Source organism: Pseudomonas sp. St290, assembly GCF_018325805.1.
Classification (GTDB): Bacteria; Pseudomonadota; Gammaproteobacteria; order Pseudomonadales; family Pseudomonadaceae; genus Aquipseudomonas; species Aquipseudomonas bijieensis.
Window position 1 is genome coordinate 517977 of record NZ_AP014703.1, and the last position, 57671, is coordinate 575647.

The window sequence follows — 57671 nt, forward strand, 5'->3', positions numbered from 1 at the left end:
ATCAAGGTGAGGAACAGCACCAGGCCGAAGCCTGCGCCGAGTTTGCGATTAACGCCTACGTTTCCCAGACCCTGGGCAAGCCACCGGAACATGCTGATACTCCCTTGTAGCGCTGATTGGTTTTATCAGGGTTGTATCGGCGGTTTTGGCGGGATCTGTAGAAAAATAGACGTAATGCATTCCTGTGGCGAGGGAGCAAGCCCTGGCCACAGGCTTTGGGTCAGACCTTGAAGCGTCCAACCAGCGTCTGCAAATGAACCCCCAGCCGTGCCAGTTCGGCACTGGAGGCGGCTGTTTCTTCGCTGGAAGAAGCCGTCTGTTCGGACACATCGCGAACGTTCACGACGCTGCGGTTGATCTCTTCGGCCACGGCACTCTGCTGCTCGGCGGCGGCGGCGATCTGTTGGTTCATCGATTGGATTGCCGAGACGGTACGGGTGATGTTTTCCAGCGAGCCACCGGCGCGGCGGGTCAATTCGACGCTGCTATCGGTCAGGTTGCGGCTGTTGTCCAGGGTGGTCGCGACCTGTTCGGTGCCCGATTGCAGGCCGAGGATAAGCTCTTCGATTTCTTCGGTGGATTTCTGGGTGCGCTGGGCCAGGCTGCGAACCTCGTCGGCCACCACCGCGAACCCACGTCCGGCTTCACCGGCACGGGCCGCCTCGATCGCCGCGTTGAGGGCCAGCAGGTTGGTTTGCTGGGCCACAGACTTGATCACATCCAGCACGCTGCCGATCTTGTCGCTCTCGCGCTTGAGATGGCCCATCGCTTCGGTGGAATTGCCTACTTCCTTGGACAGGCGTTCGATCTGGGCAATGGCTTCGCCCACGACTTTTTCGCCTTCGCGAGCCTGTTGGTCTGCGGCGACGGCCGCTTCGGAGGCTTCTTCGGCGTTGCGCGCCACTTCCTGCACCGTGGCGGTCATTTCGTGCATGGCGGTGGCGACCTGGTCGGTTTCCACTTTCTGGCTGTTGACCCCGGCGCTGGTCTGCTCGGTGACGGCGGAGAGCTGTTCAGCGGCGCTGGCGATTTGCGTAACGCCTTCGCCGATGCCTCCGATCAGTTGCCGCAGGCTGATCACCATTCGCTGTAGGCTGCCTTGTAATTGGCCCATATCGTCACGGCGGGTGACCACCAGGTTATGGCTCAAGTCGCCGGAGGCGACACGTTCAACGGCAACCAAGGTCTGCTGCAGTGGAACAACGATCTGCCGGGTAATGATCCAGGCCGCTAGCAGGCCAAACGCTAATGCCAGGATGGTGACGATGATCAGCACTTCTTTCGCATGCGTCGTCTCCAGGTCGCGTTTCTCAATCTGCGAGGTAGTCAAATGGTTGTTCAGGTCATTCAAACGGGCGCCCTGGTCGACCATTCTCTTGAGGGCTGATGCGCTGGCCACCTGCGAATCGCGGAACTGGCTGACGGCGGCACGATAGGCCTTCATCGATTCAGTGGCTTGTTGCAGGTTGGCGGTGTGTTGTTCCGGCAGTTTGCCCGGCAGGCTTTCAAGGTTTTTCAAGACACTATCGATGGCCTCCAGCGCCGGTTGCTCGGCATCGGCCTTGCCACTGTAGGTGTAGCCGCGAACCTGGTAGCGCGCTTGCTGGAGCAGTTTGCTCAGCTCGATCACACTGTCGAATTGCGCAACACTGTCGCCTTGGCGCAAGGCATTTTCGACCTCCTTCACTTTGGCCACGGCATTGTCGGCGTTGGCGCCAAGCTTGGATCGGGCCGATTCGCGGTTCTGCGTCGCCTGGGTCAGGTCGCCGAAGGCGCGTTTGTATTCATCGAGGATGGACAGTTGCTGATTGAGCAACTCCTGGTCTGCCGGACGTACAAACCGTTTGAGGGCCGCTTGTATGCTTTCCTGAAGCTTGCCCAGGAACTCGCTGACGACAGCGGGCCCTTGTTCGCCACGCCGCATCTCATAGTCGAGACTGGCGACTCGCAGATCCTTGGCCAACTCATTGAGACTGGCGATAGACGCCTGCTTGTCAGCGCGGCTGATCACGCTGCCCAGGCTATTCCAGCCCGCGAAGGTGCTCAGGAGGGTCATGAGCAGTACCAGGCCAAAACCGAAACCCAGTTTGCGATTGACGCTTACGTTTCCCAGCTTTTCGGTCAGCCAACTGAACATGCTGATACTCCTTCGAACCTTTTGTAGGTCTTATGAGGAGAGTATCGACTATGTCACAGGGATCTGTAGAAAATAGGTGAGAGGTTACTTCCAGAGGGTGGCGTTCTTAACCCGGGGGGATAAATCTACCCTGTCACAAAAGTGCACAGGCCATGGGATCAGAACAGTCGTGAGAGCAGCGCCGTAACCGCGGTCTCGACCCGCAGGATCCGCTCGCCCAACTGCACCGGTTGCAAGCCGGCCTTGCCCAGCAGGTCGATCTCGTAGGGAATCCAACCGCCTTCGGGGCCGATGGCCAAGGTCACCGGTTCTGTTAGCGCTCGCGGGCAGGGCGGGTGGTTGCCAGGGTGCCCGACCAGTCCGAGGGTGCCGTTGGCGATGGCCGGCAGGCGGTCCTCGACGAAGGGTTTGAAGCGTTTTTCGATAATGATCTCTGGCAGCACACTGTCCCGGGCTTGTTCCAGGCCCAGGATCAGTTGCTCGCGGATAGCCTCGGGTTCGAGGAACGGCGTCTGCCAAAAGCTCTTTTCCACGCGATAACTGTTGACCAGCACCACCCGTGGCACACCCATGGTGGCGACGGTCTGGAACACTCGCCTGAGCATTTTCGGACGCGGTAGCGCCAGCACCAGGGTCAGCGGCAACTTGGCCGGTGGCGGCTGGTCGAGGGTCACTTGCAGTTCGGCCTCGCGAGCCTCCAGGCGCAGCACCTGGGCCGTGCCCATCAAGCCGCCGATACGCCCGACCCGCAGGCTGTCGCCGACAGCGCTGCGATGGACTTCCTGCATGTGGGTCAACCGGCGATCGCTCAGCACGACCCGGTCAGGCCCGATGAAATCGGCCTCTTCGAGCAGCAGCAGGTTCACGCTTGGGTCGCTGGCGGCTGGTCGTTGTGGTCATCGACGGGGTGTTCCTCGGGCTCCTCTTCCCGGCGCTTGCGCACCAGGCCACCGAACAGGATACCGATCTCGAACAGCAGCCACATCGGCACGGCCAACAGGGTCTGGGAGAAAATGTCCGGCGGGGTCAGGATCATGCCGACCACGAAGCAGCCGATGATCACATAGGGGCGGATCCTCTTCAGGTAGGCCACGTCCACCACGCCGATCCACACCAGCAGGACCACCGCCACGGGGATTTCGAACGCCACGCCGAAGGCGAAGAACAGCGTCATGACGAAATCCAGGTAGCTGGTGATGTCGGTCATCATCTCCACGCCTGCCGGCGTAGCGGCGGCGAAGAACTTGAAGATCAGCGGGAACACCAGGAAATAGGCGAAGGCCATACCGGTATAGAACAGCAGGATGCTGGACACCAGCAGCGGCACGGCGATGCGTTTTTCATGCTTGTACAGGCCCGGTGCGATGAAGCCCCAGATCTGGTGCAGGATCACCGGGATCGCCAGGAACAGCGAGACCATCATCGTCAGCTTCAGTGGCGTCAGGAACGGCGACGACACGTCGGTAGCGATCATCGTTGCCCCTACCGGCAGGTACTGGCGCAGCGGCGTGGAAACGAAGGTGTAGATCTGCTGGGTGAAGGAAAACAGCCCGGCGAAGATGATGAAAACCGCCGCGACGCAACGCAGCAGGCGGGTGCGCAACTCGGTGAGGTGCGATACCAGCGGCATCGGCTGGTCGTTTTCAGGGATATCGCTCATGGGGCTCGCGGCGGCAAAGTAGGGTCGTTGGGAGCTGCTGGCGTTGTTACTGTCGCGGCGGGTTCCACCGGTTGGGCCGGCTCGGCCACCACGGGCGTCGTGTTGTCCACCGACGCCTGTGGCGCAATCGTCGGCTCGACCGCAGGCTGAACCGGCGTCGGCTCCTGTTGGGTCGGCGTGAAGATTTTCCGCGCTTCCTGCTCCAGGGACAGGATATGTTCGTTGTGAAGTTGCCGACGGATGTCGTCGGCACCGATCTCACGTTCAACTTCCTGTTTGATCGCATTGAAGCTGCGCTTCAGGCGCCCGATCCACAGACCGGCGGTACGCGCAGCACCCGGCAGGCGCTCTGGGCCCAGTACCAGCAGGGCGACGAGGCCGACGAGCAGCAGTTCAGTGAAGCTGATCCCAAACATTAGTCAGTGCTCACGAGTCTTTGCGGACGGGCTCTTCGACTTTTTGTGCCTGCACGTCGATGGTGTGCGGCGCATTCACAGGCTGGGTGGCCTGGGGATGTACCGGTTGGGCTGGCTGTACCGGTTGCGCCGGGGCAGCCGTCGGGTCGGCCGGTTTTTCGTCATCGTTCATGGCTTTGCGAAAGCCCTTGATCGACTCGCCGACATCGGTGCCGAGGTTTTTCAGTTTCTTGGTACCGAATACCAGCACCACGACAACCAGGATGACGATCCAGTGTTTCCAGTCAAAGATACCCATGTGGCTATTCCTCTCAAAAGTTGATCAGGCGGACGGGCGCGAGGCTTTTTCGACGTGCCCGGACAGACCGAAGCGACGGTCCAGTTCATCCAGTACGGCCTGCGGATGCTGCCCCAGTTGGGCCAGCATGACCAGGCTGTGGAACCACAGGTCGGCGGTCTCGTAGATCACGTCGCTGCAATCGCCGCTGATGGCGGCGTCCTTGGCGGCGATGATGGTCTCGACCGACTCTTCGCCGACTTTTTCCAGAATCTTGTTCAAACCCTTGTGGTACAGGCTGGCGACATAGGAACTGTCGGCCGCGGCGCCTTTGCGCTCTTCCAGCACCTGGGCCAGGCGGGTCAGGGTGTCACTCATGGGTATGTCCTGAATAAATGGCATGCGGGTCCTTGAGCACCGGGTCGACGGTTTTCCAGTCGCCGTTCTCGAAGACGCGATAGAAGCAGCTTTGACGGCCGGTGTGGCAGGCAATCTCACCGACTTGTTCGACCATCAGGATGATGACGTCGCCGTCGCAGTCCAGGCGCATCTCATGCAGGTGCTGCACATGCCCGGATTCTTCACCTTTGCGCCACAGCTTGCCACGGGAACGTGACCAATAGATGGCGCGGTTCTCGGCGGCGGTCAGGGCCAGTGCTTCGCGGTTCATCCAGGCCATCATCAGTACGCGCCCGGTCTTGTGGTCCTGGGCGATGGCCGGCACCAGGCCGTCAGCGTCCCATTTGATCTCGTCCTGCCAGTTTTTCATCTTTGACTCCGACCATGGGCCACGCACCTGAAGTCGGCGGGCCCAGCGTTGAAACAGTGTGCCAGCGCGAACCGGTGCTGGCTATCGGCGAACGACCAGATACAAGCCGACGATTACCATGATTGCGGCGGGCCAATGGCCCAATTCGCTCAACGGCCCACCAGCCGCCAGCATTGCGCCACCTCCCAGGTGAGCTGCGCCGAGCAGGCGCAGGAACCAGTCATCCTTGCGTCGGTGCCACGGTGGCGCCGGGTCGTGGGCATGGGGCTGGGACATGCGTTCGAGCAGGTCGCGGGTCATGTTGGCCAGGTGCGGGAGCTGCTCGAACTGGCTTTGCACGTTGCCCAGCAAGGTTTTGGGGCTGACGCGCTCGCGCATCCAGCGTTCGAGGAACGGTTGGGCGGTGTTCCACAGGTCGAGGTCCGGATACAACTGGCGGCCGAGGCCTTCGATGTTCAACAGGGTTTTCTGCAACAGTACCAGCTGTGGCTGAACCTCCATGTTGAAGCGGCGCGCGGTCTGGAACAGGCGCATCAGCACCTGGCCGAAGGAAATATCTTTTAACGGTTTTTCGAAGATCGGTTCGCACACGGTACGGATCGCCGCTTCGAATTCGTTGAGCTTGGTCTCGGCCGGGACCCAGCCCGAATCGATGTGCAGTTGGGCGACACGACGGTAATCACGCTTGAAGAAGGCGAACAGGTTGCGCGCCAGGTAATCCTGGTCCTCGGGAGTCAGGCTGCCGACGATGCCGCAGTCGATGGCAATGTATTGCGGGCTCCACGGTTGCACGGTGCTGACGAAGATGTTGCCCGGGTGCATGTCGGCGTGGAAGAAGCTGTCGCGAAATACCTGGGTGAAGAAAATCTCCACGCCACGCTCGGCCAGCAGCTTCATGTCGGTACGCTGGTCGGCCAGGGTTGCCAGGTCGGTGACCTGGATGCCGTAGATGCGCTCCATCACCAACACTTTCGGGCGACACCAGTCCCAATACACTTGCGGCACATAGAGCAGCGGCGAGCCCTCGAAGTTGCGGCGCAACTGGCTGGCGTTGGCGGCTTCGCGCAGCAGGTCGAGTTCGTCGTAGATGGTTTTTTCGTAGTCCTGGACCACGTCCACCGGATGCAGCAGGCGGGCGTCGGCCGACAGCCGCTCGGCGGCGCGGGCGAGGATGAACAGCCACGCCAGGTCCTGGGCGATGATCGGCTTGAGGCCCGGGCGGATGACCTTGACCACCACTTCTTCGCCGCTCTTGAGCTGCGCGGCATGCACCTGGGCCACCGAGGCCGAGGCCAGGGGCTCGACGTCGAAACGGCTGAAGACTTCGCTGACCTTCTTGCCCAGTTGCTCTTCGATCAGCGCCACCGACAGCTTGGAGTCGAACGGCGGCACGCGGTCCTGCAGCAGCATCAGCTCATCGGCGATGTCTTCGGGCAACAGGTCGCGACGGGTCGAGAGAATCTGCCCGAACTTGATGAAGATGGGTCCCAGGTCCTGCAAGGCCAGGCGCAGGCGTGCGCCGCGCGTCAGGTCCAGCGTTCGCCGGGGGAACCAGCGCCACGGCAGCACGAAACGCAGTGCCAGGAGAAACCAGGGCAACGGCAGGGCGAACAGCAGGTCATCGAGGCGGTAGCGGATCACGACGCGCTGGATGCGCAACAAACGGCGGACGGCAAGCAGCTTCATGCGTTATCGCTTGGTTTCAAGGGATCGGGAAAGGCGCTCGAAACGCGCCTCGAGACGTTCCAGGTCAAGCTTGACCTGGTCCAGTTCATTAAAACGGGCCTGGGCTTCGCGTTGGCCTACGAGGGTACGCGATTCTTCGGCCAGGTATTCACTCAGATTCTGCCCCAGGCTGGCGAAGCCCTGGCGATACCAGCGGCCGCGGCTACGCAAATGGCCGCTGAGCAATTGGGTCGCCACCGGGCCGATCCAGCGAGACACTTCGTATTCCCAATCCAGCTCCAGGTCCTGGAGAATCGCCGCCAGCTCCAGCAGCACGCCACTGTCGCCGTCGAGTTCCACGTCAGGGCTGTGCAGCACGGCAGTCTTGTCCTTGCCCAGGGCCAGGTTCAGCAGGCTCGACGCCGGGGCACGCAGCGTGCAGTCGGCCTCGGCTTCCCAGTGGGCGGCGAGCATCAGGCCTTCGTCGCTGGGCAGGATGAACAGCCGCAACGCCGGGCTGCGGCAGTCCACGGCGATCACTGTGCCGCTCAAGTGCGCCAGGCGCGCGAGCGCCGTGCTGTCCAGGCGCAGCACCCGGTTGAGGCCGAGTTCGACGCTGGCGAGCAGGCCGGTGAGCAGCATCAGGGTTTGATGCCGCGATGCAGGGCGACGATGCCTGCGGTCATGTTGTGGTATGTCACGCGGTCGAAACCGGCCTCGACCATCATCGACTTCAGGGTTTCCTGGTTCGGGTGCATGCGGATCGATTCGGCCAGGTAGCGATAGCTTTCCGAGTCATTGGTGATCAGCTTGCCCATCAGCGGCATGAAGGCGAACGAGTAGGCATCGTAGGCCTTGGACATCAGCGCGTTGGTTGGCTTGGAGAATTCCAGCACCAGCAGGCGGCCGCCGGGCTTGAGCACGCGCAGCATCGAGCGCAGGGCGTCTTCCTTGTGGGTGACGTTGCGCAGGCCGAAGGCGATGGTCACGCAGTCGAAATGATTGTCGGGGAACGGCAGCTTCTCGGCGTCGGCCTGGACGAACTCGACATTGCCGGCCACACCCAGGTCCAGCAGGCGGTCGCGGCCGACCTTGAGCATGGATTCGTTGATGTCGGCGAGCACCACCTGGCCGGTCGGCCCGACGATGTGGGAAAACTTCTTCGTCAGGTCGCCCGTGCCGCCGGCGATGTCCAGTACGCGGTTGCCGCTGCGCACGCCCGACAGCTCGATCGCAAAACGCTTCCACAGGCGGTGCATGCCGCCCGAGAGCAGGTCGTTCATCAAGTCATACTTGGCGGCCACGGAGTGGAAAACCTCGGCGACTTTTTCCGCTTTCTGGCTTTCCGGCACGTTCTTGAAGCCGAAGTGAGTGGTGGGTTCGGCATCGCTGCCTTTGCGCTGATCAGTCATATCGCGGTCACCAAAAAAGAATGCGGGACATTCTAATCCCGGTGGAGGGCTTTGTCTTGGCAAGGCTGAAGGTAAGATGGGCTACCGCCGGGACGTTTTGACGCAGCCAGGGTCTGAAACGTTCAGGCAAGTCCCGATAAAACAGGAGTCACCCGATGGCCCGTATAACTGTTGAGCGTGCCCATGGCCTGGGCAAGGAAGCGGCGCGAGAGAAGGCCGACAAGCTGGCCCAGAAGTTGTCCGACAGCTATGGCCTGGAGCCGCAGTGGGAGGGCGATACCCTGAAACTCAAGCGTTCCGGGGTCAAGGGCGAAGTGCATGTGGGCGAGGATTCGATCCGCGTCGATGTGGAGCTGGGCATGTTGATGTCGGCCATGAGCGGCACGATCAAGACGGAAATCGAAAAGGCGCTGGATAAGGCGTTGGTTTGATTGATCGAAGGGTGGATGGAATGCGTGACTCAAGTTCACCACCTATTCACCTGTGGGAGCGAGCTTGCTCGCGATTGCATTGCATCAGTCACATCAAAGTTGGCTGACGCTCCGCTATCGCGAGCAGGCTCGCTCCCACATGGGAAGTCAGCGCCAACAGGATGTCTGTCAGTTGTTAGGGTGCCCTTTCTAATTATTGTCACTACTTTGTGCCTGAGCCCGTCCATGCGCGGGCAGTTCCTCAAACCTTTTTTCGAGTGAGGTGCACCATGGCCAAAGTTATTCTGAAGAAAAAAACCGACGTTGAATCTTCCACGCTCAGCGACGTGAAAACGTACGCGCGCAAGATCTGGCTGGCTGGCCTGGGCGCCTACACGAAGGTCGGCCAGGAAGGCAGCGAGTACTTCCAGGAGTTGGTAAAGGCTGGCGAAGTTATTGAAACAAAAGGCAAAAAGAAAATTGCCGGGAAACTTGAAGCGGCCAACAGCGAATTGATTGAAGCCAAGACCGACGTCAATACTTTCAAGGCCCGGGTTGAAGTACAACTCGATAAAGTCGAGAAGGTATTTGATGCCCGTGTTGCAAGTGCCTTGAATCGTATCGGCATTCCGTCTAAACATGACGTTGAGACACTCTCTGCTAAGCTCGATGAGCTGACAGCATTGCTCGAACGTGTCGCGCGTAAACATTAAGGAGAACGGGATGGCTGGCAAAAAGATCACTGAAAAAGAAGGCAGCTCGTGGGCCGGGAAGATTGAAAAATACTCCCGCAAAATCTGGCTTGCTGGTTTAGGCGTGTACTCGAAGATCGACACTGACGGCAGCAAACTCTTCGAGTCCCTGGTTAAGGACGGCGAAAAGGCCGAAAAACTCACCAAGACGGCCGTCGGCAAACAAGTCGATGCGGCCAAGGGCACTGCCGAGTCCGCCAAGTCGCGAATCGGCGGCGTGAAGGATCGTGCACTGGGCAAATGGGACGAACTGGAAGGGGCTTTCGACAAGCGCCTGAACAGTGCGATCTCGCGTCTGGGCGTGCCGAGCCGCAATGAAGTGAAGGCGCTGCACAGCAAGGTCGATACGTTGACCAAGCAGATCGAAAAACTCACTGGCGCCAAAGTCGCACCGGTAGCGACCAAGACGGCAGCGGCCAAGCCGGCGACCAAAACGGCAGCCAAGCCATTGGTCAAGGCCGCGGCAAAAACCGCCGCCAAGCCTGCTGCCAAAGCAGCGGCCAAGCCCGCGGCTAAAACCGCAGCGGCCAAACCTGCTGCCAAAGCGGCGGCCAAACCGGTGGCGGCGAAAGCGGCAGCCAAGCCAGCGGCCAAACCTGCTGCTAAAACCGCAGCGGCCAAACCTGCTACGGCCAAAGCGGCAGCCAAACCTGCCGCCAAGCCTGCTGCCAAAGCAGCCGCTAAACCTGCGGTGGCAAAAAAACCGGCTGTGAAAAAACCGGCGGCGCCAAAAGCAACTGCACCGAAGGCGCCGACCGCGGCCGCCAAACCGGCTACCTCGGTGAGCACGGCGAACTCCGCCGCAGCGCCGACCCCGGTCGCCACTCCGACTACCGCGCCGGCTCCAACGACGCCTCCCACCCAGTCCTGATTCTTGAGGACATGCAAAAACGCCCGGCCTGTGAAGGTCGGGCGTTTTTGTTTGTACGCAGGTCAACCTGTGGGAGTGGTGGTGCAAATATTGAAATCACCCAGAAAATAATGTGGGAGTGAGCCTGCTCGCGATTGCGGTGTGTCAGCCACATTGATGTTGGATGTGCGACCGTCATCGCGAGCAGGCTCGCTCCCACAAGGTACTTACTCGTGTTCTTCCAGGTAGCGCAACGCCAATTGCTCGGTCGCCACCTTGGTCGCAGGCGGCAGGTGCGGGGCTACCAGCATCATGATCTGGTAGACCACCAGCCGGACCTCACCCTCACGGTCGAGGATCCGCTGATAGTCCAGCGAGAACAGCAAGGTCATGGTGATCTGTTCCACCAGTTGCCCCAGGGCCTGGGTATCGCTGACCAGCAACCCCTGGGCCTTGAGTTGCGCCAGCAACGAGGCGAGGGTTCGTTTCAGGGCATTGAGCAGTTGGCGAATGCCCTTGGCCAGCTTCGGCAAGCGCCCGGCCAGGTTCGACAGGTCCTGGAACAGAAACCGGTACTGGGCCAGACGCTCGACGATCAGATGCAGGAACAACCAATAGTCTTCCGGCGCCAACTGCACGTCCGCCGGAGGGTCCAGCAGCGGTGCCAGTTCGCTCTGGAATCGCTCGAACAACCCGAGGATCAGCGGCTCCTTGCCATGGAAGTGGTAGTAGAGGTTGCCCGGGCTGATGCCCATTTCGTTGGCAACTTCCATGGTGGATACGTTCGGTTCGCCCTTTTCGTTGAATAACTGCAGGGCACATTCGAGGATGCGGTCGCGGGTTTTCATCCGTTCTTCTTAGTGATCAAGTCGTGCCACGGCCAATAACCTGGCCGTGGAGTGGGGCCTTCAGCGCACGCGAACATAGGTCCCCGGGGCTGCGTCCAGAGGCGGGTAGTTCGCGTTGCCCAAGGTCATCTGGGTTTCGTGTTGGGCGCCGGAGCGCTCCTGGATCCAGCCCAGCCACTGGGTCCACCAACTGCCTTCGACGTGCTTGGCGTCGTAGTACCAGGCCCGTGGGTCGCTGCTCAGTTTCGCGCTTTCGATGTAATTGGCCTTGGGGTTGCCCGGTGGGTTGAGGATGCTCTGGACATGGCCGCTGTTGGAAAGCACGAAGCGTTTTTCGCCACCGAGCAACAGCGTCGAGCGGTACACCGCGTCCCAGGGCGTGATGTGGTCGTTGATGCCACCCACGCTGAAACTGTCCACCGTCACTTTCTGCAGGTCGATTGGCGTGCCGCACACTTCCAGGCCGCCGGGATGGGTCAGTGGGTTGTGCTTGAAGAAGTCCAGCAGGTCACCGTGGTAAGCCGCCGGCAGCCGGGTGCAATCGTTATTCCAGTAGAGGATGTCGAAGGCCGGCGGCTCCTTGCCCAGCAGGTAGTTGTTGATGAAGTAGGTCCAGATCAGATCGTTGGGGCGCATCCAGGCGAATACCCGGGCCATGTCGCGACCATCGAGGATGCCCTTCTGGTAGGAGCGGCGCTTGGCGGCTTCTAGGGTCTGTTCGTCGATGAACAACGTGGCCGGGCTGTCGATCTGGCTGTCCAGCAGGCTCACCAGATACGTGGCGCTGGCGACCCGGCGTAGCTGGCGCTTGGCTTGCAGGTGGCCTTGCAGGGCGGCGATGGTCATGCCCCCGGCGCAGGCACCCATCAGGTTGACCTCGCGGGCGCCGGTGATCGCCCGGCAGACATTCATGGCCTCCTCCGCAGCCTCGACATAACTGGACAGGCCCCATTCGCGGTGGCGTACATCCGGGTTGCGCCAACTGATGATGAAGACCTGCAAACCGTTTTTCAGGGCGTACTGAACGAAGCTGTTGGAAGGGCTCAGGTCGAAAATGTAGAACTTGTTGATCTGCGGCGGCACGATCAGCAAGGGCTTGGCGTACTGTTTTTCGCTCATGGGCCGGTACTGGATCAGCTCGAGCAATTCGTTGCGAAACACCACCGCTCCGGGTGTGGTCGCCAGGGTCTTGCCGACTTCAAAGGCGTGGGGCGTGGTTTGGCGCGGCAAGCCGTCGTTGTGCAGCAGGTCGTCTACCAGGTGGCTGATACCTCGAACCAGGCTGGCGCCGCCGGAGTTGAACAGTTCCTTGACCGCCAGTGGGTTGAGCAAGGTATTGGACGGCGACACGGCATCGTTGAGCAGGGCGAAGGCGAAGTGGGCGCGGGCGCGGTCATCCTGGCTCATGGTGCTTTCGTCGATCCAGCTCGTGACCTGTTTCTGCCAGCTCAGGTAGGCCTGCAGGCTGCGGCGGTAGAACGGATTGAGCTGCCAGGTGGGGTCGGCGAAACGCTGGTCGTTGGGGTTGGTGGGGTGCAGGGTCTCGCCCAGCAGCACACGGCCCAGTTGACCGCCCAGCTTCAACGCATGCCGGGCACTGTGCACCGGGTTGCGCAAGCCATGTGCGGCCACGCTGCGCAAGGTGGACAGCAGGTCTCTGCCACGCAAGCCGGTGACTGCACTTTGTGCGTTGATGAAGCTGGCAGGGGCGGGCATGGAACCCTTCGCCGGTTTGTCGCGCATGAGTCAACTCCTTCGTCATCAGGCTAAAAACAAACACACCGAACCAGACAACATAGTCGCTGTTTCGGGTCGTTGCGCGGTCCGGCGTCCTGCCAGGCGCTAATGGGCGGTTTCAGCCGCCCAGCGGCGAGGGATGCGGATGCATCACTGCACGCTGACGTTCTTCCTCCAGGAATTTCATGATGATCGGTGCCACCGCTTCGGCCCGGGTGATCAGGAACAGATGGCCGTCATCGATGATGTGCAATTGGGCGTTGGGAATGCGCCAGGCCAGCATGCGCATGTTGATCAGTGGAATCAGCGGGTCGTCGTCGCCGGCCAGCACCAGGGTCGGCTGGTGGATCTTGTGCAGCCAGTGGATGCTGGTCCAGCCCAGACCGGCGAACAGTTGCCAGTAATACCCAAGCTTGCCCGCCGAACGAACCTTGGCCGCATGGCTGGCCGCCAGGCTCGGGTCGCGGCGGAACGAGCCACCGTAGATCAGCGGTGCGATACGCATCACGTGGGACGGTTGAACATAGCGCCGAGGGCTGGCCATCATCCACAGCACCTTCGGTTTGCCCGGCACCATCACCGCCCCAGCCGCCGTGGCCGCCAGGACCAGCTTCTTGCAGCGCTCCGGGTAGTCATAGGCGAACTGCTGGGCCAGGGCGCCCCCCCAGGACACGCCGATCACGTTGACCTGCCCGTAGTCCAGGTAATCGAGCATCCTCGCAGTGAGTTTTGCCAGCCCGGGAAAGCGATACGGCCGGTTGGGCGTCGATGAGCCGCCGACACCGGGCACGTCAAAGGCGATGACTTCCAGGTCCGGGTCCAGGGCCTGGATGAACGGGAACACCAGCTCGAGGTTGGCGCCGATGCCGTTGAAAATCAGCAGGGGCGTCAAGTGAGGCTTGCCGGGACGTACCGCGGTGCGCAAGGTCTGGCCATCCAGATCGACGGTACGGAAGATGTACGGTTGCGGCATGCTTCAAGCCCTATGGGTCATGTCTCGGTTTACCTGTGTTCGATCTGTCAGACCGAGTCGCTGCCTTCGCGAGCAAGCCCGCTCCCACATGGAGCGGTGTGAACATGGGTTTCAAGTTCGCAGTGATCCAAATGTGGGAGCGGGCTTGCTCGCGAAGACGGCCCAGCATTCAACATCAATGTCGGCTGCCGGAGTGCTTTCGTGAGCAAGTCCACTCCCGCAGCAGACGAGTTGCATCCGTTACCGCTCATGCACATAGGTGCCAGGCGCCGCTTCACCGGCCGGGTAGGCCTTGTTGCCCAGCACGGTAGGGGCTTTTTTCAGTTTGCCCGAGCGCTCGGCCTGCCAGGCCTGCCAGTGCAGCCACCAGGAATCGGTGTGCTTGGTGGAGTTTTCCTGCCAGTCCTCGGCCTTGGCCGGCATGTCCTCGCCGGTCATGTAGCGTGACTTGGGGTTGCCTGGCGGGTTGAGGATGCTCTGGATATGGCCGCTGCTCGACAGCACGAACTCCACCTTGCCGCCAAACAACTGCGCCGACTTGTAGCAGGACTTCCACGGTGTGATGTGGTCGTTGGTGCCGGCCAGGGAGAAGATGTCGGCGGTGACCTGCTTGAGGTCGATGGGCGTGCCGCACACTTCCAGTGCATTGGGACGGATCAGTGGGTTGTTCTTGAACATTTCGATGAGGTCGCCGTGGAACGCCGCCGGCAGTCTCGTGGTGTCGTTGTTCCAGAACAGGATGTCGAACACCGGCGGTTCGTTGCCCAACAGGTAGTTGTTGACCCAGTAGTTCCAGATCAGGTCGTTGGGGCGCATCCAGGCGAACACCTTGGCCATGTCGCGGCCCTCGAGTACGCCGGCCTGGTAGGAGTGGCGCTTGGCCGCTTCCAGGGTCTGCTCGTCGACGAACAGCGCCACGTCGGTGTCCAGGGTGGTGTCGAGCACACTCACCAGCAAGGTCAGGGCGTTGACCTTTTTCTCGCCGAGGGCGGCGTAATGGCCCAGCAGCGCGGTGCAGGTGATGCCGCCCGAGCAGGCCCCGAGCATGTTCACGTCCTTGCTGCCGGTGATGGCCGTGACCACGTCCACCGCTTCCTTGAGTGCCTCGATGTAGGTCGACAGGCCCCACTCGCGCTGCTCCTTGGTGGGGTTGCGCCAACTGACGATGAAGGTCTGCACGTTGCTGCGCAGGCAGAAGCGCGCCAGGCTCTTGTCCGGGCTCAGGTCGAAAACGTAGAACTTGTTGATCTGTGGTGGCACCACCAGCAGCGGTCGCTCGTGGACCTGCTCGGTGATGGGCCGGTACTGGATCAGCTCCAGCACGTCGTTGCGAAACACTACGGCGCCTTCGGTCACGCCCAGGCTCTTGCCGACCTCGAACGCACCCATGTTGACCTGGCTCGGCATCCCGCCGTTGTGCACCAGATCCTTGGCCAGGTGGGACAGGCCGTCCAGCAGGCTCTTGCCGCCGGTTTCGAAGAAGCGCTTGACCGCCGCCGGGTTGGCCGCCGAGTTGGTCGGCGCCATGGCTTCGGTCATCAGGTTGATCACGAAATGCCCGCGGCTGATGTCCGCCGGCGAGAGGTTGCTGTCGTCGATCCAGGCGTGCAGCTCCTTGCGCCACGCCAGGTAGGTTTGCAGGTAACGTTTGTAGAGCGGGTTCTGGCTCCACGCCGGGTCGACGAAGCGACGGTCGTCACCGGCCGGTTGCAGTTCGGATCTGCCGAACAGGACATTCTTGAGTTCGACGCCGAAATGAGCGACGTGCTTGACGCTGTGCAGCGGTTGCTTGATGGCCTGGGTCAGCACCATGCGGGCAGAGGCCAGCAGGTCTTTCCTGCGCAAGCCGACGACGGGATTCAACCCCAGGGTATTTTCCGAGGCCTGGTACTTCAGGTCATCGTTGTTCTTGTTGCTCATCTACGACGCTCCATTGTCCTTCAGACGAGTACCCGTATCGTGCCATGAAGCCACACAGCCAATACCAGGTACGCTGCTCGGGTGACCATTAATTCCGCATCGAGGGCCAATGAGGAAACGTATGCCAGGAACTCGTCGGTTCCTTTGCAGGTAACTTGCCAGCTCCATTGGTTACCCGAGTTTAATTTTTTTCGCAAGCAGGCCAGTCATTGACGTTGCTGCGCGGGCATTCAAGCAGATGAGTCTAGAAAAATCCCCCTAAAGCGCCAGCCCTTGAGCTAGAGCATCAGCTTGACGACGGACTCGTTCGGATCGCGGGTTTTTCCAGCGGCCTTGAGTTCGCCAAGATAATCGTTCCACAGGTCTTGCTGGCGCACCGCCAACTGATAGAGATAATCCCAAGTGAACAGTCCGCTGTCGTGGCCGTCGTCAAAGGTCAGTTTCAGTGCGTACTGGCCGGCCGGTTCGACCTTGGTCAGGCCGACGTTGAGCTTGCCGTATTGCAGGATGGGTTTGCCATGGCCCTGGACCTCGGCGGAAGGCGAGTGCACTCGCAGGAATTCGGCGGGCAGGTGGTACTCCTCGTCTGGCGCGTACTTGAGCGTCAGGGTCCTGGAGGCTTTGTGCAGGTTGATGGCGGTGGGGAGTTTGGTCATGGCCTGTGATCCGTCTCTGAAGGAGCCTTGATCTATAAAACGACACAGTCAATGTGGGAGCGGGCTGTGTGGGAGCAAGGCTTGCCCGCGATGAAAACGCCGCGGTCTCTTGAGGACCGCAGCGCCTGGATCGCGAGCAAGCTTTGCTCCCACACAGCCCGCTCCCACAGGTCTGCGTTCGCCTGTAATTGCTACTTACAGGATATACCGCGACAGGTCTTCGTTCTGCGCCAGTTCACCCAGGTGGCTGTTGACGTACTCGGCGTCGATCAGGATCGGCGCTTCATTATGGGCACTGGCCAGGTCGCCGGCGCTGAACGAGACTTCCTCCAGCAGGCGTTCGAGCAGCGTGTGCAGGCGACGGGCACCGATGTTCTCGGTCTTTTCGTTCACCTGCCAGGCGATCTGGGCCAGGCGCTTGATGCCTTCTGGCGCGAACTCGATGTTCAGGCCTTCGGTCTTGAGCAGTGCGCAATACTGTTCGGTCAAGGACGCGTGAGGCTCGCTCAGGATGCGCTCGAAGTCTTCCGGCGTCAGCGCCTTGAGCTCGACACGGATCGGCAGGCGACCCTGTAGCTCCGGCACCAGGTCGCTCGGCTTGCTCAGGTGGAAGGCACCGGAAGCGATGAACAGGATGTGGTCAGTCTTGACCATGCCCAGCTTGGTGTTGACCGTGCAGCCTTCGATCAGCGGCAGCAGGTCGCGTTGTACACCCTCGCGGGACACATCGGCGCCGCCGACATTGCCGCGCTTGGCGACCTTGTCGATTTCGTCGATGAACACGATGCCGTGTTGCTCGACCGCCTCCAGCGCCTTGGCCTTCAGCTCTTCTTCGTTGACCAGGCGGCTGGCTTCTTCATCGCGCACCAGTTTCAGCGCTTCCTTGACCTTGAGCTTGCGGCTCTTTTTCTTGCCCTTGCCCATGTTGGCGAACAGGCTCTGCAACTGGTTGGTCATTTCTTCCATGCCCGGTGGCGCGGAAATGTCGACGCCGGCCATTTCGGCGACTTCGATCTCGATTTCCTTGTCATCCAGCTGGCCTTCGCGCAGGCGCTTGCGGAACAGCTGGCGGGTGTTGGAATCCTGGGTTGCGGCAGAGTCGGCGTTGAAGCCCATGCGCGCCGGTGGCAGCAGGGCGTCGAGGATGCGCTCTTCGGCGGCGTCTTCGGCGCGGTGGCGAACCTTGGTGATTTCCTGTTCGCGCAGCAGCTTGATGGCGGCATCGGCCAAGTCACGGATGATCGACTCGACGTCGCGGCCGACATAGCCGACTTCGGTGAACTTGGTGGCCTCGACCTTGATGAACGGCGCGTTGGCGAGTTTGGCCAGGCGCCGGGCGATTTCGGTTTTACCGACACCGGTCGGGCCGATCATCAGGATGTTTTTGGGGGTCACCTCGACGCGCAGCTCTTCGGGCAACTGCATCCGCCGCCAGCGATTGCGCAGGGCAATGGCGACGGCGCGCTTGGCATCGTCCTGGCCGATGATATGGCGATTGAGTTCGTGGACGATTTCGCGGGGAGTCATGGACATAGTAATTGGCGGTCCTCAAGCATGAATGAGCCGGTGCGCAAGTGGCAGGCTTATTCGGCGAGGTCCTGCTCCTCAATGGTCTGGGTGTGATTGGTGAAGACGCAGATGTCGCCGGCGATGCCCAAGGCAGTCTCGACGATCTCACGGGCCGACAGGTCGGTTTTTTTCAGCAGCGCGCTGGCCGCCGCCTGGGCGTAGGCGCCGCCGGAACCCATGGCGATCAGGCCGTCCTCGGGCTCAACGACATCGCCGTTGCCGGTGATGATCAGGGAGGCGTCCTTGTTGGCGACCGCGAGCATGGCTTCGAGGCGGCTCAGAGAGCGGTCGGTGCGCCATTCCTTGGCCAGCTCCACAGCGGCACGGACCAGATGGCCCTGGTGTTTTTCCAGCTGGCCTTCGAAACGTTCGAACAACGTGAAGGCGTCGGCAGTGGCACCGGCAAAACCGGCGATGACCTCGCCGTGATACAGGCGGCGGACTTTCTTCGCGTTGCCTTTCATCACGGTGTTGCCCAGTGAAACCTGGCCGTCGCCGCCCATGACGACTTTGCCATGACGGCGGACTGAAACGATGGTGGTCAAGGGAGAGTCTCCACGCAGCGGGGCGAAAATGCCCGGATGGAACTCATATGGGGGTGGCGTGGGGTTTTTCAACTGTGGGGAGGGAGAGGGGACGAGCGGCGCCCTGGGGGGCAATCAAGTTTGTGGCAAAGGCATTCACTGTGGCGAGGGAGCTTGCTCCCGTTGGAGCGCGCAGCGGTCCCAAGCTTTTGGGGCTGCTACGCAGCCCAGCGGGAGCAAGCTCCCTCGCCACAAAAGCCCCACAGCACCGGGTGTTTTCAGCAGAAATCAGCGGCTCTGGCGTTGTTGTAACAACAGGTTGCTGAAACCGCTGCCGGCCAGTTGTTTCTGGGCCTTGGTCAGTTCTTCGCGGTTGCTGAACGGGCCGACCAATACCCGGTACCAGGTTTCGTCCTTGACGGTGCCGGACTCCACTGACACGGACTGGCCCAGCAGAATGATCTGCGCCCGGACCTTGTCGGCGTCGGCCTCCTTGCGGAACGATCCGGCCTGGAGGAAGAACTTGGTCACCGGCGCGGCTTTCTGCACCGGCGGGGCCGGTGGCGGCGTGATGCCGGCCAGGGCTGCCTGGGCGCGAGCGGTGTCGATTTTCGCCGCTTCGGCCGGGGTCACCGGTGTCGTGGGCACTTGCGGTGTCGGCAGGGTTTTCTCCGGCACGGCATCGGGCGGCACGATGACTTCCGATTCCGGCAGCAAGGTGTAGAAGTCGTACTTCGGCTTCACCGGTTGCGTCGGGCTCGGCGGGGTCTTGTTGGCCTCGGCGATGCGCGTGGCTTTCTGCTGCTCCTGCCGGACGCGCTTGACGTCATCGCCCTGGCCCGGCTCCAGCTTCATCAGGAACACAATGAAAGCGCCGACGGTCAGGCCGATGGCCATCCACAACCAGCCCGGAATCGGTTTCTTGGCTGGAGGCTGGTAACGACTGGCGCCGCGCTTGGGTGCAGGTTTTTTCTTGGCGGCCAACTTACATGCGCTCCAGGGTTTCCAGGCCCAGCAGCTCCAGGCCTTGCTTGAGCGTACGACCGGTCAGCGCGGCGAGGCGCAGGCGACTCTGCATTTGCTCTGGGGTTTGCGCATTGAGGATCGGGCAGTTCTCGTAGAAGCTGGAGAACAGGCCGGCTACATCGTACAGGTAGGCGCACAGGATGTGCGGTGTGCCCTTGTCGGCGACGTTGTTCAGCACCTCGCCGAACTGCGCGAGTTTCGCCGCCAGTTCCTGTTCCTGGGCGGCTTCAAGCACGATCTGGCCGTCTACTTCACTGAAGCTTTTGCCGAGCTTGCGGAACACCCCGGCCACGCGGGTGTAGGCGTACAGCAGGTACGGCGCGGTGTTGCCTTCGAAGTTGAGCATCAGGTCGAAGTTGAAGCTGTAGTCGCTGGTGCGATGCTTGGACAGGTCGGCGTATTTCACCGCGTCGATGCCCACGACCTTGGCGATCTTGCGCAGTTCGTCTTCGGCCAGGTCCGGGTTCTTGCCCTTGACCAGGATGTAGGCGCGCTCCTGAGCTTCGGTCAGCAGGTCGATCAACTTCACCGTGCCGCCGTCACGGGTCTTGAACGGACGACCGTCGGCGCCGTTCATGGTGCCGAAGCCCATGTGCTCCATTTCCATTGGACGGGTCACGAAACCGGCCTGGCGCGCGACTTCGAACACCTGCTGGAAGTGCAGGGCCTGGCGCTGGTCGACGAAGTACAGCACTCGATCGGCCTTGAGCACGCCGTTGCGGTAGCGCACGGCCGCCAGGTCAGTGGTGGCGTAGAGGTAGCCACCGTCGGCCTTGACGATGATCACCGGCAGCGGCTCGCCATCGGCGGTCTTGAATTGGTCGAGGAACACACACTGGGCGCCGTTGCTTTCCACCAGCATGCCCTTGGCCTTGAGGTCGTTGACCACATTGATCAGGTCGTCGTTGTAGGCGCTTTCGCCCATCACGTCGGCCATGGTCAATTTGACGTTCAGCAGTTCGTAGATTTTCTGGCAGTGGGACAGGGAGATGTCCTTGAACTTGCTCCACAGCGCCAGGCACTCGGCATCGCCGGCCTGCAGCTTGACCACCAGGCCGCGGGCACGGTCGGCGAACTCGGGCGACTCGTCGAAGCGTTGCTTGGCGGCGCGGTAGAAGTTCTCCAGGTCCGACAGTTCGTCGCTGGTGATCGGGTTTTCCTGCAGGTAGGCCATCAGCATGCCGAACTGGGTGCCCCAGTCGCCGACGTGGTTCTGGCGGATCACGGTGTCGCCAAGAAACTCCAGGACCCGGGCCACGCCGTCGCCGATGATGGTCGAGCGCAGGTGGCCGACGTGCATTTCCTTGGCAAGGTTGGGCGCCGAGAGGTCGACCACGGTGCGCTGCAACGGGCCGGCCTTGCGCACGCCGAGGCGCACGTCGGCCAGGGCCGCGTCCAGGCGCGAAGCCAGGGCCTGGGTGTTCTGGAAGAAATTGATGAAGCCGGGTCCGGCAATGTCCGCCTTGCTGACATTTTCGTCGGCCGGTAGCGCGGCGATGATTTTTTCCGCCAGGTCCCGCGGTTTCATGCCGGCCGGCTTGGCGAGCATCATCGCGATGTTGCTGGCGAAGTCGCCGTGGGTCTTGTCGCGGGTGTTTTCGACCTGAATCGCCGGCGACAGGCCTTCTGGCAGCACACCTTCAGCGACGAGTTGGGCGATGGCTTGCTGGATGAGCTGGCGAATGGTGTCTTTCATGGTCTTCTCTTTCAACCGCAGGCGCGGCGGCGCTTCGATGCGCTGGTGGAAAAACTGGGCATTATCCGTGGCGAAGGCGGGCTTGCCAACTGTAGCGGGTCGGTTGGGGATGTGTGGTGATTATTCGGGCCTCATCGCGAGCAGGCTCGCTCCCACAGAAAATTGCATTCCCATGTGGGAGCGAGCCTGCTCGCGATGACGATGCCTGGGTCAATACAAATCCACCGGATCCACATCCAGCGACCAGCGCACCGCTCGCCCGCTGGGCATTTGCTCCAGCACCAGCAGCCAGGCACTCAGCAGACGATGCAGTGGCGCCCGGGCATTGGCTTGCAATAAAAGCTGCGCGCGATAGCGCCCGGCCCGCCGTTCCATCGGTGCCGGTACCGGGCCCAACAGTTCGATGCCGGTGAGGCTCTGCTCTGCCAGCAAGCGTTCTGCCTCGCTGCAGGCCTCGTCGAGGAATGCTTCGGCCTGCCCCGGCTTGTGGGCTTCGGCCCGCAGCAATGCCAGGTGGGCAAACGGCGGCAGACCAGCGCTGCGCCGTTCGCTCAAGGCCTGTTCGGCGAAGGCGAAATAACCTTGTTCGGTCAGTTGGATCAACAACGGGTGATCGGCCAGGTGCGTCTGGATAATCACTTTGCCCGGCTCCTCGGCCCGCCCGGCCCGCCCCGCGACCTGGACGATCAACTGCGCCATGCGCTCGCTGGCGCGGAAGTCACCGGAGAACAGGCCGCCATCGGCGTCGAGGATCGACACCAGCGTGACCCGGGGAAAGTGGTGCCCCTTGGCGAGCATCTGCGTGCCCACCAGGATGCACGGCTGGCCCTTCTGGATCGTGGCGAACAACTGGTTCATCGCGTCCTTGCGCGAGGTGCTGTCGCGATCCACCCGCAATACCGGGTAATCGGGGAACAGGATGCCCAGCCGTTCTTCGGCGCGTTCGGTGCCGGCGCCGACCGGGCGCAAATCCACTTTGCCGCACTGTGGGCAGTGCCTTGGCACGCGCTCGACGTGGCCGCAATGGTGGCAACGCAGTTCGCCGTGGCGCTGATGCACGGTCATCCGCGCGTCGCAGCGTTCGCAACCGGACATCCAGCCACAGTCATGGCACAACAGGGTCGGGGCAAACCCGCGGCGATTGAGAAACACCAGGACCTGTTGCCCGGCGGCCAGGGTCTGGCCGATGGCTTGCTGCATCGGCCCGGAAATACCGCTGTCCAGCGGACGGCTTTTCACATCCAGGCGCAGGAAGCGCGGTTGCTTGGCGCCGCCGGCCCGTTCGTTCAGGCGCAGCAGGCCGTAGCGGCCGGTATAGGCGTTGTGCAGGCTTTCCAGGGACGGCGTCGCCGAGCCCAGGACAATGGGGATGTTTTCCTGGCGCGCGCGCACCAGCGCCAGGTCGCGGGCGTGGTAGCGCAGGCCTTCCTGCTGTTTATAGGAGCCGTCGTGTTCTTCGTCGATGATGATCAGGCCGGGGTTTTTCATCGGCGTGAACAGGGCCGAACGGGTGCCGATGATGATGTCGGCCTCGCCATCGCGGGCGGCCAGCCAGGCTTCCAGGCGTTCGCGGTCGTTGACCGCCGAGTGCACCAGGGCGATCCGGGCGTTGAAGCGTTGTTCGAAGCGCGCCAGGGTTTGCGGGCCGAGGTTGATTTCCGGAATCAGCACCAGGGCCTGTTTGCCGGCTTCCAGGGTCTGGCGGATCAGCTGTAGATAAACTTCGGTCTTGCCGCTGCCGGTGACGCCCGCCAGCAGAAAGGCGTGATAACTGTCGAAGCCGGCCCGGATCGCTTCGCAAGCGGCCCGTTGTTCGGCGTTGAGCGGCAGTTCCGGCTGGGCCAGCCAATGTTCATGGCGGGCGCCGGGAGCGTGCCTGCGGATCTCCACCTGGACCAGGTCCTTGGCCAGCAGCAGGTCGAGGCTGTCCTTGCTGAGCATCAGTTTGCTCAGCAATTGATGGGCCACACCGTGGGGATGTTGGGCCAGGGTCGCCAGGGCTTCGCGCTGGCGCGGGGCACGGGCGATGCGCGGATCGTCCAGCGAGGCTCCCGGGGCCACCGACCAGAACCGCTCCTGGCGCGCCTCGGCCAGTTCGCCCTGGCGCAGCAGTACCGGCAGCGCCCAGCTCAAGGTATCGCCGAGGCTGTGCTGGTAATACTGGGAGGTCCACAGGCACAGCTTGAACAGCGACGCCGGCAAGGGTGGCGTGGCATCGAGCAGGGCCAGGGCCGGTTTGAGCTTGTCGGCCGGCACTTCGCTGTGATCGGTGACCTCAACCAGGATCCCGATCATCTCCCGGCGGCCGAACGGTACCCGCAGGCGCATGCCTGGTTGCAACTGGGCGCGCAGGACCCCGGCCGGGGCGCGGTAGTCGAACAGGCGGCGCAGGGGCGAAGGCAGGGCGAGGCGCAGGATGGCGTCGGGCACGCGGGAGGGTCTCGATATACAGACAAATTCAGAAGGCTTGGCACAACCCTTGTGGAAGAGCTTGCGCATGAGGCGGGGAGCCTAGCAGACGGTTGGTGCAAGTCATAGCTTGCGTGATTGACGTTGTCTGGTAGAATCCGCGGCCTATTTACGTGCGGTATTCAACAATAGTGTTGGGTGGCGGCACGCTAGCCTGAGGAAAACAGCATGAAAACCGATATCCATCCGGAATACCCAGTAATTGCCGTAACCTGCAGCTGCGGCAACAAGTTCGAAACGCGTTCGACCTACGGCAAAGCCCTGGCGATCGACGTTTGCAACGAATGCCACCCGTTCTACACCGGTAAGCAAAAGACTCTGGATACCGGCGGCCGCGTTCAGAAGTTCGCCGATCGTTTCGGTGCTTTCGGCAAAGTTACTCCAAAAGCCTGAGGCTGATCATTTTGGAAGGTCGTCTCGACCCTTCCAGATTGATAAAGAAGGCGTCCCTTGTGGACGCCTTTTTTGTGCCTGCGATAAAGCAAGGTATCGGGCTGCGCGAGAGGGCTTGATTAAAAATTGTAGACATTTTTCTATCTGATTGTATGCATGTAGCCCTTGTGTTTCATGGCTCTTGGCCCAAAGTCGTAGGGCAGGGCGCTTGACAGTAGTGACTGGTCAGTCTTGTGGGGATTTTACGAGGCGCGTATCCTCGGCGGTCCGTCTGTCCAACACAGTAAAAAGCGGAATGCCCACATGTCTGATCTGAAAACTGCCGCTCTCGAATATCACGCTAATCCTCGTCCAGGGAAGCTGAGTGTCGAGCTCACCAAGGCCACCGCTACTGCTCGCGACTTGTCGCTGGCCTACAGCCCCGGCGTAGCCGAACCAGTACGCGAAATCGCTCGCGACCCTGAACTGGCCTACAAATACACCGGTAAAGGCAACCTGGTTGCAGTCATTTCCGATGGCACCGCGATTCTCGGCCTGGGTAACCTCGGCCCATTGGCCTCCAAGCCGGTCATGGAAGGCAAGGGTGTGCTGTTCAAGCGCTTCGCCGGTATCGACGTATTCGACATCGAAGTCGACTCCGAGAGCCCGCAAGCCTTCATCGACACCGTCAAGCGTATCTCCATCACCTTCGGCGGCATCAACCTGGAAGACATCAAGGCACCTGAGTGCTTCGAGATCGAGCGCGCCCTGATCGAACAGTGCGACATCCCGGTATTCCACGATGACCAGCACGGCACCGCCATCGTCACCGCGGCCGGCATGATCAACGCCCTGGAAATCGCTGGCAAAACCCTGCCTGAAGCCAAGATCGTCTGCCTGGGTGCCGGCGCCGCGGCCATCTCCTGCATGAAGTTGCTGGTGAGCATGGGCGCCAAGATCGAAAACATCTTCATGGTCGACCGTACCGGCGTGATCCACTCCGGCCGTGACGACCTGAACCAGTACAAGGCCGTGTTCGCCCACGCGACCGACAAGCGCTCCCTGGCGGACGCGCTGGACGGTGCCGACGTATTCGTCGGTCTGTCGGGTCCGAACCTGCTGAGCCCGGAAAACCTGCTGCGCATGGCGCCGAACCCGATCGTGTTCGCCTGCTCGAACCCGGATCCGGAAATCTCCCCGGAGCTGGCTCACGCTACCCGCAGCGACGTGATCATGGCCACCGGCCGTTCGGACTACCCGAACCAGGTCAACAACGTACTGGGCTTCCCGTTCATCTTCCGCGGTGCCCTGGACGTTCGCGCCAAGCGCATCAACGAAGAAATGAAAGTCGCGGCCGCCAACGCCCTGCGCGAACTGGCCAAGCTGCCGGTGCCTCAGGAAGTGTGTGACGCCTACGGCGGCATCAAGCTGGAATTCGGTCGTGAGTACATCATTCCGAAGCCAATGGACGCCCGCCTGATCACCCTGATCTCCGACGCCGTGGCCAAGGCCGCCATCGAGACTGGCGTGGCCACCCTGCCGTATCCGAAGAACTACCCGCTCAAGAGCGTGGATGACGTGTTCAACGGCTAAGCCGTTGTAGCGCTTCAACGAAAAACCCCGGCTCCTGTGAGTCGGGGTTTTTTATTGCCTGTGGGGTTGTGGGTGGTTAGAAATCTTTCCAGAAGTCAGAAACCCGTGGCGAGGGGATTTATCCCCGCTCGGCTGCGCAGCAGTCGTAATCCGGCTGGCGCGGTTCATCTGTTGTTCCGTGCTGCCTGGTTTTTGGGCTGCTGCGCAGCCCTGCGGGGATAAATCCCCTCGCCACGATATAGCCTGCAAAAAAAGCCCCGCACTTCTTCCGAAGGCGGGGCTTTGGGGGGGCGGTCAGAACAGATCGATCGGCGCCGCCTCGTCCGCCGGCAGCGGGCTGCCCGGCGCAGCGCCGTTGCCCAGCTCGTTGACCGACGGTGGCGTGTCTTCGCTCTTGAACAGTTCGAAGTACGCGCCCGGGGTACCTGGCGTGGCTGCGCGACCACTGACCGGGTCGACCCGCAGGCTGAGGATGCCTTCCGGTTCCGGCTGGGTGTGAGGCGGTTTGTCCTTGAGGGCGGCACCCATGTAGCTCATCCAGATCGGCAGCGCCACGGTGCCACCGAACTCACGGCGGCCCAGGCTTTCGGGCTGGTCGAAACCGGTCCAGACGGTGGTCACGTAATCGGCGTTGTAGCCGGAGAACCAGGCGTCCTTGGATTCGTTGGTGGTACCGGTCTTGCCCGCCAGGTCGGTGCGGCCCAGGGCCAGTGCGCGGCGACCGGTGCCGAGCTTGATCACGTCCTGGAGCATGCTGTTGAGGATATAGGTGGTGCGGCCATCGATAATGCGCTCCGCGACGGCGGGCGCTTGCGGCAGGCCTGGGGCCGTCGTGGCTTCGCCCGGCGTCGCATTGACCGTGAACGTCTCGGTGGACGGCGCGGCGAGGCCATCGCTGGCCTGCTCGCCCGTGGGCACGCGTGGCGGGTTGGCAACGAACAGCGTCTCGCCGTTGCGGCTTTCGATCTTGTCGATGATGTACGGGGTGATCTTGTACCCGCCGTTGGCGAACGTACTCCAGCCCGTGGCGATTTCCATCGGCGTCAGGGTCGCGGTGCCCAGGGCCAGGGACAGGTTGCGCGGCAAGTCCTGCTTGTTGAAGCCGAACTTGCTGATGTAGTCGATGGTGCGGTCCACGCCCAGTGCCTGCAACAGGCGGATCGATACCAGGTTGCGGGATTTGTACAGCGCCTCACGCAGGCGAATCGGGCCGAGGAATGTATTGGTATCGTTCTTCGGCCGCCAGACCTTGTCCAGGTACTCATCGACGAACACGATCGGCGCATCGTTCACCAGGCTGGCGGCGGTGTAGCCGTTATCCAGGGCGGCGCTGTAGACGAACGGCTTGAAGCTCGAGCCCGGCTGGCGCTTGGCCTGCAACGCCCGGTTGTAGTTGCTCTGCTCGAAGGCGAAACCACCCACCAGCGAACGGATGGCACCGTCCTGCGGGTCGAGGGACACCAGCGCGCCCTGGGCGGCCGGGATCTGGCTGAACTTGAGGGTGTTGTCCGCCTGGCGCTGGACGCGGATCAGGTCGCCGACCTGGGCCACGTCGGATGGCTGTCGTGGGTTGGCGCCCATGCTGTTGGTATTGAGGAACGGACGGGCCCATTTCATGGTGTCCCAGGCCACATGCTCTTCCAGCTCGCCGTTGCGGGTCAGCACCTTGATGCCGTCCTTGTCCACCGAGGTGACGATCGCCGGCTCCAGGCTGCTGATGGTGCGTTGCTTGGTCAACTCCAGGGCCCAGGCTTCCTTGGTCTTGCCCGGCAGGCGCGATTCAGGGCCGCGGTAGCCGTGGCGCTGGTCGTAGGTCATCAGGCCCTCGTGCAGGGCGGTGTTGGCCATTTCCTGCAAGTTGCTCGGTACCGTGGTGGTCACGCGGAAACCTTCGGTATAAGCGTCGCTGCCATAGCGCCCGACCATCTCGGCACGGGCCATCTCGGCGATATACGGGGCGTTCACTTCCGGGGTCGGTACGTGATAGCTGGCGTTCAGCGGTTCATTGATCGCGGCGGTGTAGTCGGCCTCGCTGATCTTGCCGAGCTTGTACATGCGCCCCAGGATCCAGTCGCGACGCTCCTTGCTGCGCGCCGGGTTGGCCAGCGGGTTGAAGCGTGACGGTGCCTTGGGCAGGCCGGCGATCATCGCCATCTGCGCCAGGCTCACATCGCGGATCGACTTGCCGTAGTACACCTGTGCCGCCGCCTCGATGCCGTAGGCGCGGTTGCCCAGGTAAATCTTGTTCACGTACAGCTCGAGGATTTCATCCTTGGTCAGCTGTCGCTCGATTTGCAGGGCCAGGAGGATCTCGGTGGTCTTGCGCGAGAAGCTGCGCTCGCTGGTCAGGAAGAAGTTCTTGGCCACCTGCATGGTGATGGTGCTACCGCCGGACTGGATGTGCCCGCTCTTGACCAACTGGCTGGCGGCGCGCATCAGGCTGCCGGGATCGACGCCATAGTGGTTGGCGAAGTTATCGTCTTCAGCACTTAGTAACGCATTGATGAAATTGGGGGGAATGTCGGCGAAACGGATCGGTGTGCGGCGCATTTCGCCAAATTCGGCAATCAGCTTGTTATCGCTGCTGTACACCCGCAGAGGAATCTGCAACTGAATACTTCTCAGCGCCTCCACGGACGGCAATCCCGGACTAAGGTAAAGGAAGGCACCGCTCAGGCCCAAGAGCAGTCCGCAGAAAACGGCGACGATGGACCATCCGAAAAATTTCAGCAGACGAATCAAGGCTTTTGGATATCCAGGCAAAGAATGAAAAAGGCGCCAGGTGCAGGGATGGACCCGTGCTTGCAACAAAGCGAAAAAAACGCTGGGCATTATAAGCATTTTTTTTCGTCGCGAATGCCATCCGGACGTCCGTCGGACCGGAGTGATTGAACGCAATGCATATTAGAGAGTCCGTAACTCACGGATAGTCATAGGGAATTGGTAGTGCTACGACTCTTCAATAAAAAAGCCCATACGCTTCTGGGGATCGACATCAGCTCCACGTCGGTGAAGCTGCTCGAGTTGAGCCGCCAGGGCGAGCGATATCGCGTCGAGTCCTACGCGGTCGAACCGTTGCCGGCCAACGCCGTGGTCGAGAAGAACATCGCCGATCTCGAAGGGGTGGGCCAGGCATTGTCACGGCTGTTGGCCAAGGCCAAGACGCCCGTGCGTAGCGTGGCGGTGGCCGTTGCGGGGTCGGCGGTGATTACCAAGACCATCGAGATGGACGCCGGGTTGTCCGACGATGACATGGAAAACCAGCTCAAGATCGAGGCCGATCAATACATTCCCTATCCGCTGGATGAGGTGGCCATCGATTTCGAAGTGGTGGGCGTTTCGCCGCGCAGTGCCGAGCGCGTCGAAGTGCTGCTGGCGGCCTGCCGCAAGGAAAACGTCGAGGTCCGCGAGGCCGCGTTGGCGCTCGCCGGGCTGACGGCCCGGGTGGTCGACGTGGAGGCTTATGCGCTGGAGCGTGCTTTCGGCTTGCTCGCCACGCAACTGGCCGCCTCCCAGGAACGGCTGACTGTGGCGGTTATCGACATCGGCGCCACCATGACCACCCTCAGCGTGCTGCACAACGGGCGCATCATCTATACCCGCGAACAATTGTTCGGCGGCCGCCAACTGACCGAGGAGATTCAGCGCCGCTATGGCTTGACGCCCGAGCAGGCCGGCTTGGCAAAGAAGCAGGGAGGGCTGCCGGACGATTACCTGAGCGAAGTGTTGCAACCCTTTCGCGAGGCTCTGGTACAGCAGGTCTCGCGATCCCTGCAGTTCTTCTTCGCCTCGGGCCAGTACAGTGCGGTCGACCACATCCTGCTGGCCGGGGGCACGGCTTCGGTCGCCGGCCTGGATCGGCTGATCGAACAACGCCTGGGTACCCCGACCCAGGTGGCCAACCCGTTTACCAACATGGCCCTGGGCAGCAAGGTCAATGCCGGGGCGCTGGCCAGTGATGCACCGGCGCTGATGATTGCCTGCGGGCTGGCCCTCAGGAGCTTCGACTGATGGCGCGGATCAACCTGCTACCCTGGCGCGAAGAACTGCGCGAAGAACGGCGCAAACGCTTTTTGCTGGCCTTGGTGGGCGCGCTGGTCGGTGCGGTCGGCGTGGTCCTGGTTGCGGTCCGATACATCGACGGCGCCATCGACCACCAGGTCGCTCGCAATAACCATCTCTCGGAGCAGATCGCCGTGCTGGACGAGCGCATCAAGCAGATCAGCGAATTGAAGGCTCGTCGCCAGCAATTGCTGGAGCGTATGCGCATCATTCAGGACTTGCAGGGGAACCGGCCGGTCAGCGGGCGCATTTTCGACCAGTTGGCGAGGACCTTGCCGGAAGGTGTTTATTTCACCGAAGTGAAGATGGAAGACCACACGCTCTCGATCAAGGGGGCCGCGGAATCGAACAACCGGGTCTCGGACCTGATGCGCAACCTGGACTCGTCGGACCTGTTCGACACGCCCAACCTGACGGAGGTCAAGGCCACCACCGCCGGGCAACTCGACCAGGCCAACGTTTTCCAACTGACGGTGCGCCAGACCCGCCCGGCCGATGCGGAGGACGCCCAATGAAACCAGGGGAGTGGTTCGACGCGCTGCGCAAGATCGACCTCAGTGACCTGGACACCAACAACATCGGTTCCTGGCCGGCGCCCATCAAATGGCTGGCCGGCGTCCTGCTGGTGGTCCTGGTGCTGGGGCTGGGCTATAACTTTGCCTTGAGTGACCTGGAAAACCAGTTGCAGCAGGTGCGCGAGGAAGAAAACACCCTCAAGGCGCAATTCGCGGGCAAGGCCCACATGGCCGCGAACCTGGAGCGCTACACCGAGCAGATGAAGCAGATGGAAACGTCTTTTGGTGTGCTGTTGCGGCAATTGCCCAGCGATACCGAAGTGCCGGGCCTGCTGGAGGACATCACTCGCACCGGCCTGGGCAGCGGCCTGGAGTTCGAGGAAATCAAGCTGCTGCCGGAGGTCACCCAGCCGTTCTACATCGAGTTGCCGATCCAGATCACCGTGACCGGCGGCTACCACGACCTGGCGACGTTCGTCAGTGGAGTGGCCGGGTTGCCCCGAATCGTCACGCTGCACGATTTCGAAATCGCTCCGATGGAGCCCGAGGCGGGCACGAAGCTGCGCATGAGTATCCAGGCCAAGACCTACCGGTACAACGAGCAGGAGGCGCAACCATGAGGCCGGTGTGTCGCATCTGCCTGCTGGCAGGCCTGGTCGCGCTGGCGGGCTGCAACAACGACAATGGTTTCAGCGACCTGGACGCCTATATGAACGAAGTGCGCCTGCGCCCGCCTGGCAAGATCGAGCCGACACCCACGTTCAGGCCCTACGAAACCTTTACCTACAGCGCCGCGAACCTGCGCAGTCCGTTTTCCCGGCAGGTTCGCGTGGACCAGGCCGACCGGCAGCGGGGCTCGCGCAATGTCCGGCCCGACCCCAACCGGGTCAAGCAGTACCTGGAGGGCTTCAACATCGAGCAGTTCGAAATGGTCGGTACGATCTCCAACGTCAGTGGCTCCTTCGCGCTCCTGCGTGGCGCGGGCGGAGTGCATCGGCTCAAGGTCGGCGACTATCTGGGTCGCAACGACGGGCGGATCGTCGCCATCAGTGCCACTCAGGTCGATGTGGTCGAAATCGTTCCCGATGGCGAGGGTGCCTGGCTGGAGCGACCACGGACCATTCCTTTGAAAGAGCATTCATAGTGGAACTCGAACAATGAACAGGATTTTTTCAGCCCTCGGTATTTCGCTATGGATAGCGCTGTTGTCGCCGATGGTTCATGGGGCCAGTCTGAAGACGCTGGATGTGGCGGCGTTGCCGGGGGACCGTGTCGAGTTGAAGCTTACCTTCGATGGTCCGCCGCCGACTCCTCGGGGCTACACCACCGAACAACCGGCCCGGATTGCCCTGGACCTGCCCGGGGTGACCAATCAACTGGCCAGCAAGAACCACGACCTGGGCGGGGGCAATGCACGCAGCGCCACCGTGGTCGAGGCCGGGGATCGCACCCGGTTGATCATCGGCCTTACCCAACTGGCGCCGTACGATACCCGGGTCGAAGGTAACCATCTGTTCGTGGTGGTCGGCAAGGGGGGCTCTGCGAAGAGCGCTGCTGCGAAGAACACCGTCCAGGCCCCGCGCACGGCGGTTGCCAGCGCGGCGCCCGCGAGGGCCAGTGCGCCAGTGGGCAAGGCGATCCGTGGGGTTGACTTCCAGCGTGGGACCCAGGGCGAAGGCAACGTGGTAATTGATCTGTCTGATCCGTCCATCGCCCCGGACATCCAGGAGCGCGAAGGCAAGATCATCCTCAATTTCGCCAGGACCCAGTTGCCCGAGCCATTGCGGGTGCGCCTGGACGTCAAGGACTTCGCCACCCCGGTGCAGTTCGTCAATGCCAGCGCCGGCAGCGACCGGGCGACCATCAGCATCGAACCCAGCGGCACCTTCGACTACTCGACCTACCAGACCGACAACAAGCTCACCGTCAGCGTCCGTCCCATGACCGTCGACGACCTGCAAAAACGCAACGCCGACCGCGCGGCCTACAGTGGCGAGAAGCTCTCGCTCAACTTCCAGGACATCGAGGTGCGCTCGGTGCTGCAATTGATCGCCGATTTCACCAACCTGAACCTGGTGGCCAGCGACACGGTGCAGGGCGGCATCACCCTGCGCTTGCAGAACGTGCCTTGGGACCAGGCGCTGGATCTGGTGCTCAAGACCAAGGGTCTGGACAAGCGCAAGGTCGGCAACGTGCTGCTGGTGGCTCCGGCCGATGAAATTGCCGCTCGCGAGCGCCAGGAGCTGGAGTCGCAGAAGCAGATTGCCGACCTGGCACCACTGCGGCGTGAGCTGTTGCAGGTCAACTACGCCAAGGCGGCGGACATCGCCAAGCTGTTCCAGTCGGTGACCAGTGCCGAGGCGAAAGCCGACGAGCGCGGCACGATCACGGTCGATGAGCGCACCAACAACATCATTGCCTACCAGACCCAGGACCGGCTCGACGAACTGCGCAGGATCGTGGCGCAACTGGATATTCCGGTGCGCCAGGTGATGATCGAGGCGCGGATCGTCGAGGCCAATGTCGATTACGACAAAAGCCTGGGTGTGCGTTGGGGCGGTTCGATCCAGAACAAGGGCAACTGGAATTCCTCCGGGGTCACCACCGGCGACTCCACCACCATTGGCACGCCGGGCAGTACCAGCACCAACCAGCCGTTTGTCGATCTGGGCGCGTCGGGCAATACCTCCGGAATCGGCATTGCGTTCATTACCGACAACGTCTTGCTGGACCTTGAACTGACGGCCATGGAAAAGACCGGCAACGGCGAAATCGTCTCCCAGCCCAAGGTGGTGACCTCCGACAAGGAGACGGCAAAAATCCTCAAGGGCACGGAAATCCCTTATCAGGAAGCCAGTTCCAGCGGTGCCACGTCGGTGTCGTTCAAGGAGGCTTCGCTGTCGCTGGAGGTGACTCCGCAGATCACCCCGGACAACCGCATCATCATGGAGGTCAAGGTCACCAAGGATGAGCCGGACTACTTGAACAAGGTGCAGGATGTGCCGCCAATCAAGAAAAACGAGGTCAACGCCAAGGTCTTGGTCAATGACGGCGAGACCATTGTGATTGGCGGGGTTTTCTCAAATACTCAGAGCAAGGTTGTAGATAAGGTGCCATTTCTTGGCGATGTGCCGTATCTTGGCCGCCTTTTCCGGCGTGATGTAGTCTCGGAGAAAAAATCCGAGCTGCTGGTGTTCCTCACTCCGCGTATCATGAACAACCAGGCGATTGCTGTGAGTCGTTGATTCTGTGCGAAATTTGATTCTTGTAGGGCCGATGGGCGCTGGAAAAAGCACCATCGGCCGTTTGCTGGCCAAAGAGCTGCGCCTGCCATTCAAAGATTCCGACAAGGAAATTGAATTGCGCACGGGCGCTAATATCCCATGGATTTTCGACAAGGAAGGCGAACCGGGCTTTCGTGACCGTGAGCAGGCGATGATCGCCGAGCTGTGCGCGTTCGATGGCGTGGTGCTGGCCACCGGCGGCGGCGCGGTCATGCGCGAAGCCAATCGTCGGGCGCTGCATGCCGGCGGACGAGTGGTCTACCTGCATGCCTCCGTCGAACAACAGGTCGGCCGCACGGCCCGGGATCGCAACCGTCCGCTGTTGCGTACCGCCGACCCGGCCAAAACCCTGCGGGATCTGCTGGAGCTGCGTGACCCGTTGTATCGGGAGATCGCCGACCTGGTGGTGGAAACCGACGAGCGGCCGCCGCGGATGGTGGTGCTCGACATCCTTGATCGTCTTCAGCAACTGCCTCCCCGTTAATGCGCTTGGCGAAATGCGCTATCCTCGACGTCCCGTCGTGGCCCGGCTGGGGCGTGGCGGATGGCCATTAACTGGCGTCAGAACAAGCACCGTGGACTTTCGTTAATTGCAGGCAGGACGCCTGATTCCATCTTCACTGTGGGGACACATGCAGACACTTAAGGTCGACCTGGGCGAGCGCAGCTACCCGATTCATATTGGCGAAGGCTTGCTGGACCAGCCCGAACTGCTGGCGCCGCATATCGCCGGGCGGCAAGTGGCGATCATTTCCAATGAAACCGTCGCGCCCCTGTATCTGGAACGTCTGACCCGCAGCCTGTCGGCCTTCTCGGTCATTTCCGTGGTGTTGCCCGACGGTGAAGCCTTCAAGAATTGGGAAACCTTGCAGCTTATTTTCGACGGCCTGCTGAGTGCGCGGCACGATCGGCGCACCACGGTGATTGCCCTCGGTGGCGGCGTGATCGGCGACATGGCCGGTTTTGCCGCCGCCTGCTATCAGCGTGGCGTCGATTTCATCCAGATCCCCACCACGCTGCTGTCCCAGGTCGATTCGTCAGTGGGCGGCAAGACCGGGATCAACCATCCGCTGGGCAAGAACATGGTGGGGGCTTTCTATCAGCCCAACGTGGTGCTGATCGATACCGCTACCCTCAACACCTTGCCTGCCCGTGAACTGTCTGCGGGGCTGGCGGAGGTCATCAAATACGGGCTGATCTGCGACGAGCCGTTCCTGGGCTGGCTCGAAGAGAATGTCGACCGTTTACGTGCACTGGATCAGGCGGCCCTGACCTACGCCATTGAACGTTCCTGCGCCGCCAAGGCCGCCGTGGTCGGTGCCGATGAGCGGGAGTCGGGAGTGCGGGCCACGCTCAACCTGGGCCACACCTTTGGCCACGCCATCGAAACCCACATGGGCTATGGTGTCTGGCTGCACGGTGAAGCGGTTGCGGCCGGTACGGTCATGGCCCTGGAGATGTCTGCGCGCCTGGGCTGGATCAGCGAGCAGGAGCGTGATCGCGGTATTCGTCTGTTCCAGCGCGCCGGATTGCCGGTGGTTCCGCCCGAGGAAATGAGCGAGGCGGATTTTCTTGAACACATGGCAATCGACAAAAAAGTGATCGACGGTCGTCTGCGTCTGGTGCTGCTGCGCCACATGGGCGAAGCGGTGGTGACCGACGATTATCCGAAAGAAGTTCTACAGGCCACGCTGGGAGCGGACTACCGCGCCCTGGCTCAGCTTAAAGGTTAATAAGATCCGATGACTAGTTTGCATGCCGACGAGGCTTTCCTCGGCCATTTCCAATTGAGTCATGACCCTTTCGCACCGCGGGTCCCGGGCTTCAAGTTCTTCCCTGCCCAGCGCAAACCGGTACTGGGCCAGTTGCATCACCTGGCGCGCTACAGCCAGTTGCTGCTGGTGGTCACCGGTCCCCAGGGCAGCGGCAAGACCTTGTTGCGCCAGGCCCTGGTGGCCAGCACCAACAAGCAGTCCGTGCAAAGCGTGGTGGTGTCGGCCCGTGGCGCCGGTGATTCCGCCGGTGTATTGCGTCAGGTGGCCCAGGCGCTGAACGTTGCGCAGGCCGAAATTGGTGCAATTCTCGATCAGATCGTGCAGTTGGCACTGACCGGGCAGGAAGTCTATCTGCTGGTGGACGATGCCGAGCAACTCGACGAGTCGGCCCTCGAGGCCCTGCTGGCCTTGGCAGCCGGTGCGCCGGAGGGTCGCCCTCATGTGTTCCTGTTTGGTGAGTCGTCGCTGATCGCCGACCTGGACCAATTGAGCCTTGAGGAAGAGCGCTTCCACGTCATCGAGCTGGCGCCCTACACCGAGGAAGAAACGCGTGAATACCTGGCCCAGCGTCTTGAGGGTGCGGGCCGGGGTATCGAACTTTTTACCGCCGATCAGATCTCTGAGATTCACGAAAGCGCCGACGGTTGGCCTGGCAATATCAACCAGGTCGCCCGCGATGCTCTGATCGAAGTCATGATTGCCAGCCGCTCAGCGGTGAAGCGTCCAAGTATGGGGTTCAACATGCCGAAGAAACACGTATTGGCAATTTCCGCCGTCGTCGTGGTCGCGGTTGCCGCCGCCTGGCTGATGCCGGGTCGCACCAAGGCACCCACCACGGGTGCCCCTGCCAATGAACAGGCGCAACTGCCTCTCGGCCAAGGGACGCCGCAACCCAACGGTGGTGCGCCGGCAGTGGAGTTCGCCGGCAACACCCAGCCGATGCCACTGCCGCTGGTCGGCCAGTCGCAGCCGGTCATGCGTGGCCCGCTGGCTGAAGCGGCCGGCGGCATCACCGAAGGCGACGATGGCGCAGCGCCACCGATCGACGACAGCAGCGACGTGCCACCGACCGTGACCACCACCGCACCGCCTGTGGGCGTGCCGGCCGGTCCCGCGCCGACGCCAACACCTGCTCCGGCCGCCAAGCCGACCCCGGCGCCCACCCAGGTGGCCACCGCCAAGCCTGCCCCGGTTCCAGCGCCTGCCGCCAAGCCCGCGGCGCCGGCACCCGCAGCCAAGCCTGCTGCTGCCCCGGCCAAGGCCACGGGCGGTAGCTGGTACGCCGGCCAGGCCCCGGGCAACTACGTGGTGCAGATCCTCGGCACCAGTTCCGAAGCCACGGCACAGAACTTCGTCAAGGAGCAGGGCGGCGAGTACCGCTATTTCAAGAAAGTGCTCAACGGCAAGCCACTGTATGTCATCACCTACGGCAGCTTTGCCAACCGTGATGCAGCCGTTTCCGCCATCAAGGCCTTGCCAGCGAAGGTTCAGGCTGGTAAACCTTGGCCTCGCACTGTCGCCAGCGTCCAACAGGAACTGGCAGCAACTCGCTGAAGATTCGGCGGCCTTACCCAGGCCGCCTCTCCCGGCAACCTCAAAATTTCCGCAGGGGCGGGCGACCTTTCAGGCCGCGCGCCTTGCGGTGTCTGCGTCACAGTAGTGTTTGAGTCGTAGCGGTCGAACCCAAAAAAGTTTTGACTAGCACAGCATATAGCTTTAAACCTTTCACAAATGCGACATGGATTTGCGACAGTTCGTCGTCAAATTTGTGAGCCTCTGTGTCGGTGTGTACAATGACCTCCCTTTTGCCCCCGCAAAGCTGGCGTACGTTCGGCGCGGCATGCAACTGGTTGAATTGAAAAGAAATTTGCCTCGATTAGAGGCAGCCTGGTGAGAAAGTGTCTATGAAAGCAGGTCTGTACCAACCAGATGAATTCAAGGATAACTGCGGTTTCGGCCTGATAGCTCATATGCAGGGCGAGCCCAGCCACACCCTTTTGCAAACGGCCATTGAGGCCCTGACCTGCATGACCCACCGTGGTGGGATCAACGCCGACGGCAAGACCGGCGACGGTTGTGGCTTGCTGATTCAAAAGCCCGACGAGTTCCTGCGTGCCGTAGCCCAGGAAACGTTTGGCGTGACCCTGCCCAAGCAGTACGCCGTGGGCATGGTGTTTTTCAACCAGGATCCGGTGAAGGCCCAAGCGGCTCGCGAAAACATGAATCGCGAGATCCTGGCCGCCGGCCTGCAACTGGTCGGCTGGCGCAAAGTGCCGATCGACACCAGTGTCCTCGGCCGCCTGGCGCTTGAGCGCCTGCCGCAGATCGAACAGGTGTTCATCGCCGGCGAAGGCCTGAGCGACCAGGATATGTCGATCAAGCTGTTCAGCTCCCGTCGTCGTTCGTCCGTGGCCAATGCCGCCGACACCGATCACTACATCTGCAGCTTTTCCCACAAGACCATCATCTACAAAGGCCTGATGATGCCGGCGGACCTCACCGCCTTCTATCCGGACCTGAGCGACGAGCGCCTGAAAACCGCGATCTGCGTGTTCCACCAGCGCTTCTCCACCAACACCCTGCCGAAATGGCCGCTGGCCCAGCCATTCCGCTTCCTCGCCCACAACGGCGAGATCAACACCATCACCGGCAACCGCAACTGGGCCGTGGCCCGTCGCACCAAGTTTGCCAACGACCTGATGCCGGACCTCGAAGAACTCGGCCCGCTGGTCAACCGCGTGGGCTCGGACTCCTCGAGCATGGACAACATGCTGGAACTGATGGTGACCGGTGGTATCGACCTGTTCCGCGGCGTGCGCATGCTGGTGCCGCCGGCGTGGCAGAACGTCGAGACCATGGACCCGGACTTGCGCGCCTTCTACGAATACAACTCCATGCACATGGAGCCGTGGGATGGCCCGGCCGGTATCGTCATGACCGACGGTCGCTACGCTGTGTGCCTGCTGGACCGTAACGGTCTGCGTCCGGCGCGTTGGGTCACCACTACCAACGGGTTCATCACCCTGGCGTCGGAAATCGGTGTCTGGAACTATCAGCCTGAAGACGTCATTGCCAAGGGGCGCGTGGGCCCGGGCCAGATCTTTGCCGTGGACACCGAGACCGGCCAGATCCTCGACACCGACGCCATCGACAACCGCCTCAAGTCCCGTCATCCATACAAGCAATGGCTGCGCAAGAATGCCCTGCGCATCCAGGCGACCATGGAAGACAACGACCACGGCTCGGCGTTCTACGACGTCGACCAGCTCAAGCAGTACATGAAGATGTACCAGGTGACGTTCGAAGAGCGTGACCAGGTGCTGCGTCCGCTGGGCGAACAGGGCTACGAAGCGGTCGGCTCCATGGGTGACGACACGCCGATGGCCGTGCTGTCGCAGCGCGTGCGCACGCCATACGACTATTTCCGCCAGCAGTTCGCCCAGGTGACCAACCCACCGATCGACCCGCTGCGCGAAGCGATCGTGATGTCCCTGGAAATCTGCCTCGGTGCCGAGCGCAACATTTTCCAGGAGTCGCCGGAACACGCCTCGCGGGTGATCCTCAGCTCGCCGGTCATTTCCCCGGCCAAGTGGCGCTCGTTGACCAATCTCGACCGCCCGGGCTTCGCTCGCCAGGTCATCGACCTGAACTACGACGAAAGCGTCGGCCTGGAAGCGGCGATCCGCAACGTCGCCGATCAGGCTGAAGAAGCCGCGCGCGCCGGGCGCACGCAGATCGTGCTCAGCGACCGTCATATCGCCCCAGGCAAGCTGCCGATCCATGCCTCGCTGGCCACCGGCGCGGTGCACCATCGCCTGACCGAAAAAGGCCTGCGCTGCGACTCCAATATCCTGGTAGAGACCGCCACCGCCCGCGATCCGCATCACTTCGCGGTGCTGATCGGTTTCGGTGCCTCGGCGGTGTATCCGTTCCTGGCCTATGAAGTGCTGGGCGACCTGATCCGCACCGGTGAAGTGCTGGGCGACCTCTATGAGGTGTTCAAGAACTACCGCAAGGGCATCACCAAGGGCCTGCTCAAGATCCTGTCGAAGATGGGTATCTCGACCATCGCCTCGTACCGTGGCGCGCAACTGTTCGAGGCCATCGGCCTGTCCGAAGAAGTCTGCGAGCTGAGCTTCCGTGGCGTGCCGAGCCGCATCAAGGGTGCGCGTTTCGTCGACATCGAAGCCGAACAGAAAGCCCTGGCCGCCGAAGCCTGGAGCCCGCGCAAGCCGATCCAGCAGGGCGGTTTGCTGAAGTTCGTCCATGGTGGCGAATACCACGCCTACAACCCGGACGTCGTCAACACCTTGCAAGCCGCCGTGCAGCAGGGCGACTACAGCAAGTTCAAGGAATACACCTCGCTGGTGGACAACCGTCCGGTGTCGATGATTCGCGACCTGCTCAAGGTCAAGACCCTCGACACGCCGTTGGACATCAGTGAAATAGAGCCGCTGGAATCGGTGCTCAAGCGCTTCGATTCGGCCGGTATTTCCCTGGGCGCCTTGTCCCCGGAAGCCCACGAAGCCCTGGCCGAAGCCATGAACCGCCTCGGCGCGCGTTCCAACTCCGGCGAAGGCGGCGAAGACCCGGCGCGCTACGGCACCATCAAGAGCTCGAAAATCAAGCAGGTGGCGACCGGCCGCTTCGGTGTGACACCGGAATACCTGGTCAACGCTGAAGTGCTGCAGATCAAGGTTGCCCAAGGCGCCAAGCCCGGCGAAGGCGGCCAGCTGCCCGGCGGCAAGGTCAACGGCCTGATCGCCAAGCTGCGCTACGCGGTCCCTGGCGTGACTCTGATCTCGCCGCCACCGCACCACGACATCTACTCGATCGAAGACTTGTCGCAACTGATCTTCGACCTCAAGCAGGTGAACCCCAAGGCGCTGGTCTCGGTGAAACTGGTGGCGGAAGCCGGCGTTGGCACCATTGCGGCCGGCGTGGCCAAGGCCTATGCCGACCTGATCACCATCTCCGGCTACGACGGCGGCACCGGTGCATCGCCGCTGACCTCGATCAAGTACGCCGGTGCGCCGTGGGAACTGGGCCTGGCCGAAACTCACCAGACCCTGCGCGGCAACGATTTGCGCGGCAAGGTCCGGGTGCAGACCGACGGTGGCCTGAAAACCGGCCTGGACGTGATCAAGGCCGCCATCCTCGGCGCCGAGAGTTTCGGCTTCGGCACCGCGCCGATGATCGCCCTGGGCTGCAAATACCTGCGCATCTGCCACCTGAACAACTGCGCCACCGGCGTGGCGACCCAGAATGACAAGCTGCGCAAGGACCATTACATCGGCACCGTCGACATGGTGGTGAATTTCTTCACCTACGTGGCTGAAGAGACCCGTGAGTGGCTGGCGAAGCTGGGCGTGCGCTCGCTTGAAGAGCTGATCGGCCGTACCGATCTGCTGGAAGTGATCGAAGGCCAGACCGCCAAACAGCATCACCTGGACCTGACCCCGTTGCTGGGCAGCGATCTCATCCCGGCGGACAAGCCACAGTTCTGCCAGGTCGACCGCAACCCGCCATTCGACAAGGGTGAGCTGGCCGAGAAGATGGTCGACATGGCCGCTGCGGCAATCAACGACCTGAGCGGTGCCGAGTTCGAGCTGAATATCTGCAACTGCGACCGTTCCATCGGTGCGCGGATCTCCGGTGAAATCGCGCGCAAGCACGGCAACCAGGGCATGGCCAAGGCGCCGATCACCTTCCGTTTCAAGGGCACCGCAGGCCAGAGCTTCGGCGTCTGGAACGCCGGTGGCCTGAACATGTACCTGGAAGGCGATGCCAACGACTACGTGGGCAAGGGCATGACCGGCGGCAAGCTGGTCATCGTTCCGCCCAAGGGCAGCGTCTACAAGACCCAGGACAGTGCCATCATCGGCAACACCTGCCTCTACGGCGCCACGGGCGGCAAGCTGTTCGCCGCCGGCACCGCGGGCGAGCGTTTTGCCGTGCGTAACTCCGGGGCCCACACTGTGGTGGAAGGCACCGGCGATCACTGCTGCGAGTACATGACCGGTGGTTTTGTCTGCGTGCTGGGCAAGACTGGTTATAACTTCGGCTCTGGCATGACCGGCGGTTTCGCCTACGTGCTCGACCAGGACAACACTTTCGTTGACCGGGTCAACCACGAACTGGTGGAAATCCAGCGGATCAGCGGCGAGGCGATGGAAGCCTATCGCAGCCACCTGCAAAACGTGCTGAATGAGTACGTCGCGGAAACCGATAGCGAGTGGGGTCGTGAACTCGCCGAGAACCTCGATGACTACTTGCGCCGTTTCTGGCTGGTCAAGCCTAAGGCTGCCAACCTGAAATCGTTGCTTTCCAGCACTCGTGCCAACCCGCAGTGATATGCGCCTGAAGAGTTTGATGAGGTTTTAACAATGGCTGAACGTCTGAATAACGACTTCCAGTTCATCGATGTCGGGCGCAAGGATCCGAAGAAGAAACTGTTGCGTCAACGCAAGAAAGAGTTCGTGGAAATCTACGAGCCTTTCAAACCCCAGCAGTCGGCCGACCAGGCCCACCGCTGCCTGGGCTGCGGTAACCCATATTGCGAATGGAAGTGCCCGGTGCACAACTTCATTCCCAACTGGCTGAAACTGGTGGCCGAGGGCAACATCCTCCAGGCCGCCGAGCTGTCCCACCAGACCAACACCCTGCCGGAAGTCTGCGGTCGGGTGTGCCCGCAGGATCGCCTGTGCGAAGGTGCGTGCACCCTCAACGACGGTTTTGGCGCGGTGACCATCGGTTCGGTGGAGAAGTACATCACCGACACCGCATTCGCCATGGGCTGGCGTCCGGACATGTCCAAGGTCAAGCCGACCGGCAAGCGCGTGGCGATCATCGGTGCCGGCCCGGCGGGCCTGGGCTGTGCCGACGTGTTGGTACGTGGCGGCGTGACCCCGGTGGTGTTCGACAAGAACCCGGAAATTGGCGGCCTGCTGACCTTCGGTATCCCCGAGTTCAAGCTGGAAAAGACTGTGCTGAGCAATCGTCGCGAAGTCTTCACTGGCATGGGCATCGAGTTCCGCCTGAACACCGAGGTGGGCAAGGACGTGACCATGGAGCAACTGCTCGAAGAATACGATGCGGTATTCATGGGTATGGGCACCTACACCTACATGAAGGGCGGTTTTGCCGGCGAGGACTTGCCGGGCGTCTACGACGCGCTCGACTTCCTGATCGCCAACGTCAACCGCAACCTGGGCTTTGAAAAGTCGCCGGAAGATTTCGTCGACATGAAAGGCAAGAAGGTCGTGGTGCTCGGCGGTGGCGACACGGCGATGGACTGCAACCGCACCTCGATTCGCCAGGGCGCCAAGTCGGTGACCTGCGCCTACCGTCGTGACGAAGCGAACATGCCCGGCTCGCGCAAAGAGGTGAAGAACGCCAAGGAAGAAGGCGTGAAGTTCCTCTACAACCGCCAGCCGATCGCCATTGTCGGTGAAGACAAGGTCGAAGGCGTGAAGGTGGTCGAGACCCGTCTCGGCGAACCGGACGCCCGTGGCCGCCGCAGCCCCGAGCCGATCCCCGGTTCCGAAGAGATCATCCCGGCCGATGCCGTGGTCATCGCCTTCGGCTTCCGCCCGAGCCCGGCACCGTGGTTCGAGCAGTTCAGCATCCAGACCGACAGCCAGGGCCGCGTCGTGGCCCCGGAACAGGGCCAGTACAAGCACCAGACCAGCAACCCGAAGATCTTCGCCGGTGGCGACATGGTCCGGGGTTCCGACCTGGTGGTGACAGCGATCTTCGAAGGCCGCAATGCGGCGGAAGGGATTCTGGATTACCTGCAAGTCTGACCTCGATCCAGAGTTGCAATGCAGTAACCCTGTGGGAGCGAGCTTTGTGGGAGCAAAGCTTGCTCGCGATTCAGGCGCCTCGGTACCCAGGAGACCGCAGTGTTTTCATCGCGGGCAAGCCTTGCTCCCACAAAAATGCCTCCCACAGTCATTTTGCAGTGTTAAGCAGATCGAGTTGCACCGCGACAAATTGCCCCGATAGATAAAAGGCACGGCTCTTGCCGTGCCTTTTGCGTCGCGCTCTGAGAAAATGCCCGCACTTTTTTTCCGGATGCCGACATGACTGCCCTGAAGAACGACCGTTTCCTTCGCGCCCTGCTCAAGCAACCCGTGGACGTCACCCCCGTATGGATGATGCGCCAGGCCGGTCGCTATCTGCCGGAGTACCGCGCCAGCCGCGCCAAGGCCGGTGACTTCATGAGCCTGTGCATGAACCCCCAGTTCGCTTGCGAAGTGACCATGCAACCGCTGGATCGCTATCCGCAGCTGGACGCGGCGATCCTGTTCTCCGACATCCTGACCATTCCCGATGCCATGGGCCAGGGCCTGTACTTCGAGACCGGCGAAGGTCCGCGCTTCAAGAAAGTCATCAGCACCCTGGCTGATATCGAGGCCCTGCCGATTCCCGATCCGCAGAAGGACCTGGGTTACGTCATGGACGCGGTCAGCACCATTCGCCGTGAACTCAACGGTCGCGTGCCGCTGATCGGTTTCTCCGGCAGCCCTTGGACCCTGGCCACCTACATGGTCGAAGGCGGTTCGTCGAAGGACTTCCGCAAGACCAAGGCGATGCTCTACGACAACCCGCAAGCCATGCACCTGTTGCTGGACAAGCTGGCCCAGTCGGTCACGTCCTACCTCAACGGCCAGATCCTGGCCGGTGCGCAAGCGGTGCAGATCTTCGACACCTGGGGCGGCAACCTGTCGGCGGCAGCGTACCAGGAGTTTTCCCTGGCCTACATGCGCAAGATCGTCAGTGGCCTGATCCGCGAGCATGAAGGTCGTAAAGTCCCGGTGATCCTGTTCACCAAGAACGGCGGCCTGTGGCTGGAAAGCATCGCCGATGCCGGCGCCGACGCCCTGGGCCTGGACTGGACCTGCGACATTGGCAACGCCCGCGAGCGTGTCGGTCACAAGGTCGCCCTGCAAGGCAACATGGACCCGACCGTGCTTTACGCCAAGCCCGAAGCGATTCGCGCTGAAGTCGGACGCATCCTGGCCAGCTACGGCAGCGGCAGCGGCCATGTGTTCAACCTCGGCCATGGCATTACCCCGGAAGTCGACCCGGAACACGCCGGTGCCTTCCTGCGGGCGGTACATGAGTTGTCGGCGCAATATCACCCGTAATCGCCACCCTGTGTCACCCAGCCTGTCCGGACCCGTGCCGGACAGGCTTTTTTTTGCCCGGTTGTTTATTCGGCTCAATGTGAAACTCGTTAGTTGTTTTGTGTGAAGTATCTGTTTGTGTTTGTTTGATAGTTATTTCTATTCGTAAGAAGTTTCTCGAACTATGTAATAGAAATGGCTTCAGAGATCATTCCTTCTGTTTTGAGAGATTTTTCCTACATAGGAAATATTCAACTTTCTATAAGGTTCGGCGCTTGTCAGGTTCAGCGCTGAACGACCCAGCGCACCTTTCAAGATGACGGTGATACGTCTTTTCAATCTCGATGAGTAGTCTGGAATTTATATGAACAACAACTTCAAGAAGAACAGTGTGTTAACGGGGTGTGCTTCGTCGTTAGTTCTGTTGTCGGCGATGGTGGCGTCCCAGGGTGTGTTTGCCCACGGTTTCGTCGAAGTGCCGCCTTCCCGTGCGCTGTTGTGCCAGAAAGGTGTCAACCAACAGTGCGGTGGCGCGCAATACGAACCGCAGAGTACCGGTGAAACCTTCAAGGGCTTCCCGAATGGTGCAGGTGGTGCGCCGCTGCAAGGCCCTATCGACGGTAAAATCGCCAGTGGCGGCATTGCCCGCTTCTCTGCCCTCGATGCGCAATCGGCTTCGCGCTGGCACCTGACTGAAATCAGGGACCGGGACATTACCTTTCAATGGCAATACTCCGCCGCGCACCCGGCGACCAAACACGAATACTTCATTACCCGCGACGGTTGGAACCCGAACGAAGCGCTCAAGCGTGCCTCGTTCGATAGCGCGCCGTTCTGTACGGTGGAGGGTGGCAATCAAGTGCCGGTAGGCGGTGCCCCGCATAACTGCGTCATTCCTGACAGCAAGTCGGGTCATCACGTCATCCTGGCCGTCTGGACAGTAGGCGACACCGATAACGCGTTCTACGACCCGGTCGATGTGAACATCCTCGCCGAAGCCGCGTTGCCGGGCGGCTGGTCGGCGGTGGGCAGCATTGCGCCATCGACCCAGTTGCTGGTGGGTGACAAGGTCAAGGCCCGGGCATTCACCGCCACCGGCGAAAATGCCCAGTACAGCGTAGAAATCAGCATCGACAACGCCGAGGAAGGCAAGGCTGAGAACTGGTCGTTCAAACTGGCCGAAGCCATCAACAACGCCCATGCCCTGATTCGTGCCGGTATTCGTGATGATGAGGGCAATATCACGCCGGTCAAGGGCGCCAACAGCCTGTACGCCCAGAAAGAAAGCGGTGTGAATCGCTATGAAGTGCAACTGGACATGCAGGAAGACGCCAGCGCCAGCATGGAGATTTCCTCCCTGCAACCAGAGTACGTCCTCGACAAAGGTCGGATCAGCATGGCGTTCACTGCGCAGGCAAACCGCCGGATGAACCTTGAAGCCACGCTGTTCGATGAGAAGAACAAACAGGTCGGTGCCGTGAGCCAGACTGTGGGTGAAGGCAGCACCGGCCTGAACCTGGATGTGCGCAGCGCCCCCGGCGCCCACACCCTGACGCTGGTGGGGACCACCGAAGACGGACGCACCACTCGCCAGGATACCCAAGCCGTCACCCTGACTGGCGAAGGCGCCGGCATCGAGTACGACTTCGTGTTCCCGGAAGGCATCAGCGACTACACCGTAGGCACGAAAGTGCTGCAGCCCAAGACTGACGAAGTCTTCGAGTGCAAGCCGTTCCCTGCGTCTGGCTACTGCAAACAGTACAGCCCGACGGCGAACGGTTTCGAACCGGGTGTCGGTGCCTCCTGGCAAAGCGCCTGGGACAAGCTGTAAGTCCTGACAGGCATGGTCCCAGGCGATCCACACGGGTTGCCTGGGGCCTTCAGACGAGTGCGCAGTGATGTCTATCCATTACTCCAGGCGCCGGGTGCTGCTGCACTGGCTGTCGGCGGTCATTATCTTATGGGCGTTGGCGTCCGGTTTTTATGTGGCGTTCAATCCGGTGCCAGCTTCGACCGAACAGTGGGTTGGGTCACTCAATGTGTCGCTGACCACGCTGTTCATTCCGTTTTTCGTGTGGCGGGCCTGGCTGTTTTTTTACGAACTGGAGCCGCGCGGGACGGCGCTTTCAGGGAGCAAGAGGCTGGCCTCGGCGGTGCATGCGCTGATCTACCTGGTCATCGGCGTCGTGCTGGTGACCGGCGTGCTGATGATGAAAAGCGCCATCAGTGTCTTCGGCCTTGTTCGCTTCCCCCAGCCATTGGCTGATCCGACGTTGATCGAGCTGGCCAACACCGTCCACACCCTGTCTTGCGTGGTGCTTTCGATACTCGTCGCGCTGCACCTGTGCGCGGTGCTCTGGCATGAGTTTTCCGGGCGCAGAGTGGTGCGGCGAATGTCCTTTGCCAAGCCTGCGGGCACGCTTGAGCGAGTGCAACGGTGAGCCTGTCGTTTCGGGTCGACAGCCGTCTGCCGAGGCTGGTGCTGGTGCTCGTGCCGCTGCTCTACGGGGTATTGCTGGCCGGGCAGGAATGGCGTTTTCGCCATGCATTGGGCCGTGACGTGCCAGTGGTGGTGGACTCGCCGGCGGCGCCGGCTCGCGACTTGCCCAACGTCCAAGCCGTGGCGACCGTGCTCGGCCTGGCGCCTGAAGGTGCCCAGGCGCCAAGCGCCGAACCGATTACGTTGCAGGCCAGTTTTGTCGCCGGCGAAGGCTTGTCGCGGGCATTGCTGGCGGATGCCGCCGGCCCGCGCATTTACCAGGTGGGCGAGCGCTTGCCCGGTGGCAGCGTGCTGCGCCGGGTCGAGGCCAGCCATGTGACGTTGTGGCGCAACGGCCGTGAAGAGCGGTTGGCCTTGCAGCAAGCGGTCAAGCCCTTGCTGCGCCGGCTGGATCTCGAAGACGGGCGCCATGCCACGCTTCATTCCTCGCAATACCTACGCCCGGTGGCCGGGCAATCAGAGTGATCGAATCATGAACAGCTTTATCCGAGGCCGTGTGTCATGCGTCCTGTTCTGCCTTGCCGCGGCCTGCCCGCTGATGTTCCCCAGTGCGCTGCGGGCCGAGGAGGCCCAATGGCAACTGGCGATGAACAATGCGGAACTGCGCGACGTGGTCGAGGAATTCTCCGCGATCCTGGGCAAGACCGTGGTGCTCGATCCCCGGGTGTCAGGGCGCATTACAGTCATGTCCCGCCAGGCGCTGGACCGCGAGGGTGTGCGTCGGTTGTTCTATTCGGTACTCGATGCACATAACTTCACCGTGATCGACGAAGGCGAGCGGATCCTCATTACCCCGGTCAGCGATGCCAAGACGCGGGCCGGAATCGCCGATGCCAAAAGCGCCACGCCGTCGCAGTTCGTCACCCGGGTCCTCGACCTGCAATCGAGTATCGCCGCCGACGTCGCCGGGTTGATCCGGCCCCTGGTGTCGGGCAATGGTTACGTCGGCCCTTCGGTATCGTCCAATGCCTTGGTGGTTACCGACACCGCCGCCAATGTCCAGCGCATCGCCGACGTGGTTCGACAGCTGGACTCAGGGCGCAACCGCAATCATGTGGTGGTGCGGTTGCGGCATGCCCAGGCTGGGGATATCGCGCCGTTGATGGAAACCTCTGGCGGTAAGCGCGATGGCGATACGGCGGGCCTGGTGATCGCCGATACCCGTAGCAATCGGTTGGTGATCATCGGCGCGCCGGCGGTGCGCCAGCGCCTGGTCGATCTGGCCCGGACCCTCGACGTCCCGGCCGCCGCCTCTCAGGACAACGCCCGGGTTATCCGCCTGCGCCATAGCGATGCCAAGCAACTGGCCGAGGTGCTGGAGGCTGTCGGCCAGGATAAGAAAACCACGCCAGCACTGACCGGCTTGCGGGAAACTGCCGCCGCCAGCCCGTTCATGATCAAGGCCGATGAAAGCCAGAATGCCCTCGTGCTGATCGCCGAACCTGCTCAGGTTCGCATCATCGAGAACATCGTCCGTGAATTGGACCAACCCCGGGCTCAGGTGCTCATTCATGCGGCCATCGTCGAGGTCACCGGCGATATTTCCGAAGCGCTGGGGGTGCAGTGGGGGCTGGAGAGCGGCAGCGCGACAGGGGCCATCAATTTTCCGGGAACCGACATCCCGATCATCGGGTTGGACCTCAATAAGCTCGATAAAAAGACCGAAGGCGCGTTCCTGCGCCTGGGCAGCGATCGCTTCAGTGCGCTGGTCTCGGCACTGGCGAGCAATGCCCACAGCAACCTGCTGTCCACCCCCAGCCTGCTGACCCTGGATAACCAGGAAGCGGAAATCATCGTCGGCCAGAACGTCCCGTTCAAAACGGGTTCCTACGCCACCAGCGGCAACGGTGCGGACAATCCGTTCACCACCGTGGAGCGCAAGGACGTCGGCATCAGCCTCAAGGTCAAGCCCTACATCAATGAGGGCTCGACCTTGCGCCTGGAAGTGGAGCAGGAAGTCTCGGACATCGCGCCATCGGTCTCCGGTGTGGATTCCTCTGACCTGATCACCAACAAGCGCGCCTTGAAGAGCACGATCCTGGCGGACGATGGTGAGATCATCGTGATCGGCGGGCTGATCCGCGACAGCGTCCGCACCCAGCAAAGCGGTGTTCCTTTGCTGCGCAGTATTCCGTACCTGGGCGCGTTGTTTCGCTGGAACCGCGACACCCAGACCAAAAGCAACCTGATGGTGTTCCTGCGCCCGACCATTGTGCGCAGCAACGAAGACCTGGCCGAGGTCAGCCGCCAACGCTACGACGCGCTCCGGGACCTGAGCAAACCGGGCTCGCGGAAAAACAACTCGCTGTTGTTGCCCCGGGATGCCCGCCAGTTGTTCGACTCATCCACGGACACGGCCGATCCGCAACAGCGTTCGGGGGCCCTGTGACGGACCCACAGGCCCCGTTGCCCTTTGGCTTCGCCAGGCGTTTCGGCGTGCTGCTCGAAGGCACGGGGCCGACCTTGACCCTGGTGATGCGCGGTGACACGCCCCTGACCGCCGTGGCGGAAGTACGGCGCCTGTGCGGTCGGGATTTGCCCATCCAGGTGCTGGAGCCGGCGTCGTTCGCCGCGCGCCTGGCCAACGTCTATCGCCAGGGCCAGAGTGCCGCCGAGCAGGTGGCCCAGGGCCTGGACGAGGAGCTGGACCTGCTCAGCCTGGCCGACCAGATGCCGCAGACCACCGACTTGCTGGAGCAACAAGGTGATGCGCCGATCATCCGGCTGATCAATGCCCTGCTCAGCGAGGCGGTCCGCGAACACGCCTCGGACGTGCACCTGGAAACGTTCGAGCAATACCTGTCGGTGCGCATGCGCATCGACGGTCAGTTGCAGGAAATGCTCCGTCCGCGCCGGGAGCTGGCGAACCTGCTGGTGTCGCGGATCAAGGTCATGGCCCGTTTGGATATCGCCGAAAAGCGCGTGCCCCAGGACGGGCGAATGGCCTTGCGGCTGGCCGGGCACGAAGTCGATGTGCGGGTCTCGACCTTGCCGTCGGCCCATGGCGAGCGCGTGGTGTTGCGTCTGCTCGACAAGCAGGCCGGACGCCTGGACCTGCAACGCCTGGGCCTGCCCGACGACACCCTGGCCGGGTTGCGCCAATTGCTCGGCAAACCCCACGGCATCGTGTTGGTCACCGGGCCCACGGGCTCGGGCAAAACCACCAGCCTGTACGCGGCGTTGAGCAGCATCAATGACCAGAGCCGCAACATCCTCACCGTCGAAGATCCGATCGAATATCACCTGCCGGGCATCGGCCAGATGCCGGTCAATCCGAAAGTCGACATGACCTTTGCTCGCGGCCTGCGGGCTATTTTGCGCCAGGATCCGGACGTGGTGATGGTCGGTGAAATCCGTGACCGCGAGACCGCCGAAATCGCCGTCCAGGCGTCCCTGACCGGGCACCTGGTGCTCTCGACCCTGCACACTAATACCGCCGTCGGCGCGGTCACGCGGCTGATGGACATGGGGGTGGATGCCTATCTGCTGGCCTCGTCCCTGGCCGGCATCGTCGCCCAGCGCTTGTTGCGCACCTTGTGCCCATGCTGCAAGACACCTTATGTGGCCGACGCCGCCACTTGTCTGCGCCTGGGCCTTGAGGCCGGTGCCGCGCCACGGCTGTTCAAGGCCCAGGGCTGCGATCAATGCCAGAAAGGTTATCGCGGGCGCATCGGCATTTACGAACTGGTGAACGTCAGTGCTGCGTTGTCGCAGTTGATTCATCAGGGGGCCACCGAGCAGGCGTTGGCCTCTGAGGCGCGCAAGAGCTCCCGCAGTCTGTTCCAGGACGGGCGCCAGCGGGTTCTCGAAGGCCTGACCAGCGTCGATGAACTGCTGCGCATCACTCAGGAGGATTAGCGCCATGCCGACCTTCGACTACCGGGCCGAAGATGCCCAGGGCCGCCGCTGCAAGGGCCGTGTGGAAAGCGACAGCCCCCGGCATGCCCGTCAGTTGTTGCGCGAGCGCGGCTTGCTGCCCAGCGAGTTGCGTGAAGCCGGGGAGTCGCGAACCATCGGCTTCCGGCCTTCGGGGGGACGTTTGAGCCCGGCTGACCTGGCGTTGCTGACGTTGCAGCTTTCCACCTTGATCCAGGCCGGCCTGCCCCTTGAGGAAGCCTTGGGGGCCGTGGCGCAACAGAGCCAGAAGCGGCGAGTCGTCCACTTGCTGTCGGCGGTGCGCAGCCGGGTGATGGAAGGCCACGCCTTGGCGACGGCGCTGAGGGCATTTCCCCAGGCCTTCCCCGAGCTGTTTTGCGCCACCGTTGCCGCTGGTGAGCAATCCGGCCATTTGGGTCAGGTGCTGGAGCAACTGGCGACCTACACCCAGGCGCGCCAGGCATCGCGCCAGCGCATTCAACTGGCGTTGGTGTACCCGCTGATCCTGATGTTGGCCTGTGTCGCGATTGTCGCGTTCCTGTTGGGCTACGTGGTGCCGGATGTGGTGAAGATTTTCGTCGACAGTGGCCAGCCGTTGCCTTGGCTGACCCAGGCGCTGATCGCGGTGAGCGACGGCTTGCGTCGCTACGGCCTGCTGCTGCTCGGGGCCCTGGCCGGGCTGCTCGGGCTGTGGCGCTGGAGCCTGCGCCAGCCGTCGTGGCGTCTGCGTTGGCATCGCTTGTTGCTCAGGTTGCCGTTGTTGGGTGAGGTGCTGCGGGCGATGGAAGCGGCCCGCTTCGCCAGCACCCTGGCGATCCTGAGCAAGAGTTCGGTGCCTTTGGTGGACGCCTTGCACATCGCCGCGCAGGTGATCGGCAACCTGACCATTCGCGCACGCATGGCCGACGTCGCTCGTTCGGTGCGCGAGGGCGGGACCCTGACCCGTGGCCTGGAGCTCGGCGGGGATATCCCGCCGCTGATGCTGCACATGATTGCCAGCGGCGAACGTGCCGGCGAACTCGACAGCATGTTGGCCCGCGCCGCCGAACAACAGGAGGCCAGCCTCGCAGCGCGCATCGCGCTGGTGGTGAGCCTTTTCGAACCGGCCATGTTGGTGCTGATGGGCGGCGTCGTGCTGCTGATCGTCATGGCCATTCTGCTTCCTATCTTGAGCCTCAACCAATTGGTGAATTGACCCATGAAACTCCACAGCAACCGACCGGCACGTCCTCAGCGCGGCTTCACCCTGATCGAAATCATGGTGGTGGTGGTCATCATCGGCATCCTCGGCGCCATCGTCGTGCCGCAGTTCATGAGCCGGCCCGACCAAGCCAAGGTCACCGCCGCGCGCACCGATATCCAGGCGATAGCCACGGCCCTGGAAATGTACCGTCTCGACAACGCTCATTACCCTTCGACCCAGCAAGGCCTGGAGGCGCTGAGCAAGCGTCCGGCCGGTACGCCCGTGGCAAAGAACTGGAACCCTCAGGGTTATTTGAAAAGCCTGCCGGTCGATCCCTGGGGCACGCCCTACCAGTTTCTCAACCCTGGCCTCAAGTCACTCGATGGCGGCTATGACCTGTACTCGCTGGGCGCCGATGGCGCGCCGGGCGGCGAGGGCTTCGCCGCCGATATCGGCAATTGGGCCGAGTGAACATGGGCGGTCATTCTCGGGGCTTCACCTTGCTGGAACTGATGGTCGTCATTGTGTTGATCGGAGTCGTGATGGGCATGGTCAGTCTGGCTCTCGGTCCGAGCCCGGCGCGTGAGGCCCGGCAGCAAGCCCAGGACTTCATCCGTGTGGTGCAGCAGTTGCGCGAACGCGCGGTGTTGGATGGGCTGGAGTATGGGGTGCGCGTACAGCCTCGCGGCTATCAGGCGTTGCGCCTCGAGTCCCTGGGGTGGACAGCGGTGTCGGCGTCGCATCGGCTGCCTGAAAGCCTGACGTTTGGACTGGAGCAGGACGGCCATGTCCTGGCGCTCGATGATGCCCAAGGCCCGCCACAGTTGCTGATGCTCAGCAGTGATGAGATCAGTCCGTTCAGATTGTTCGTCAAAGTTGCCGGCCAGACGATTTCCCAGGTCGTGAGTGATGGCTTGGCGGAGCCGCTGATCGATGGCTGACGCTCGCAGGCTGGCCGCCGATTGCCAGGGATTCACGCTGTTGGAAATCATGGTCGCGCTGGCGATTTTCGCCACGTTGGCGGCTGCGGTGCTGTCGGCCAGCCAGTTCGTGCTCAAGCAAAGCGCCGGGCTCGAGGATCGTCTGTTCGGCGCCTGGCTAGCGGACAACCAACTCAGCGAGCTCCGTCTGCAAGGCGCTACGCCACTTGGCGCACAGGGCCTGGCCCGACGCCTGGATCAGCGCGATTGGCTCTTGCACCAGCGTGTCGCCCCGGCCCGCGACCCGCGTCTGCTCCAGGTCGAGATCCAGGTCAGCCGGGCCGGCAGCCCAGCTGCCGTGCACCGCACCACCGGATGGATCCGCAACCGTCATGAATAGACAGTCGGGCTTCACCTTGTTGGAGCTGGTCATCGCTATCGCCATTTTTGCCCTGCTTGGCCTGGCCAGTTGGCGCCTGTTCGACAGTGTCGTGCGTACCCAGCAGGGCACCGGTCAACATGAGCGTGAAGTCAGGGTCTTGCAACGTGCGGTGGGGGTGATCGAACGGGATGTGTGGCAGGCCGTTGCCGGTTCCATCGGGCTCGCGTCAGGGCGCCTGCAATTGCAGCGCAGCCATTGGGCCAATCCACTGGACCAGCCACGCAGCGAGCGGCAAACGGTGAACTATCGACTCGAGGGAGCGGTGTTGTGGCGCGACAGTCGTGGTGAAGGGCCGGTCAGCGTGCAACAGCAGAAATTGCTCGAGGACGTACGTAGCCTGAGCTGGCGTGTGTTCGACGCGCAGCGGGGCTGGCACGGCGAAACCGTGCGCGGCAACGCGCCACTGGCGCTGGAACTGGTGATTTCCACGGGGCGTTTCCAGCAGATCCGTCGCGTGCTGCTGTTGCCTGGGGCGTTGCCGTGAAGCGACAACGGGGCGTGGCGCTGATCAGTGTGCTGTTGGTCCTGAGCCTGGCGCTGCTGCTCACCGCCGGCCTGTTGCGCAGTCATCGCCTGCTGTTGCAGAGCAGCGCGCAGCAGTTGCAGCAGGTCCAGCTGCGTCAGTTGGGGTTGGCCGCTGAAGCCTGGGCGCAGGCAGTGTTGGAAGATAGCGCGATCACTTCGTCCGGGCCGGTAGACCTGAGCCAGGATTGGGCCCGGCTCAAACCTGCATTCGAAATGGAAGACGCCGAGGTTCACATCGATATAGAGGATCTGGCCGGGCGCCTGAACCTCAACGCGCTGCTGGCCCAGGGTCAAACCGATCAAGTCACGCTCGGTCGTTGGACGCGATTGTTGGCGTTGCTGGATTTACCCGCGCAGGCATTGCCCCAGGTCGGCTCGGTGCAGGAGTTGAGTCAACTGCGTCTGTTGCCGGGCATCGACGGCCAGACGCTGCGGCGCCTGGAGCCTTGGGTGGTATTGCTACCCAGGGAGGCCCTGTTGAATATCAATACCGCCCCGCTGCCAGTGTTGATGAGCCTGGACGGTATGGAGGATGGGCCGGCCAAAACGTTGATCAACCAGCGCCGCCACGCGCCATACGCCAGCGTGCAGGCTTTTACCAATGACCCGCTGTTGTCCGGGTTGGGCATTGGCAGCCATGGCCTGGGCGTGAGTAGCCGCTGGTTTCGAATCACCGTGAGCGTGGCCCGTGCCGGCAGCCGTCTGCGCCTGGCCTCGGACATTGAGCGAGATCCCGTTAGCGGACGCTGGACAGTGACTCAGCGTCGTTTTTTACCCATCAGCCTCAGCGAGCACCCTTAGATGAAAACCTGGCTTTACCTGACGGCCGACGGTATGGAGGCGCTTTGCGCCAACTGGCCGTGTTGTGTGTGGTCGCCCACGGGCGAACGACGTTGCCTGCCCTTGCATGAAGCCGCCCGCGAGTTGCACGGGCGAGTCGTCGACGTGCTGTTGCCGATGGAAATGTGCAGCTGGCTGCGCAGCGATCCGTGGCCGTCACGGCGCCAGCCGCGACCCCAGGCCCTAGCATTCGCCATCGAAGAACAGTTGAGTGAAAATCTGGAGACGTTGCACATCAGCGTCGGCGCGCGGGATCGTCAGCAGCGCTACCCGCTGATGGTGACCGAGCGAAGCCGGTTCCAGGCATTGCTGGCGTTGCTGGCCGCGCAAGGCTTCGATGTACGTGCGATGCATGTCGATGCCGACCTGCTTCCCGATGACAAGGCTTTTGCCGTGCGTTGGTTCGGTCGCTGGCTGTTGGGCGGGGCGTTGCCGGCGCGGGTATCGCTGTCGCCCCGGGCCCTGGCGACGCTCAAGCCTGACTTGCCCGAGGACATTCACTGGCTGGACGAGGGACGCGATCGCGAAGGTATCGATGAGTGGCTGCTCAGCGCTGGCGGACATCCCATCGACCTGTTGCAGGGCGAGTTTCGTCGACGTCGTCAGCCTTTGCCGTGGCGTGGCGTGGCGGTTGCTGCGTCGGGATTGTTATTGCTCACCTGGGCGTTCAGCGAGGCTCGCATACGATTTCTTGAAGGCGAAACTCGTTATCTGTACACCCAGGACGAGCAGCGATTCAGGTCGCTGTATCCCGAGCAAACCCGCATCGTCGACCTGGCGGCGCAGTTCCAGGCGTTGCAGAGTCGTCGTGGGCAAAGTCAGGACACCCAGGTTGCGCGCCTGGTCCGTCTGACGGAGCAGGTCATTGGCGCGAGCAACGTCGAAGTGCAACGCGTCGATTTTCGTGAGGACGAAGGTTGGAAAATCCAGCTGACCGCCAACAGCTTCGTCGAGCTTGAGCAACTGCGCGAACGCGGGCAGCAAACCGGACTGCCAGTTACCCTGGGCAGTGCCAGCAAACAGAACAACCGAGTGCAGGCCACGCTCACGCTGGAGAACAGTTGATGAACTTCAATCGCTTGATCCAGGCCTGGGGGAGGGTGTCACGCCGTGAGCAACAATTGTTGCTGGGCCTGGCCGGGCTGTTGCTGGTGGTCGTGGCCTACACCTCGATTTGGCAACCGACCCGGCAACGGCTGGAAGTTGCCGAGCGGCAGTATCGCCAACAGGCTGAGCTGCACGCCCGAATCCAGCGCGCCGACCCCCCCCGGGATCTGACCACCGCGACACGACCCTTGTCGGTGCGCGTCAATGACAGTGCAAGCGCGGCGGGGTTGGACATTGCAGAGATGGAGGTCGACGGCGATTCGTTGCGGCTCGTCGTCAGTGGCGATGCCAATTCGTTGCTTCATTGGTTGGATCAACGTGAGCAGGAGGGCGCGGCACTGCAGTCGTTGACCCTGGAAGCGCGTGATCGTGTGCTGGAGGCGCGCGTGGTGTTACGTCAATGATCGATCGAGTACACAGCAATTTTGGCCAGGGGTATGAGGTTTTTGTGGTGAGAGAGTGGCCGCCGCGTCTTCGACGCTGCGCTGCCGAGCAAGAAACAAGCCCTGTGGCGAGGGGATTTATCCCCGCTGGGTTGCGAAGCGGCCCCCACACCAGGCAACTCGGTGGGCCAGGAAGATTGAGTTCACTGCTTTAGGGCTGCTGCGCAGCCCAGCGGGGATAAATCCCCTCGCCACAAAGTGTCTATTGCCCCTGCCTTGGATCTAAACCTGCACATTCCCCGGCAACAACGGCAACTTCGCCAGTTTCACCGCCACCAGCAACGCCACCACCAGCAAGCCACCGATGAACAGGCCGATACCGTTCCACCCGCCCAGGTGCCAGGCCACGCCGCCCGCCGTACCCGCCACACTCGACCCAGCGTAGTAGCTGAACAGGTACAGCGACGATGCCTGGCCCTTGGCTTTGAGGGCGCGGCGGCCGATCCAGCTGCTGGCGACCGAGTGGGCGCCGAAGAAGCCGAAGGTGAACACCAGCATGCCCAGGACCACCAGCCACAGTGGCGTGGCCATGGTCAGCGCGAGCCCGGCCAGCATCAGGGCGATGGTGGCCCAGAGCATTTTGCGCCGACCGAGTTTGTCTGCCAGTGCACCGACTTTCGCCGAGCTGTAGATGCCCGACAGGTACACCACCGATAACAATCCGACGAACGCCTGATCCAGATGATAAGGCTCGGCCAGCAAGCGGTAGCCGATGTAGTTGAACAGCGTCACGAACGCGCCCATCAACACGAAGGCTTCGAGAAACAGCAGCGGCAGACCGGCGTCGCGAAAGTGCATGGTGAAACCGTCCAGCAGGCTGCGCGGGTGTAGCGAGCGCGGGCGGAAGTTGCGCGACTCGGGCAGAATCCTCCAGAACACCGCCGCCGCGATCAGGGCCAGGCCACCGATCACCAGCATCGCGGTGTGCCAGCTGACAAAGTCGATCAAGACCCCGGTGATCAGGCGCCCGCACATGCCGCCGATGGCGTTGCCGGCGATGTACAGGCCCATCGCCAGGCCGATGTGCTTGGGGTGGATCTCTTCGCTCAAGTAGGTCATCGCCACCGCTGCCAACCCGCTCAATGACAAACCCACCAAGGCGCGCAGCACCAGTACGCCTTGCCAGGTCGGCATCATGGCACTGGCAATCGTGCACACCGAGGCCGCGAACAGCGCCGCGACCATCACTGGCTTGCGACCGATGCGGTCGGAAATCGGGCCAGTGACCAGCAGACCGATGGCGAGCAGGCCGGTCGCCACCGACAGGATCAGGCTGCTCTGCGCCGCGTTGATGGAAAACTCCTTGGACAGCAGCGGCATCATCGGTTGCACGCAGT

General features: G+C 62.0%; 51 protein-coding genes and 2 pseudogenes (2 of these 53 cut by a window edge). 29 read left to right on the top strand and 24 right to left on the bottom strand.

Going from position 1 to position 57671, the window contains the following annotated elements; genetic code table 11:
- The 12 genes and pseudogenes from PBDP_RS02190 to ubiE all read right to left on the bottom strand — a co-directional run.
- On the bottom strand, positions 1-92 hold the 5' end (the start) of the coding sequence (locus PBDP_RS02190; RefSeq protein WP_163855679.1) for a methyl-accepting chemotaxis protein. 1825 nt of this gene lie to the left of the window's left edge; 92 of the gene's 1917 nt are visible here — the first part of the coding sequence; the start codon lies at positions 90-92; its stop codon lies off the left edge, out of view.
- 128 nt (positions 93-220) lie between these two features.
- Positions 221-1114, bottom strand: coding sequence for a methyl-accepting chemotaxis protein (locus PBDP_RS30185; RefSeq protein WP_370873793.1), 894 nt, complete (start codon positions 1112-1114; stop codon positions 221-223).
- Between the two features lie 9 nt (positions 1115-1123).
- A pseudogene (locus PBDP_RS30190) lies at positions 1124-2137 on the bottom strand (methyl-accepting chemotaxis protein); the annotation flags it as partial.
- Positions 2138-2295: 158 nt separating this feature from the next.
- Positions 2296-3003, bottom strand: coding sequence for a 16S rRNA (uracil(1498)-N(3))-methyltransferase (locus PBDP_RS02200; RefSeq protein ID WP_212801762.1), 708 nt, complete (start codon positions 3001-3003; stop codon positions 2296-2298).
- Entirely contained in the window at positions 3000-3797 is a 798-nt protein-coding gene (gene tatC / locus PBDP_RS02205) for a twin-arginine translocase subunit TatC (RefSeq protein WP_163855669.1), read from the bottom strand. Before tatC ends, PBDP_RS02200 begins: the two co-directional genes overlap by 4 nt.
- Positions 3794-4213: a Sec-independent protein translocase protein TatB gene (tatB, locus tag PBDP_RS02210; protein WP_116833979.1), complete on the bottom strand. Its 420-nt coding sequence runs from the start codon at positions 4211-4213 to the stop codon at positions 3794-3796. Before tatB ends, tatC begins: the two co-directional genes overlap by 4 nt.
- Before the next feature lie 10 nt (positions 4214-4223).
- The gene (locus tag PBDP_RS02215) at positions 4224-4511 is read right to left on the bottom strand and encodes a twin-arginine translocase TatA/TatE family subunit (RefSeq protein ID WP_109752021.1); all 288 of its coding nucleotides are present in this window, start codon (positions 4509-4511) and stop codon (positions 4224-4226) included.
- 24 nt (positions 4512-4535) lie between these two features.
- A complete protein-coding gene (locus tag PBDP_RS02220) occupies positions 4536-4868 on the bottom strand; it encodes a phosphoribosyl-ATP diphosphatase (protein ID WP_003186671.1) in 333 nt (110 codons plus the stop codon).
- Positions 4861-5259 (bottom strand): phosphoribosyl-AMP cyclohydrolase, encoded by a 399-nt coding sequence (hisI, locus tag PBDP_RS02225; protein WP_003196931.1) that lies wholly within the window; start codon positions 5257-5259, stop codon positions 4861-4863. Before hisI ends, PBDP_RS02220 begins: the two co-directional genes overlap by 8 nt.
- Before the next feature lie 81 nt (positions 5260-5340).
- Complete coding sequence (gene ubiB, locus PBDP_RS02230) at positions 5341-6945, bottom strand: ubiquinone biosynthesis regulatory protein kinase UbiB (RefSeq protein WP_109752022.1); 1605 nt, start codon at positions 6943-6945, stop codon at positions 5341-5343.
- Positions 6942-7566: pseudogene (locus PBDP_RS02235) on the bottom strand (ubiquinone biosynthesis accessory factor UbiJ). The gene ubiB and the pseudogene PBDP_RS02235 overlap by 4 nt, the downstream one beginning before the upstream one ends.
- Entirely contained in the window at positions 7566-8336 is a 771-nt protein-coding gene (gene ubiE / locus PBDP_RS02240; protein ID WP_003196937.1) for a bifunctional demethylmenaquinone methyltransferase/2-methoxy-6-polyprenyl-1,4-benzoquinol methylase UbiE, read from the bottom strand. The pseudogene PBDP_RS02235 and the gene ubiE overlap by 1 nt, the downstream one beginning before the upstream one ends.
- A gap of 155 nt (positions 8337-8491) precedes the next feature.
- Here ubiE and PBDP_RS02245 point away from each other — a divergent pair, with 155 nt between their 5' ends.
- The 3 genes from PBDP_RS02245 to PBDP_RS02255 all read left to right on the top strand — a co-directional run bounded on the left by PBDP_RS02245 (position 8492) and on the right by PBDP_RS02255 (position 10369).
- Complete coding sequence (locus PBDP_RS02245; RefSeq protein ID WP_109752024.1) at positions 8492-8767, top strand: polyhydroxyalkanoic acid system family protein; 276 nt, start codon at positions 8492-8494, stop codon at positions 8765-8767.
- A 269-nt stretch (positions 8768-9036) separates the two neighbouring features.
- On the top strand, positions 9037-9459 hold the full coding sequence (locus tag PBDP_RS02250; RefSeq protein ID WP_039592410.1) for a phasin family protein: 423 nt from the start codon (positions 9037-9039) through the stop codon (positions 9457-9459).
- A 10-nt stretch (positions 9460-9469) separates the two neighbouring features.
- Positions 9470-10369, top strand: a complete 900-nt coding sequence (locus tag PBDP_RS02255; protein ID WP_212801763.1) for a phasin family protein — start codon at positions 9470-9472, stop codon at positions 10367-10369.
- A 206-nt stretch (positions 10370-10575) separates the two neighbouring features.
- Here the strand turns inward: PBDP_RS02255 and PBDP_RS02260 are convergent, their stop codons facing one another.
- From PBDP_RS02260 to PBDP_RS02305, 10 genes are all read right to left on the bottom strand, one after another.
- Positions 10576-11196 (bottom strand): TetR/AcrR family transcriptional regulator, encoded by a 621-nt coding sequence (locus tag PBDP_RS02260; RefSeq protein ID WP_109752026.1) that lies wholly within the window; start codon positions 11194-11196, stop codon positions 10576-10578.
- A 60-nt stretch (positions 11197-11256) separates the two neighbouring features.
- Positions 11257-12939: a class II poly(R)-hydroxyalkanoic acid synthase gene (gene phaC, locus PBDP_RS02265; protein WP_116833981.1), complete on the bottom strand. Its 1683-nt coding sequence runs from the start codon at positions 12937-12939 to the stop codon at positions 11257-11259.
- A gap of 112 nt (positions 12940-13051) precedes the next feature.
- On the bottom strand, positions 13052-13906 hold the full coding sequence (gene phaZ, locus PBDP_RS02270) for a poly(3-hydroxyalkanoate) depolymerase (RefSeq protein ID WP_109752028.1): 855 nt from the start codon (positions 13904-13906) through the stop codon (positions 13052-13054).
- 240 nt (positions 13907-14146) lie between these two features.
- A complete protein-coding gene (gene phaC / locus PBDP_RS02275) occupies positions 14147-15826 on the bottom strand; it encodes a class II poly(R)-hydroxyalkanoic acid synthase (protein ID WP_109752030.1) in 1680 nt (559 codons plus the stop codon).
- A gap of 278 nt (positions 15827-16104) precedes the next feature.
- Positions 16105-16482 (bottom strand): gamma-butyrobetaine hydroxylase family protein, encoded by a 378-nt coding sequence (locus tag PBDP_RS02280; protein ID WP_109752031.1) that lies wholly within the window; start codon positions 16480-16482, stop codon positions 16105-16107.
- Positions 16483-16677: 195 nt separating this feature from the next.
- The gene (hslU, locus tag PBDP_RS02285; RefSeq protein ID WP_212801764.1) at positions 16678-18015 is read right to left on the bottom strand and encodes an ATP-dependent protease ATPase subunit HslU; all 1338 of its coding nucleotides are present in this window, start codon (positions 18013-18015) and stop codon (positions 16678-16680) included.
- Positions 18016-18065: 50 nt separating this feature from the next.
- A complete protein-coding gene (hslV, locus tag PBDP_RS02290) occupies positions 18066-18596 on the bottom strand; it encodes an ATP-dependent protease subunit HslV (protein ID WP_003196958.1) in 531 nt (176 codons plus the stop codon).
- Between the two features lie 267 nt (positions 18597-18863).
- Positions 18864-19559, bottom strand: a complete 696-nt coding sequence (locus tag PBDP_RS02295; RefSeq protein ID WP_003196959.1) for an SPOR domain-containing protein — start codon at positions 19557-19559, stop codon at positions 18864-18866.
- Position 19560: 1 nt separating this feature from the next.
- A complete protein-coding gene (argS, locus tag PBDP_RS02300) occupies positions 19561-21297 on the bottom strand; it encodes an arginine--tRNA ligase (protein ID WP_109752033.1) in 1737 nt (578 codons plus the stop codon).
- 210 nt (positions 21298-21507) lie between these two features.
- On the bottom strand, positions 21508-23727 hold the full coding sequence (locus PBDP_RS02305; protein WP_109752034.1) for a primosomal protein N': 2220 nt from the start codon (positions 23725-23727) through the stop codon (positions 21508-21510).
- Positions 23728-23934: 207 nt separating this feature from the next.
- On the opposite strand from PBDP_RS02305, the gene rpmE reads away from it, so the two are divergent.
- The gene (rpmE, locus tag PBDP_RS02310; RefSeq protein ID WP_003196965.1) at positions 23935-24159 is read left to right on the top strand and encodes a 50S ribosomal protein L31; all 225 of its coding nucleotides are present in this window, start codon (positions 23935-23937) and stop codon (positions 24157-24159) included.
- Between the two features lie 303 nt (positions 24160-24462).
- Positions 24463-25731 carry a malic enzyme-like NAD(P)-binding protein gene (locus PBDP_RS02315; protein ID WP_109752035.1) on the top strand — a complete coding sequence of 423 codons (1269 nt, stop codon included), beginning with the start codon at positions 24463-24465 and terminating at the stop codon, positions 25729-25731.
- A gap of 294 nt (positions 25732-26025) precedes the next feature.
- On the opposite strand, the gene PBDP_RS02320 is transcribed toward PBDP_RS02315, so the two are convergent.
- Complete coding sequence (locus PBDP_RS02320) at positions 26026-28470, bottom strand: penicillin-binding protein 1A (protein WP_178082464.1); 2445 nt, start codon at positions 28468-28470, stop codon at positions 26026-26028.
- Positions 28471-28677: 207 nt separating this feature from the next.
- Here PBDP_RS02320 and PBDP_RS02325 point away from each other — a divergent pair, with 207 nt between their 5' ends.
- The 24 genes from PBDP_RS02325 (at position 28678) to PBDP_RS02440 (ending at position 56295) form a co-directional block, all read left to right on the top strand.
- The gene (locus PBDP_RS02325) at positions 28678-29742 is read left to right on the top strand and encodes a pilus assembly protein PilM (protein WP_109752037.1); all 1065 of its coding nucleotides are present in this window, start codon (positions 28678-28680) and stop codon (positions 29740-29742) included.
- The gene (locus PBDP_RS02330; RefSeq protein WP_109752038.1) at positions 29742-30308 is read left to right on the top strand and encodes a PilN domain-containing protein; all 567 of its coding nucleotides are present in this window, start codon (positions 29742-29744) and stop codon (positions 30306-30308) included. Before PBDP_RS02325 ends, PBDP_RS02330 begins: the two co-directional genes overlap by 1 nt.
- On the top strand, positions 30305-30928 hold the full coding sequence (gene pilO, locus PBDP_RS02335; protein ID WP_109752039.1) for a type 4a pilus biogenesis protein PilO: 624 nt from the start codon (positions 30305-30307) through the stop codon (positions 30926-30928). The genes PBDP_RS02330 and pilO overlap by 4 nt, the downstream gene beginning before the upstream one ends.
- Positions 30925-31452, top strand: a complete 528-nt coding sequence (locus tag PBDP_RS02340; protein WP_109752040.1) for a pilus assembly protein PilP — start codon at positions 30925-30927, stop codon at positions 31450-31452. The genes pilO and PBDP_RS02340 overlap by 4 nt, the downstream gene beginning before the upstream one ends.
- Before the next feature lie 13 nt (positions 31453-31465).
- Positions 31466-33553, top strand: a complete 2088-nt coding sequence (locus tag PBDP_RS02345; protein ID WP_212801765.1) for a type IV pilus secretin PilQ — start codon at positions 31466-31468, stop codon at positions 33551-33553.
- 4 nt (positions 33554-33557) lie between these two features.
- Positions 33558-34076, top strand: a complete 519-nt coding sequence (gene aroK / locus PBDP_RS02350) for a shikimate kinase AroK (protein WP_003196983.1) — start codon at positions 33558-33560, stop codon at positions 34074-34076.
- A gap of 148 nt (positions 34077-34224) precedes the next feature.
- Positions 34225-35325 (top strand): 3-dehydroquinate synthase, encoded by a 1101-nt coding sequence (aroB, locus tag PBDP_RS02355; RefSeq protein ID WP_212801766.1) that lies wholly within the window; start codon positions 34225-34227, stop codon positions 35323-35325.
- A gap of 9 nt (positions 35326-35334) precedes the next feature.
- Positions 35335-36921 carry an AAA family ATPase gene (locus tag PBDP_RS02360; RefSeq protein ID WP_212801767.1) on the top strand — a complete coding sequence of 529 codons (1587 nt, stop codon included), beginning with the start codon at positions 35335-35337 and terminating at the stop codon, positions 36919-36921.
- A gap of 350 nt (positions 36922-37271) precedes the next feature.
- Positions 37272-41720, top strand: a complete 4449-nt coding sequence (gene gltB / locus PBDP_RS02365; protein WP_212801768.1) for a glutamate synthase large subunit — start codon at positions 37272-37274, stop codon at positions 41718-41720.
- Between the two features lie 33 nt (positions 41721-41753).
- Positions 41754-43172 (top strand): glutamate synthase small subunit GltD family protein, encoded by a 1419-nt coding sequence (locus PBDP_RS02370; RefSeq protein ID WP_003196992.1) that lies wholly within the window; start codon positions 41754-41756, stop codon positions 43170-43172.
- Positions 43173-43451: 279 nt separating this feature from the next.
- Positions 43452-44519 carry a uroporphyrinogen decarboxylase gene (gene hemE, locus PBDP_RS02375; RefSeq protein WP_212801769.1) on the top strand — a complete coding sequence of 356 codons (1068 nt, stop codon included), beginning with the start codon at positions 43452-43454 and terminating at the stop codon, positions 44517-44519.
- Positions 44520-44862: 343 nt separating this feature from the next.
- Positions 44863-46329, top strand: coding sequence for an N-acetylglucosamine-binding protein GbpA (gbpA, locus tag PBDP_RS02380; RefSeq protein WP_212801770.1), 1467 nt, complete (start codon positions 44863-44865; stop codon positions 46327-46329).
- A gap of 67 nt (positions 46330-46396) precedes the next feature.
- Positions 46397-46939 (top strand): cytochrome b, encoded by a 543-nt coding sequence (locus PBDP_RS02385; RefSeq protein ID WP_212801771.1) that lies wholly within the window; start codon positions 46397-46399, stop codon positions 46937-46939.
- Positions 46936-47463 carry a type II secretion system protein N gene (locus PBDP_RS02390; protein ID WP_116833992.1) on the top strand — a complete coding sequence of 176 codons (528 nt, stop codon included), beginning with the start codon at positions 46936-46938 and terminating at the stop codon, positions 47461-47463. Before PBDP_RS02385 ends, PBDP_RS02390 begins: the two co-directional genes overlap by 4 nt.
- A gap of 7 nt (positions 47464-47470) precedes the next feature.
- Positions 47471-49387 (top strand): type II secretion system secretin GspD, encoded by a 1917-nt coding sequence (gene gspD, locus PBDP_RS02395; protein ID WP_212801772.1) that lies wholly within the window; start codon positions 47471-47473, stop codon positions 49385-49387.
- On the top strand, positions 49384-50856 hold the full coding sequence (gene gspE / locus PBDP_RS02400; protein WP_109752050.1) for a type II secretion system ATPase GspE: 1473 nt from the start codon (positions 49384-49386) through the stop codon (positions 50854-50856). The genes gspD and gspE overlap by 4 nt, the downstream gene beginning before the upstream one ends.
- A 4-nt stretch (positions 50857-50860) precedes the next feature.
- Entirely contained in the window at positions 50861-52069 is a 1209-nt protein-coding gene (gene gspF, locus PBDP_RS02405; protein WP_109752051.1) for a type II secretion system inner membrane protein GspF, read from the top strand.
- 3 nt (positions 52070-52072) lie between these two features.
- Positions 52073-52528 carry a type II secretion system major pseudopilin GspG gene (gspG, locus tag PBDP_RS02410; protein WP_109752052.1) on the top strand — a complete coding sequence of 152 codons (456 nt, stop codon included), beginning with the start codon at positions 52073-52075 and terminating at the stop codon, positions 52526-52528.
- 2 nt (positions 52529-52530) lie between these two features.
- Entirely contained in the window at positions 52531-52998 is a 468-nt protein-coding gene (gspH, locus tag PBDP_RS02415) for a type II secretion system minor pseudopilin GspH (RefSeq protein WP_109752053.1), read from the top strand.
- Entirely contained in the window at positions 52991-53377 is a 387-nt protein-coding gene (gene gspI / locus PBDP_RS02420) for a type II secretion system minor pseudopilin GspI (protein WP_109752054.1), read from the top strand. Before gspH ends, gspI begins: the two co-directional genes overlap by 8 nt.
- On the top strand, positions 53370-53903 hold the full coding sequence (locus PBDP_RS02425; RefSeq protein WP_109752055.1) for a type II secretion system protein GspJ: 534 nt from the start codon (positions 53370-53372) through the stop codon (positions 53901-53903). The genes gspI and PBDP_RS02425 overlap by 8 nt, the downstream gene beginning before the upstream one ends.
- Positions 53900-54745: a type II secretion system protein GspK gene (locus tag PBDP_RS02430; protein WP_109752056.1), complete on the top strand. Its 846-nt coding sequence runs from the start codon at positions 53900-53902 to the stop codon at positions 54743-54745. Before PBDP_RS02425 ends, PBDP_RS02430 begins: the two co-directional genes overlap by 4 nt.
- A complete protein-coding gene (gene gspL / locus PBDP_RS02435; RefSeq protein WP_109752057.1) occupies positions 54746-55849 on the top strand; it encodes a type II secretion system protein GspL in 1104 nt (367 codons plus the stop codon).
- Positions 55849-56295 carry a type II secretion system protein M gene (locus tag PBDP_RS02440; protein WP_109752058.1) on the top strand — a complete coding sequence of 149 codons (447 nt, stop codon included), beginning with the start codon at positions 55849-55851 and terminating at the stop codon, positions 56293-56295. Before gspL ends, PBDP_RS02440 begins: the two co-directional genes overlap by 1 nt.
- A 261-nt stretch (positions 56296-56556) precedes the next feature.
- Here PBDP_RS02440 and PBDP_RS02445 read toward each other — a convergent pair whose 3' ends face one another.
- Positions 56557-57671, bottom strand: partial view of an MFS transporter gene (locus PBDP_RS02445; RefSeq protein WP_414479211.1) — the 3' portion only. 142 nt of this gene lie beyond the right edge of the window; the window shows 1115 of its 1257 coding nt (coding positions 143-1257); its start codon lies beyond the right edge, outside the window — the gene reads right to left on this strand; the stop codon is at positions 56557-56559.

What these genes read in the sequence shown, in the direction of transcription:
- PBDP_RS30185 (WP_370873793.1), bottom strand. Translation starts at nt 1,114, where the DNA reads ATGGGCCAATTACAAGGCAGCCTACAGCGAATGGTGATCAGCCTGCGG.
- tatC (WP_163855669.1), bottom strand. Translation starts at nt 3,797, where the DNA reads ATGAGCGATATCCCTGAAAACGACCAGCCGATGCCGCTGGTATCGCAC.
- tatB (WP_116833979.1), bottom strand. Translation starts at nt 4,213, where the DNA reads ATGTTTGGGATCAGCTTCACTGAACTGCTGCTCGTCGGCCTCGTCGCC.
- PBDP_RS02215 (WP_109752021.1), bottom strand. Translation starts at nt 4,511, where the DNA reads ATGGGTATCTTTGACTGGAAACACTGGATCGTCATCCTGGTTGTCGTG.
- PBDP_RS02220 (WP_003186671.1), bottom strand. Translation starts at nt 4,868, where the DNA reads ATGAGTGACACCCTGACCCGCCTGGCCCAGGTGCTGGAAGAGCGCAAA.
- hisI (WP_003196931.1), bottom strand. Translation starts at nt 5,259, where the DNA reads ATGAAAAACTGGCAGGACGAGATCAAATGGGACGCTGACGGCCTGGTG.
- ubiB (WP_109752022.1), bottom strand. Translation starts at nt 6,945, where the DNA reads ATGAAGCTGCTTGCCGTCCGCCGTTTGTTGCGCATCCAGCGCGTCGTG.
- ubiE (WP_003196937.1), bottom strand. Translation starts at nt 8,336, where the DNA reads ATGACTGATCAGCGCAAAGGCAGCGATGCCGAACCCACCACTCACTTC.
- PBDP_RS02245 (WP_109752024.1), top strand. Translation starts at nt 8,492, where the DNA reads ATGGCCCGTATAACTGTTGAGCGTGCCCATGGCCTGGGCAAGGAAGCG.
- PBDP_RS02250 (WP_039592410.1), top strand. Translation starts at nt 9,037, where the DNA reads ATGGCCAAAGTTATTCTGAAGAAAAAAACCGACGTTGAATCTTCCACG.
- PBDP_RS02255 (WP_212801763.1), top strand. Translation starts at nt 9,470, where the DNA reads ATGGCTGGCAAAAAGATCACTGAAAAAGAAGGCAGCTCGTGGGCCGGG.
- PBDP_RS02260 (WP_109752026.1), bottom strand. Translation starts at nt 11,196, where the DNA reads ATGAAAACCCGCGACCGCATCCTCGAATGTGCCCTGCAGTTATTCAAC.
- phaC (WP_116833981.1), bottom strand. Translation starts at nt 12,939, where the DNA reads ATGCGCGACAAACCGGCGAAGGGTTCCATGCCCGCCCCTGCCAGCTTC.
- phaZ (WP_109752028.1), bottom strand. Translation starts at nt 13,906, where the DNA reads ATGCCGCAACCGTACATCTTCCGTACCGTCGATCTGGATGGCCAGACC.
- phaC (WP_109752030.1), bottom strand. Translation starts at nt 15,826, where the DNA reads ATGAGCAACAAGAACAACGATGACCTGAAGTACCAGGCCTCGGAAAAT.
- PBDP_RS02280 (WP_109752031.1), bottom strand. Translation starts at nt 16,482, where the DNA reads ATGACCAAACTCCCCACCGCCATCAACCTGCACAAAGCCTCCAGGACC.
- hslU (WP_212801764.1), bottom strand. Translation starts at nt 18,015, where the DNA reads ATGTCCATGACTCCCCGCGAAATCGTCCACGAACTCAATCGCCATATC.
- argS (WP_109752033.1), bottom strand. Translation starts at nt 21,297, where the DNA reads ATGAAAGACACCATTCGCCAGCTCATCCAGCAAGCCATCGCCCAACTC.
- rpmE (WP_003196965.1), top strand. Translation starts at nt 23,935, where the DNA reads ATGAAAACCGATATCCATCCGGAATACCCAGTAATTGCCGTAACCTGC.
- PBDP_RS02315 (WP_109752035.1), top strand. Translation starts at nt 24,463, where the DNA reads ATGTCTGATCTGAAAACTGCCGCTCTCGAATATCACGCTAATCCTCGT.
- PBDP_RS02330 (WP_109752038.1), top strand. Translation starts at nt 29,742, where the DNA reads ATGGCGCGGATCAACCTGCTACCCTGGCGCGAAGAACTGCGCGAAGAA.
- pilO (WP_109752039.1), top strand. Translation starts at nt 30,305, where the DNA reads ATGAAACCAGGGGAGTGGTTCGACGCGCTGCGCAAGATCGACCTCAGT.
- PBDP_RS02340 (WP_109752040.1), top strand. Translation starts at nt 30,925, where the DNA reads ATGAGGCCGGTGTGTCGCATCTGCCTGCTGGCAGGCCTGGTCGCGCTG.
- PBDP_RS02345 (WP_212801765.1), top strand. Translation starts at nt 31,466, where the DNA reads ATGAACAGGATTTTTTCAGCCCTCGGTATTTCGCTATGGATAGCGCTG.
- aroB (WP_212801766.1), top strand. Translation starts at nt 34,225, where the DNA reads ATGCAGACACTTAAGGTCGACCTGGGCGAGCGCAGCTACCCGATTCAT.
- PBDP_RS02360 (WP_212801767.1), top strand. Translation starts at nt 35,335, where the DNA reads ATGACTAGTTTGCATGCCGACGAGGCTTTCCTCGGCCATTTCCAATTG.
- gltB (WP_212801768.1), top strand. Translation starts at nt 37,272, where the DNA reads ATGAAAGCAGGTCTGTACCAACCAGATGAATTCAAGGATAACTGCGGT.
- PBDP_RS02370 (WP_003196992.1), top strand. Translation starts at nt 41,754, where the DNA reads ATGGCTGAACGTCTGAATAACGACTTCCAGTTCATCGATGTCGGGCGC.
- hemE (WP_212801769.1), top strand. Translation starts at nt 43,452, where the DNA reads ATGACTGCCCTGAAGAACGACCGTTTCCTTCGCGCCCTGCTCAAGCAA.
- gbpA (WP_212801770.1), top strand. Translation starts at nt 44,863, where the DNA reads ATGAACAACAACTTCAAGAAGAACAGTGTGTTAACGGGGTGTGCTTCG.
- PBDP_RS02385 (WP_212801771.1), top strand. Translation starts at nt 46,397, where the DNA reads ATGTCTATCCATTACTCCAGGCGCCGGGTGCTGCTGCACTGGCTGTCG.
- gspD (WP_212801772.1), top strand. Translation starts at nt 47,471, where the DNA reads ATGAACAGCTTTATCCGAGGCCGTGTGTCATGCGTCCTGTTCTGCCTT.
- gspF (WP_109752051.1), top strand. Translation starts at nt 50,861, where the DNA reads ATGCCGACCTTCGACTACCGGGCCGAAGATGCCCAGGGCCGCCGCTGC.
- gspG (WP_109752052.1), top strand. Translation starts at nt 52,073, where the DNA reads ATGAAACTCCACAGCAACCGACCGGCACGTCCTCAGCGCGGCTTCACC.
- gspH (WP_109752053.1), top strand. Translation starts at nt 52,531, where the DNA reads ATGGGCGGTCATTCTCGGGGCTTCACCTTGCTGGAACTGATGGTCGTC.
- gspI (WP_109752054.1), top strand. Translation starts at nt 52,991, where the DNA reads ATGGCTGACGCTCGCAGGCTGGCCGCCGATTGCCAGGGATTCACGCTG.
- PBDP_RS02425 (WP_109752055.1), top strand. Translation starts at nt 53,370, where the DNA reads ATGAATAGACAGTCGGGCTTCACCTTGTTGGAGCTGGTCATCGCTATC.
- gspL (WP_109752057.1), top strand. Translation starts at nt 54,746, where the DNA reads ATGAAAACCTGGCTTTACCTGACGGCCGACGGTATGGAGGCGCTTTGC.
- PBDP_RS02440 (WP_109752058.1), top strand. Translation starts at nt 55,849, where the DNA reads ATGAACTTCAATCGCTTGATCCAGGCCTGGGGGAGGGTGTCACGCCGT.